Here is a 54,209-nt window from a genome sequence, read left to right as displayed (position 1 = left end):
ACCGCCCCCGAACCGTAGGGAATCGGGGGCGGAGCAGGCGCCCGCGCGGCGGGCGCGAGTACCGTTCCAAATGACGAGTTCGGAACTGGAGCCATTATGCCGAGACTGGACGACGACCACACCGGCGCCCGCATCAAAGAGCAGCGGAAACTGGCCCGCCTCACCCAGAGGCAGCTGGCCGACAGGATCCCCTACTCATACAGCCTCCTCAACCAGGTCGAATGCGGGGCCAAACCGGCCACCGTCGACCTGATGGCGGCTGTCGCGCACGCCCTACGGATCGACGTCACCGTGCTGACAGGACAGCCTTACGTGACCGAACTCCAGCAAGACCGCCTAGCCGCGCTGGTCCGGCCCATCCGTGAAGCCCTCGACCTGTACGACCTTGGCGCCGACGACGCTCTCGATACGGGCCCTCCGGCCAGACTGCTGGCCGCAGCCGACCAGTTGTGCGCTGACGTCCGTGCCACACACCTGCGAAAGGCTGCGACCCAGCTTCCCGGCCTGATCGCCGAGTTGACGACCGCGGCCTGGCGGACCCCGTCGACCGAACTGTGGCAGGCACTGGCTTCGACATACCGCACTGCCCACGACGTCACCGTCAAGCTCGGATACTACGACCTAAGCTCCGTAGCCCTGGATCGGCTCGGATGGGCCGCGCAGCGCGCCTCTGACCCCTGCTTGGACAGCCTGCGCCAATACATGCGGGCCCTGGTCTACTTCCGAGAGGGCGACTACGGCATCGGGCTGCGCCTGATCAGCTCCGGCCACAGCATCCTAGGCGCCGTCGACGTCACCCGCGAAAGCATCGCTGTCAGCGGGCAACTGCACCTAGGGGCTTCGGTTATCGCCGCCCGTGCGGACGACAGTCACGCCGTCGAGACCCATCTCGCCGAAGCAGCCGGCCACGCACGCCGTATCGGGGATGCCTCCGACGTGCACTGGCTTAGCTTCGGCCCGACCAATGTCGCCTTGCACCGCATGTCTGCCGCCGTCGAAATGCGGCAGTACGACGACGCTCTCGCACAAGCCAAGAAGATCAAGCCGAAGCTGCCGCCCACGCTGGCGACCTCCCGCCGCTCACACTTCCTCATCGACCAGGCCCGCTCGGAAATGGAGACCGGACGAACCGAGGCTGCGCTCGCCTCCATCGTCGAAGCTCGGCATGCAGCCCCGGAGCAGACCCGCTACCACCCCGGCGCCCGCGAGACGATCAAGGGACTGGTGCACCTGTCCCGCCGAACTCCCGACAGCCTCGGCCACATGGCCGCCTGGATCGGGCTCTGACGCTCACGCCGCGACCTGGCAACGCTCACGAAACTGTGAGCGTTGGAGCTTTGTCGGCCCGTCACCCTGGATCTCGTACCTGATCAACAGCGACCCCAGGGACGGGACATGAGCGACACAACCCCGAATACGCGCGCGTGCTATTACTGCCCGAAGGCAGGGGCGGACGTCTGCATCCGGATGTCCGCGCTCACCCCGGGACGGCCGGCTGTCCCGGTCTTCGCGCACGAGGATTGCGCCGCGGACCATGGTGTCGCGCCGCTCTACCGGGTGACCGACGACTCTAACCGGGTGGTGGCGTTCCCGTGGGCGTGAGCTATGCGGACCCCATGCCCGGCCACTGCTGGGCCCCGCACCCGCAGCGCGGTGTGCGCTGCCTGGAGAAGCCCCGCCACAAGGGTCAGCACTTCAACTGGTTCACCCAGGACAGGTGGACGGGAGCGGACCACGACGACAAGGCCCCAGCTCAGGCCAGGGATTGACGACCAGTCACTAGATCACACCCCGCGCGCGCCGAGTGCACACATCGGTTGTGTAGATATATGCGTGCACCCTTCCGCTACTGGCATATGCGAGGCAGGGTAGGTGTCCGATGTAAGGGCGCTCAGGGCCGTGGCTCCTGAACGTCCGGCGGGTCGCCGTCCCCCAGCGATGACCGGAAGCTTGGCGCAACGAGGGATCTCGTGCGTCAACCAAGGATCCCGCCCGCCGCTCTGCGGTGGAGCGTTGGCGGCGGGCGGGAAGTCTTGGGTCAGTCCCTGAAGAAGCGGTCTACCGGGATGTCGAGCGTCTTGGCAATGCGGAGCAGCCAACTAACTCGGGCGTCGGTGGCGCCGGATTCGATGCGCTGGACGGTGAGACGGGTCACCTCGGCCGATAGGCCGAGCTGTTCCTGAGACAGATTCGCATGTTCGCGGTGGAGCTGGACCAGCTTCCCGATGGCTCTGCGTCTCTCGATGATCCAGGCGGGTTGCGGGTCGAGGTGCACTCGACAAACGCTTGCCGGAGCAAGATCATATGTCAGCATGCGGGGGCATACTTTTTGTGATCTTGATATCCGCGCCCGGCTCTGCCGGCCCTCGAACGCGGGGGAGCGGGTGTAGTTGCATCCGCTCGCGCCCCCGTGAAGCGCCAGGCTTCGGTCAAGGCGCTCCGCCCTAGCCCTTGCGGGGGCTGGGGCGGTCTAACGTCATGAGGGCGCCCCCTGCCGATTTGAACGGCAGGGGGCGCCTCCAGTGGAGTCGGGCTCCACCGGCGGGACGAACGCCCCGCCACCTTTCCCCACCGGTCCAGGCGTGGGGTTGCATCGAGAGGGCACCACGTGTGGCGCTCCCTCCCCGGGTGTGGATGACCATAGGCCGGATTGGGTGCAGGGGGAATCTTTCCGTGGTGGCATCACTCGTTCGAGGGAGCCCACCGCGTGGCTTCGTCCCGGTGATCCAAATCGTGATGTGGATTAGATGTGGATTCTCGGCGATCCACATGTCCCAGATGGCCGATTGCTCCGCCCTGTTCGCAGCGCCGCTCAGCAGCTCGAATGCCTGCTTGGCGGGGAGGCTCCAGGGGGTGTCTGGCAACTACCTGAACAGGGAAAACACCGCCAAAGGCGAGTGAGCGACACGCTCCGTGCCCGATCCGGCACCCCTCCACGCAACGAACCGCCGTCCGGACACCGGGCGGCGGTTTTTGTCACCCCAAGTTTTCAACAAAGTGTTGACGGGATGTTTCTCAGGGCGTTAGCTATCCGCAGCCCGTTCAGCACCAAGGCCACGGAGGCCGCCGTGACTTCGACTTCGACGCCGGGCCTCGCCCGGTTCAACACCTCCCCGGACAGTGCGGCACTCGCCGCGCTCCACGAGGTGTGCGCCAGTTCGGCGTGGGGGAGCAAGCTGCTCGCCCAGCGCCCGTACGCCACCGCAGAGGACCTTTTCGCCGCCAGTGACGCCGCTCTGGCCGAGCTGGACGTGAAGGACCTTCAAGAGGCGATGGCCGGGCACCCGCCGATCGGCCGGCCGAAGCCCGGCGACCCCACCTCCGCACGTGAACAGCGCGGCATGGCCGGGGCCTCCGAGTCCCTCAAGGCCGAGCTGCTCGAACTGAACCTGGCCTACCAGGAGAAGTTCGGACATGTCTTCCTGATCTGCGCGACCGGTGCCACCGGTGAGCAGATGCGCGACGCGGTGAAGACCCGGATCGGCAACACCTCCGAGGAGGAGCGCGAGATCGTGCGCACCGAACTCGGGAAGATCAACCGAATCCGGCTGACCCGGCTCGTAGAAGAGGACAAGGACTGATGAGCACCGCCACCACCGCCTCGGTGTCCACGCACATCCTGGACACCAGCATCGGGCGCCCCGCCGAGGGCGTCGCCATCTCGCTCGCGGCCCGCTCGGGCTCCGGCGCCGAGTGGACCGCGCTCGGCGGTTCCGCGACCGACGCGGACGGGCGTTGCAAGGACCTGCCGGCCCTGCCGGAAGGCACCACCCACGTACGACTCGACTTCGAGGTCGAGACGTACTTCTCCAAGAAGCAAGCCGAGGCGCAGCAGGACGCCCCCCGCGTAAGGGACAGCGGTGCGTTCTTCCCGGAGGTGGCGATCACTTTCGCCGTCAACCCGGGCGAGCACTATCACGTACCGCTGCTGCTCAACCCGTTCGGCTACTCCGTTTACCGAGGGAGCTAGCAGACATGCCCACGATTCTCGGCCAGAACCAGTACGGCAAAGCAGAGAACCGCGTCGTCAAGATCACGCGGGACGGCGACACGCACCACATCAAGGACCTGAACGTCTCGGTCGCCCTCTCCGGCGACATGGAGGACGTGCACTACTCCGGCTCCAACGCCAACGTGCTCCCGACCGACACCACCAAGAACACGGTGTTCGCGTTCGCCAAGGAGTACGGCATCGAGTCCGCCGAGCAGTTCGGCATCCACCTCGCGCGCCACTTCGTGACCTCGCAGGAGCCGATCAAGATCGCGCGGATCCGGATCGAGGAGTACGCCTGGGAGCGCATCGAGACCTCCGAGGCCAACTCGAAGTTCATCGGCTCCGACGACGTCAAGCACTCCTTCGCCCGCAAGGGCCAGGAGACCCGGGTCACCCAGATCACCTACGACGGTGAGAAGTGGGAGGTCATCTCCGGCCTCAAGGACCTGACGGTGATGAACTCGACGAACTCCGAGTTCTGGGGCTACGTCAAGGACAAGTACACGACGCTCCAGGAGGCCTACGACCGCATCCTGGCGACGAGTGTCTCCGCCCGCTGGCGGTTCAACTGGACCGACGACGAGCAGAAGGCGCCGAACTGGGAGAAGTCCTACGAGCAGGTGCGCAAGCACATGCTCCAGGCCTTCGCCGAGACGTACTCCCTCTCGCTCCAGCAGACCCTGTACCAGATGGGTTCGCGCATCATCAACAGCCGGTCCGAGATCGACGAGGTTCGCTTCTCGCTGCCGAACAGCCACCACTTCCTGGTGGACCTCGAGCCGTTCGGGCTCAAGAACGACAACGAGGTCTACTTCGCGGCCGACCGTCCGTACGGTCTGATCGAAGGCACCGTCCTGCGTGACGGGGCCGAGCCGCAGATCCCGGTCGACATGACCAACCTCTGACGCGGCACTGAGCCCGCCCCCGCCCGCCCGCAGTCGGGCGGGGGCCGGGTCAGACCGGAGGCACTCCCATGGCACAGCCCGCATTGGGGCCGGCACCCACCGACGGCCCATGTCCCACCCCACCCGAAGGTGCCGTGCACCCGGTGGACGAAAAGCTTCCCGCCTCGCGGCTCGTCCCCGCCGCGCTCCAGCACATCGCCGCCATGTACGCGGGCGTCGTCACCCCTCCGCTCATCATCGGCCAGGCCGTCGGCCTGGACACCGCGGGACAGACCCGGCTGATCGCGGCCAGTCTGCTCATCGCCGGGCTCGCCACCGTCCTGCAGACCCTGGGCGTCGCGAACCTCGCCGGAAACCGGCTCCCGTTCGTCAACGCCGCCTCCTCGGCCGGCATCGCGCCCATGCTCGCGATCGCCGAGACCAGCGCCCCGGGCCACCAACTCCCCGCCATCTACGGCGCGGTGATGGTCGCCGGAGTCTTCTGCCTCCTGGTCGGCCCCTTCTTCGGACGGCTGCTGCGCTTCTTCCCGCCGCTGGTGACCGGTGTCGTGATCACGCTCATCGGCGTCACGCTGATGCCCGTACCCGTGTCCTGGGCCCAGGGCGGCGACAAGAGCGCCGCCGACTTCGGGGCCATGAAGAACCTCGCGCTCGCCGCCTTCACGCTCGTCGTGATCCTGCTCTTCCAGCGCTTCGGCCGCGGTTTCCTGCGTCAAGTCGCCCTGCTGCTGGGCCTGTTGACCGGCACGCTCGCGGCGATCCCGTTCGGCATGGCCGACTTCTCCGCGATGGAGTCCGCGCCCGTCGCCGCCCTGCCGACACCCTTCTCCTTCGGCGCGCCCGAGTTCCACCCGGCCGCCGTCCTGTCGCTGTGCATCGTGATGCTGGTCCTGATGACCGAGTCGAGCGCCGGCATGCTGGCCATCGGCGAGATCTGCGAGCGCCGCACCGACGGGCGCACCATCGCCCGGGGACTGCGCACCGACGGCATCGCCACCCTGCTCGGGCCCGTCTTCGGCGGTTTCCCCACCAGCGCCTTCGCGCAGAACGTGGGCGTCGTCTCCCTGACTCGCGTACGCAGCAGGTACGTTGTCGCCGTCGCGGGCGGCGCCCTGCTCGTCCTCGGCGCCTTCCCGGTGCTCGGCGCGGTCGTCTCGCTGGTCCCGATGCCCGTCCTCGGCGGCGCCGGAATCGTCCTGTTCGGCTCGATCGCGGTGAGCGGCATCCGCACGCTCTCCGAGGCCGGGCTCGACGACAGCTCCAACATCATCCTGGTGGCCGTGGCGCTCGGAGCGGGCATCATCCCGCTCGCCGCGCCCACCTTCTACGCCGGCTTCCCCGCCTGGGCACAGACCGTGCTCGGGTCCGGCATCAGCGCGGGAGCGCTCACCGCGGTTCTGCTCAACCTTTTCTTCCACCATCTCGGCACCCGGAGCAGCGTCACCGCCCCGGTACTCAAATCCTCGTAGGGTCCTGCCGTGCCCAAACAGCCGCCACTGATCGAAGAAGGAAGCACCATGGCACCTTCGGCAGCCCCCCAGCGCATCGTCATCGAGAACTGTGCGATCGCCACCGTGGACGCGAACGACACCGAGTACGCCTCCGGCTACCTGGTCGTCGCCGACAACAAGATCGAGTCGATCGGAGCCGGCCAGGCCCCGAAGGGTCTTACGAACGTGGTCCGCCGTATCGACGGCACCGGCCACCTGGTCACTCCCGGCCTGATCAACACGCACCACCACTTCTACCAGTGGATCACGCGTGGCCTGGCCACCGATCACAACCTCTTCAACTGGCTGGTCGCCCTGTACCCGACGTGGGCGCGCATCGACGAGCAGATGGGGCGCGTCGCCGCCCAGGGCTCGCTCGCGATGATGGCCCGCGGCGGCGTCACCACCGCGATGGACCACCACTACGTGTACCCGCGCAACTCCGGTGACCTGTCCGGCGCGATCATCGGCGCCGCCTCCGAGATGGGCGTGCGCTTCACGCTGGCCCGCGGCTCGATGGACCGCAGCGTCAAGGACGGCGGGCTGCCGCCGGACTTCGCCGTCGAGACCCTCGACGGCGCGCTCTCCTCGACCGCCGAGACCGTGGACCGCTTCCACGACGCCACCTTCGACTCGATGACCCAGGTCGCCGTCGCACCCTGCTCGCCGTTCTCGGTCTCCACCGAACTCATGAAGCAGGGCGCCGAGTTGGCCCGCGCCAAGGGCGTACGGCTGCACACCCACGGCTCGGAGACCGTCGAGGAGGAGCAGTTCTGCAAGGAGCTGTTCGGCATGGGCCCCACCGACTACTTCGAGTCGACCGGCTGGCTCGGCAACGACGTGTGGATGGCGCACTGCGTCCACATGAACGACTCCGACATCGCCGCCTTCGCCCGCACCGGCACCGGCGTCGCCCACTGCCCGTCCTCCAACGCGCGCCTCGCCGCGGGCATCGCCCGCGTCCCGGACATGCTGAAGGCGGGCGTCCCGGTCGGCCTCGGTGTCGACGGCACCGCCTCCAACGAGTCGGGCGAGTTGCACACCGAGCTGCGCAACGCCCTGCTCATCAACCGCCTCAACGCCCAGCACCGCGAGGCCGCCCTCAACGCCCGGCAGGCCCTGCGCCTGGGCACCTACGGCGGCGCCCAGGTGCTCGGCCGCGCCGACCAGATCGGTTCGCTGGAGGCCGGTAAGCTCGCCGACTTCGTGCTGTGGAAGCTGGACACCCTCGCCCACGCCTCCATCGCCGACCCGGTCACCGCGCTGGTCTTCGGCGCGGCGGCCCCGGTCACCGCCTCGTTCGTGAACGGCAAGCAGATCGTCGAGAACAACCGTCTCACCACGGTCGACGAGGACGCCATCGCGGTGGCGACCCGCGAAGAGGCCCAGCGCCTCGCCCGGATCGCCGCGCAGGCCTGACCCCAAGGAGTCCGGCCGAGGGGGACGGCCCTCGGCCGGTCGCCGTGGACCCGAGCGGGGTCCGCGGCAGCTGGGCCGGGGGGTGCGTACTACAAGGACGTACGCACCCCCCGGAACAGTGAACCGTCCCAACTGCCAACCGCACCAGGCGCGTTGACGCGAAACGCGCCGACCGCGTCACCGCCGTCGCGAAAGACCAGCCGCACCAAAAGCGCGCTTCCCGCACCCCCCCGCTGTCCGCAGCGCCCCCGCGACCGTTCGGCGCCACCCGCCTGCCGCACCGTCCCGCACCGCCCGCTGTCCGCACCACCCCGCGACCGTTCGGCGCCACCCCATGCCGCTCGGCACCGCAGCGCACCGCCCGCCCGTCGGGCTGCCGTTCGTCCTGCCCGCACCACCTGTTTCCGCTGCTCAACGCACCACACCGCACCACCTCCATGACACCCGCGTCCACCGCCGACGTGTAACCGACCGGAGGAACCGCCGTGGCCGCACAGCCCAGGTTTCGCAACTTCGCAGTCAACCCCGCCCAGACCGGCGAGAAGCACCCGGTCGACGAGACGCTCCCCCCGCTGAAAATGTTCACCAGTGGCCTTCAGCATGTGGCCGCGATGTACGCGGGTGTGGTGGCCCCGCCCATGATCGTCGGCCCCGCTGTGGGGCTCGGCACCAAGGAGACCGCCTTCCTGGTCGCCGCGAGCCTGTTCACCGCAGGTCTCGCCACTCTCCTTCAGACCCTCGGAATCTGGCGGATCGGCGCCAAGTTGCCCTTTGTGAACGGGGTTTCGTTCGCCGGGGTCACCCCGATGATCGCCATCGGCAAGGAGCACGGCACCGACGCCATCCCCGTCATCCTCGGCGGGATCATCGTCGCCGGACTGCTCGGCTTCCTGGCCGCCCCCTACTTCGGCAAGCTGGTCCGCTTCTTCCCGCCGGTCGTCACGGGCACCGTGATCACCCTGATAGGCGTCTCGCTGCTCCCCGTGGCCTTCAACTGGTCGTCGGGCGGCAACGAGAAGGCCGCGGACTACGGTTCGCTCTCCAATCTGGCGCTCGCCGGGATCACCCTGCTCATCGTGCTGGTGCTGCGCAAACTGCTGCGCGGCTTCATGCAGCAGATCGCGATCCTGCTCGGTCTGGTGGCCGGCTCGGTCATCGCGATCCCGATGGGCAAGACCAGTCTGGACGCCATCAAGGACGCGGACGTCATCGGTTTCCCGACGCCGTTCCACTTCGGCGCCCCGCAGTTCGACGTCGCCGCCATCGTCTCGATGTGCATCGTGATGCTGGTCTGCATGACGGAGTCCACCGCCGACATGCTGGCGCTCGGAAAGATCGTCGAGCGCCCGGCCGACCAGGAGACGATCGCGGCCGGACTGCGCGCCGACACCCTCGGATCCGTGCTCAGCACCCTCTTCAACGGGTTCATGGCCAGCGCCTTCGCCCAGAACATCGGGCTCGTCGCGATGACCAAGGTGCGCAGCCGGTTCGTCGTGGCGACCGGCGGACTCATCCTGATCGTGCTCGGACTCTGTCCGGTCGCGGCCTCGGTGATCTCCCTCGTACCGCTGCCGGTACTCGGCGGCGCGGGCATCGTGCTGTTCGGCTCGGTCGCCGCGAGCGGCATCCAGACCCTGTCGACCGCGGCCCTGGAGCGGGGCGAGAACGCGCTGATCGTGGCGGCCTCGGTGGGCATCGGCCTGATACCGATCGCCAAGCCGGACTTCTACCACGCCTTCCCCGACAAGATGCTGGTCGTCCTCGACTCCGGGATCTCCACCGGCTGTGTGGTGGCCATCGTCCTCAACCTGGCCTTCAACCACTTCGGCAAGCAGCGGGCCGAGACGGAGACCGAGGCCCTGGCCGCGGCCGAACCGGCGGTGGCCCTGCACTGACCAACGCGCCGTTCAGCGGCGCCGGTTGACGTACGAGGGCCGCGACTCCTCAGGGAGTCGCGGCCCTCGTACGTCCCGGCGGGCGCCCGGACCGGTCACTCGCAGGCGACGCCGTCGCCGTCCCGGTCGAGGTGGGAGTCGTAGCCCGGGTCGCCGCGGTGCAGCGGGGTGACTCCGGCGGCGCGGGCGGCGGTGCAGTTCTTGTAGTAGACGCTGCCGCCGCCGTTGTTCCCGCCGCCGTCCATCGGAGGCGGCACCACCGGAGCCGTCATCTTCGGCTTCGGCGGGGGCTTGGGCGCCGCGGGCTTCTTGGTGGCCGGGGGAGGCGTCGGCTTCGCGGCCTGTGTCGGGCTCTCGCTCGCGCCGGGCGTCGGCGACGCGGAGGGCGAGGCCGAGGCGGACGGCGTGGGGGAGGCGGACGGAGTGGGTGTGGCGGCCGGGCTGCTGACCGTGGACTTGGCCGGCTTGACCGTGTCGTCCTGGCAGCCGGCGGTGGTGAAGGCGAGCGCACCGAGCATGCCGGAAACGAGCAGAGTGCGGACGGCTGGGCTGGATATGCGCATGCGGCGGCTCTCTCGGACGATCGGGGTACTTGTGATGATCTGGTGAACGAGAGAATACGGGCCGCAAAGGTTCCGTAAAGCGAAATGAGACAACTCGTCCGCGTGGCCGGGTCGTCGGGACCGGAACGGCCGGGTACGGACCGGAACGGGCGGATACGGCAGCCCTCGCGCCGTACCCGCCCGTTTCTGTGGGGCTGTTAACCGATGTGGTACGGGTCGCCGTACACCTTCCAGTCGAGCGGGGTGTCGAGGTCGAGGTTGCCCTTCTTCAGGAAGACCCGCTGCTCGGTGTCGACACGGCTGGTGTCGCTGTGCGCCTCCTCCTGCTGCATCGCCCAGACCCGGGCATCGAGGAAGGCGTTGAGGTACGTCGTCTCGTTGCCGCCCTGCGACGGGGGCTTGGCCTTGGCGAGGGCGCGCTTGCGGATGGAGCTGAAGCTGGTCGGGTCGCTTCCGTCGCCGTGCATCACGATGGCGTCGTAGTACATGAACTGCCCGAGCGTGCCGATCCCGTCGGACTTGCCCTGCTTGACGGCGGGGTTGAAGTAGACGCGGTCCCGCTCGTCGTTCTGGGCCTGCTTGAAGGCGGAGTCGGAGGCCGCGGTCTTCCAGTCCTTGGTGAAGTTCGGGTCGAGCCCCTTGTGCGAGGCGCTGCCGTTGACCTTCTCCAGGGCCGGCAGGTACTTCGCGAGGACGTTGCCGGGCTTGCGGGAGGTGTAGAGCTTCACCAGGTCGAGCATGTCGCCGGTGCCCGAACAGAAGCCGATGATGCCGGCGGTGTATCCGCGGCCGTCCTTGATGTCCTCGATGTACTTGTACTGCGCCTTCCAGTCGAGCGAGGAGTTCTCCGCGCTGGAGACGAGCTGCATGGCTATGTCCTTCTTCGCCGGGTCGTCGAGCCCGGTCGCGGCGGCATTGATCACGGACGCATTGTCCTGTGCCGGGGCGGCCGGGTTCTCGGCGGCGTAGGCCGTGACCGGGACCGCGAGGAGAGCGGTGCCGAGCAGGGCGCGGACGGCGATCCTGGTACGACGTGCGGTGGACTTGTGGTGGGGGGTGTGCACCTGAACCTCCAGAAGGAGTTCGTCGCTCCGATGTTCTGTTAGGAAACTTTCCTACCATTGTCGGGAAGTGGCCGTACACCCCTGCGGCACAAGGAAGTTGAAGAGGCCCCGGGCTCGGGTCGACCCGCCGGGCCGATCGGGCGCGCCCTGTCGTCAGGGCGCCCGGTGCCGGAAGCGGCTGCTGCCGCCGCGCCCTAATTCCCGTTGCGCCAGGGGCAGTTGTGGGGTTCATTGCCGGGGTGACTGAATCCAGCCGTTCCGAGTCCAGCCGGGTGGAGGCGTTCAGCGATGGCGTCTTCGCCATCGCGATCACCCTTCTCATCCTGGAGATCAAGGTCCCGCCGCACGCGGGCGACCACCTGTGGCGGGAGCTCGGCCACCTGTGGCCCTCTTACGCGGCCTATGTGGTGAGCTTCCTGGTGATCGGGATCATGTGGGTCAACCACCACACCCTGTTCAGCTATGTGGCCCGCGTCGACCGCACCCTGATGTTCCTCAACCTGCTGCTCCTGATGACCGTGGTCGCGATCCCCTGGCCGGCCGCGCTGATGGCGGAATATCTGCGTGAACCCGGCGCCTCACACGTCGCGGCCGTCGTCTACAGCGGCCTCATGGTGGTGATGGCCCTCAACTACCAGGCGCTGTGGTGGCACTTGACCCGCACCGGGCACCTCTTCGACGGCCGCGTGGACAGTGCGGCCGCCCGCGCCACCCGCGCCCGGTTCGCGATCGGCTCCCTCGTCTACCCGGCGACGGTGGCCCTGGCCTTCGTCTCCGCCCCGCTGACCCTGGCCGTGCACGGTCTGCTCGCGGTGTACTACGGCTTCAATCAGCTCAAGGTGCCGGTAGCGAAGAGCGCGGAGGCGGGCGGCTAGACTGGTCGGCTGTCGTCGCCGCAGGTCACCCGTGTGAGAGAAGGAGCATTCCCGCCGTGCCCGAGAACCACGAGGCAGCCGCCCCGCCCCCGGGTGCCACCCGGCTCGCCCTCGCCTCCGACTGCGGCAACTGCTTCGGACTGTGCTGTGTCGCCCTCGCCTACGCGGCGTCCGCCGACTTCGCGATCGACAAGCCCGCCGGGAAGCCCTGCCCCAACCTCCAGCAGGACTTCCGCTGCGGAATCCACCGGGAGCTGCGGGGGCGCGGCTTCCAGGGCTGCACGGTGTACGACTGCTTCGGCGCCGGTCAGAAGGTCTCCCAGGAGACCTTCGAGGGCCGCGACTGGCGTACGGCGCCGGAGACGGCGGCCTCGATGTTCGAGGTGTTCCCGGTGATGCGCCAGCTCCACGAGCTGCTCTGGTACGTCACCGAAGCGCTCACGCTCGCGAAGGCGCGGCCCGTGCACAGGGAGCTGCGCGCGGCCCTGGCGGAGACCGAGGCCTTCACCGCGCTCGCCCCCGAGGCGCTGGTCGAGCTGGACGTGCCGAGCCACCGCGACAAGGTCAACAAGCTGCTGCTGCGGGCGAGCGAGCTGGTCAGGGCCGAGTTCAAGGGCAAGAAGAAGGACCGCAGGGGCGCCGACCTCATGGGCGCGCGGCTCAAGGGCGCCGACCTGCGGGGCGCGAACCTGCGGGGTGCCTTCCTGATCGCCGCCGACCTGAGCGGCGCCGACCTGCGCCTGGCGGATCTGATCGGCGCGGACTTCCGTGACGCACAGCTGTCCGGCGCCGATCTCACCGAGGCCTTCTTCCTCACCCAGGCCCAGCTCAACGCGGCCAAGGGCGACGCGACGACCAAACTCCCGCCGTCCCTGGTGCGCCCCGCGCACTGGTGAGTCAGGCCTTCCACCCCGGGTCCCGGCCGCTCATCCCGATGAGCCGGTCCAGCATCGGAGCCCCGTCCGGTACGTCGACGGGGGGCCCGAAGGCGTTGCCGCGGGCGGCCGGGTCGTCCTTCGAGGGAGCGAGGAAGGCGTAGGAGATCTCCAGGTCGGCCGGGGCCGGCCGGTAGTCCTGGCCGGTGGCCCGGGCCACGTCCCAGCCGTGGACCACCAGCTCGTCCAGGGCCACCTGGCCGGTGACCGCCGCGGGCAGCGTGAGCCCGCCCGCCTGCGTTTCGCCCTCCCAGGCGGCCGGATCACGCCAGGCGGCGGCCATCGCCGCGAGACTCTCCGGCATCAACTCCCGCCAGTCGGCGGGCAGTTCGGGCGGCGGCACGCTTCCCGGCGCGGTTGCGGTGGACGGGCCGGTCTCCTTGCGCGCGGCGTGCTGGAAGGCGACGCTGAGGCCGAGGACGTGGGCCAGGAGTTCCCGGAGCGCGTACGCGGGGCAGGGCGTCGAGGCGCCCAACTGGTCATCGCGCACCCCGCCGAGCAATCGGGTCAGTTCGGCCGCCGCGGGGCCGAGGTCGGGCAGGGCGTGGGCGTTCGGTTCGCTGCTCATGGAGGAGTGACCGGGCGCGTGACGAAAACTCATCGGGGCCCGGCTTCGGTCCGCACTCTTGCCGTGTCCGTGTCAGGCGTGGCATACAGGTCTGGACCTTTTCTGTCGGTGGCGGGCGGGCGCGTCCACGCTCCGCGCCCTGAAGACCGGGGGTGGACCGTCATGCGCCGCCGTCGCACCAGCCGTCCGGCCGGGGCCCTCGCCCCGCCCCGCGCCCCGCTCGCCGCCTCCCTCGTCGCCCTGCTGCTCACCGCCTGCGGCGGGGCCGACGACCGGGACCGGCACAGCCCGACGGTGCCCGCTGCCGTCACCGCCCAGGCGAGCAGCGCCACGTCCGTGCACGTCATGTGGCGGCCCGCCACCGACGACAGGGCCGTCACCGGCTATGAGGTCCTGCGTGACGGGACCACGGCCAAGACGGTCCCGGCCGACCTGAGCATGATCGACATCGGCGGGCTCACCGCCTCGACCTCCTACCGCTTCACCGTGCGGGCCCGCGACGCCGCCGGAAACCTCTCGGCCCCCAGCGCCCCCGCCGCCGTCACCACCCCGGCCGCGACCCCCGACGACAAGCGCCCGCCGACGGCCCCGCAGCACCTCACCGGCCACGCGGACGGCACCGGTGCCGCGAATCTGAGCTGGGGCCGCGCCGTCGACGACGTGGGTGTGACGGCGTACGACGTCTACCAGGAGGGGACCCGGATCCACAGCGTCGGCGGCGCCGGCACCTCGGCGCGGCTGACCGGGCTGCGGCCCGGCACCGTCTACACCTTCACCGTGCGGGCCAGGGACGCGGCCGACAACGCCTCACCCGACAGCGACGCCGTGGACGTCACCACGGCCGCCGCGCCCGGCGCTCCCCCCAGCACCGCCCCCACACGGCTGAGGGCCGGCGCCGCCCGGGCTTCGTCCGGGGGCGGCACGGACATCACCCTGCGCTGGGTGCCGCCGCGCACGGGCGGGGTGATCGGGGCCTACCAGCTCTTCCTCGACGGCGCCCCGACGACGACGATCGTGCCCGGTGTCCCGTCGCCCGAAGGCCTGACCTCGTACACCTTCACCGTCACCGATCCGCCCGGCACGCGCTACAGCGTGAAGCTCCGGGCGAGGCTGCCGGACGGCACCTGGGGCGACTTCTCGGCCCAGCCGACCGTGGTCGTCCCGTGAGGTCCCGACCACGCCACCGCCCCGGTACGGCGTGGCACTAGGAGATCCGGCGGCCGCCGAACGTGCCCGAGCCGTCCGCCTGTTGCCAGTGCGAGTCCAGCGCGTTCTGGTCCATCGCGCTCCAGTCGGGGGTCTGCTGGACGAGGCCGAGCCCCAGGGTGCGGCCGAGCTCGACCATGCCGCGTCCGACGGGTGAGCGCTCCGCGTCATAGGCGGCCAGCGCCTCGGGCCAGCTCGTGGCCGAGGCCAGCGCGGACTCCAGGGCGGTGGCGTCCTGGAGGGCCTTCACGGCCCCTCCGCCGGTGTGCGGGCGGGCCACCGTCGCGGCGTCCCCGGTCAGCACCAGGCGTCCGGACGCGTACCGGGGTGCGGTGAAGTCGTACATCGGCTGGACGAAGAGTTCACCCGGCTCGGTGAGATGCATCAACTGGCCCCAGAAAGGCGCCAGTTGGGTGTCCGCGATCTCCAGGGCGCGGTCGCGCAGCGCGTCGGTGAGGGTGCCGGGCGGCAGGGAGGTGGGGGAGTCGAGGGGGAGGCCGTGACCGGAGGGCGGGGCCGAGTAGAGCACCCAGTTGACGCGCCGGCCGCCCCGGCCGTCGGGGATGCGGTAGATGACCGCGTGCCCGCCCGGGAAGACGGCGTACACACAGTCCTCCACCGGCCAGCGACCGGCGTCGGGCAGCCGCTCGACGGGGAAGGAGCCGCGCCAGGCGAGGTAGCCCGCGTACTGGGGCCGCACCTCGGGGCAGGCGGCCGCGCGGACCGTCGAGCGGTAGCCGTCGGCGCCCACGACGATGTCGAATCGCTCCGCGCCTCCGTCGGCCGTCGTCAACTCCACACCGGGGCCGTCGAGTTCGAGGCGCTCGACGATCGCCCCGGCCCGGAAGTCCACCGACGCCGGTACGCGCTCGCGCAGTTCACGCCAGAGCGGGCCCCAGTTGTACGTGCGGAACGGGAACGGCAGCGTCCCGACGAGCCGGCCCATCGGCTCCGCGCCGTCGCGAACGTACCAGCAGCGCCGGTTCAGTTGGAGCCAGGGCATCGACGGGTCCAGGAACGCGCGCGCCTCCAGTTCGGCGTAGCGGGCGTTGTGCATCGCGAGCCCCACCCCGCGGTCGGCGAGCTGTTCCGACGCCCGCTCGAACACCGTGATCTCCTCCGCGCCCCCGCGGTACGCGGCCAGTGCCGAAGCACACCCCGCGATGCTGCCGCCCACAACGGCGACTCGTCCTCCACGCATCCCCCATGCCCCCACTTCGCCGGCCGTACGGAGTGCCGGGCCCGGCCCGGCGAACGCCCCCCGCGGGATTCTCGCAGAGGGTGGCCCGGCGGGGTACGACATGCGAGGGGGTGCGGGGCATGATCCATTGGGTCCCATGGACGCGGACCAGGACCTGCCCTCGACAGTCGACGCGCCGCCGGACGGGGTGCCGGCGGCCCCGCAGCGGTGGGCCGCCACCTCCTCGGCGGTGCGCCCGACGCGCCGGTTCGAGGGGGAGGCCGGGGCAGGGCTCGCCCATCCGGAGGCATCGTGTCCGCCGGAGATGCCGCTCACCCGCACGGCGGGCGGCTCCGGACCCGGGTCCGGGGGCCGCGCGGCCCCGGCCGGGAGCGGCACATGACGACGCCCTCCCCGCCGGAGCCGGGCGGGCGCGCGCCCGAGGGTGCGGGAGGGGGACCGCCCTCTCAGGGCCCGCCGTCGCAAGCCCCGCCCTCTCAAGCCCCCCCGCCTCAACTCCCCCCGCCCGAGCCGCCGTTCGAGGAACCGGCAGCGGGCAAGGGAGCGGGTCTGCGCTTCCCGAGCGCGCTGACGATCCTCGCGATCGTCACGCTGGCCGTGTGGGTCCTGGCGTTCGTCATCCCCTCCGGCGCCTACGACCGCACCGCCGACGGGGCGCCCCTCCAGGGCACCTACCACCGCGTCGACAGCGGCCAGAGCTTCGTGGACCGCCTCAACGACCTCTTCCTCTCCCCGGTGAACGGCCTGTACGGCATCCAGGACGCGAAGTCGGGCCGGGTCGGGCCCGCGCTGGCCGGCGAACTGTACGGCAGCGCCGGGGTGTTCCTCTTCGTGCTCGCCATCGGCGCGTTCATCACCGTGGTGTTCGCGACCGGGGCGCTCGACCGGGGAATCGGCCTCCTGGCCCACCGCCTCCGCGAGCGCGGCGCGCTGCTGATCGCGGGCGTGATGACGGTCTTCTCCGTACTCGGCACGGTGGAGGGCTTCGCCGAGGAGACCCTGGGCTTCTACGGTCTGATCGTTCCGCTGATGCTGGCACTCGGCTACGACCGCCTCGTCGCGACCGGCACGATCATCGTGGGCGCGGGCATCGGCGTGCTGTGCTCGACGGTCAACCCCTTCGCCACGGGCGTGGCCTCGTCGGCCGCCGACATCTCCCTGGGTGACGGCATCGTGCTGCGCTTCGTGATGTGGCTGGTCCTGACGGCGGTGTCGATCCTGTACGTGGTCCGCTACGGGCGGCGTGTCCAGCGGGACCCGTCGAAATCCCTGACCGGCTTCCTGCCGGGGGACCGGGAGCCGGCGGCCGGCGCGGAGTACGGGGAGGCGGCCGGCGCGGAGTACGGGGAGGCGGCGGCGGCCGGCGCGGGCGGCGGGCCGCCGGAGCTGACCCGCACCCACAAGCTGGTCCTGACCCTGCTCACCCTCGTCTTCGCCTTCATGATCTTCTCCGTGGTGCCCTGGTCCAGCGCCCTGACGGGCCGGGCCGACGCCACCCCGTACGGCTGGGAACTGGGCTGGTCCTTCCCGCAGTTGGCGGCCCTGTTCCTGGTGGCGGCGGTGCTCGTGGGCGTCGCGGCCCGGCTCGGCGAGGCCGCCCTGAGCGCCACGGTCATCCAGGGCGCGGGGGACTTCATCTCCCCGGCCCTGGTCATCGTGCTCGCCCGGGGTGTCACGGTGATCATGAACAACTCGGGGATCACGGACACCGTGCTGCACTCGATCGAGGGCGTCGTGAAGGGTGCCCCGTCCGCCCTGTTCGCCGTGATCGTCTTCGTGGTGAACCTGCCGCTTGCCTTCCTGATCCCCTCGACCTCGGGTCATGCGACGCTCGCGATGCCGATCCTGGCCCCGCTCGCCGATTTCGCGGGCGTCCCGCGCGCGGTGGTGGTGACCGCGTGGCAGGCCGCCAGCGGCTGGATGAACCTGTGGGTGCCGACCACCGCCGTCACCATCGGCGGCGTGGCCCTGGCGAAGGTCGGATACAACAAGTACCTCCGCTTCGTGGCCCCGCTGCTCGCCATCCTCGCCGTACTGATCTGCGCGTTCGTGGCGGTGGGTGCGGCCTTGACGTGACAACGGCTCCGCCCCCGGTGCTGTGCGGTACCGGGGGCGGAGCCAGGGGTCAACTGCCGTGCTCAGCCGACCAGTTGCTCATATGCGGGCAGTGTCAGGAAGTCGGCGTAGTCGGCGTCGAGGGAGACCTTCAGCAGAAGGTCGTGGGCCTGCTGCCACTTCCCGGCCGCGAAGGCCTCCTCGCCGATCTCCGCGCGGATCGCGGCGAGTTCCTCTTCCGCGACCTTGCGGGCGAGGTCGGCCGTGGCCCGCAGGGGCGTCCCGTCGTGCTCGAAGACGACACCCGCGTTGATCCACTGCCAGATCTGCGAGCGCGAGATCTCGGCGGTGGCCGCGTCCTCCATGAGGTTGAAGATGGCGACCGCGCCGAGGCCGCGCAGCCACGCCTCGATGTAGCGGATGCCGACCTGCACGGCGGAGACCAGGCCCTCGTAGGTGGGCTTGGCGTCGAGCGAGTCGATGGCGATCAGGTCGCCGGGCGCCACCGAGACGTCCTCGCGCAGCCGGTCCTTCTGGTTCGGCTTGTCGCCGAGCACCGCGTCGAAGGAGGCCATCGCGATCGGGACCAGGTCGGGGTGGGCCACCCACGAGCCGTCGAAGCCGTCGCCCGCCTCGCGGTCCTTGTCGGCCTTGACCTTCTCGAAGGCGACCTTGTTCACCTCGGCGTCACGGCGCGAGGGGATGAACGCGGCCATGCCGCCGATCGCGTGCGCGCCGCGCTTGTGGCAGGTGCGGACGAGCAGTTCGGTGTAGGCGCGCATGAACGGGGCCGTCATCGTGACCGCGTTGCGGTCCGGCAGGACGAACTTCTCCCCGCCGTCGCGGAAGTTCTTCACGATGGAGAAGAGGTAGTCCCAGCGACCCGCGTTGAGCCCGGCCGCGTGGTCCTTCAGCTCGAAGAGGATCTCCTCCATCTCGTACGCCGCCGTGATCGTCTCGATCAGGACGGTGGCGCGGACGGTGCCCTGGGGGATGCCCACATAGTCCTGGGCGAAGACGAAGATGTCGTTCCAGAGGCGGGCCTCCAGGTACGACTCCGTCTTGGGGAGATAGAAGTACGGGCCCTTGCCGAGGTCGATCAGGCGCTGGGCGTTGTGGAAGAAGTAGAGGCCGAAGTCGACGAGCGCGCCCGGCACCGGGCGGCCGTCGAACTGGAGGTGGCGCTCCTCCAGGTGCCAGCCGCGCGGCCGCATGACGACGGTCGCGAGCTGGTCGGCGTCCTTCAGGGCGTAGGACTTGCCCGACTTCGCGTCGGTGAAGTCGATGCGACGCTCATAGGCGTCGATGAGGTTGAGCTGGCCGAGGACGACGTTCTCCCAGGTGGGAGCCGAGGCGTCCTCGAAGTCGGCGAGCCAGACCCTGGCGCCCGAGTTCAGGGCGTTGATGGTCATCTTGCGGTCGGTCGGCCCGGTGATCTCCACGCGGCGGTCGTTCAGCGCGGCCGGGGCCGGGGCGACCTTCCAGTCGCCCGCGCGGATCTCGGCCGTCTCGGGGCGGAAGTCCAGCGTGGAGGTGCGGGCGATTTCGGCGCGGCGGTCCCGGCGGCGGGTGAGGAGCTCGTCACGGCGGGCCGTGAAGTTCCGGTGCAGCTCGGCCACGAAGGCGAGGGCCGCGTCGGTGAGTACCTCCTCCTGCCGCGGCAGGGGCTCGGCATCGACGATGGCCAGCGGGGACGGCGCTGGTGCGGACATGAGCTGTCACTCCTTCGCGGGGGTGCCCTGACGGCCGCCGGGTCGCCATGCATGGCACTCAGTGCCAGGGCTCCGAGGTACGACTGTGGGCGCCGGTTGATCTGACGGGCGCTTCTGAACAGTGGATACTAGTTTCCTCATGGTGGAAGTTCAATGGTTTGTTGATGTCGAGATTCTCCGGGTCGAGGGACCATGGCGCTGAGTGCCACCACGTTCACTCCGTGTTTTCCGCGGCCCTGGCCCGGCTTCCTGTCTACTCCAGATCTACTGGAGGCGGACCAGATCCGCCTCCGTGTCGATGTCATAGGGCTCGGCCACGTCGCCGCACTCGATGAGTTCGATCTCCCCCTCGTGGGCCTTGAGGTACGTACGGGCGCCCCGGTCGCCCGTCGCGCCCGCCGCGATGTCCGCCCAGCGCCGGGCCCCGAACAGCACCGGATGGCCGCGCTCGCCGTCGTAGGAGGCCGCCGCAAGGGAATCGTCCGAACGGTGGGCGGCCAGCACCCGGGCCACCGCCTCGGCGCCGATGCCGGGCTGGTCGACGAGCGAGACCAGCGCCGCCCGGTCCCCGCCGCCAACTCCCCGCTCCGACGCGACCAGCGCCTCCAGGCCGGCCCGCAGCGAGGAGCCCATGCCCTGCTCCCAGTCCGGATTGTCGACCAGCACGCAGCCCGCCAGGTCCGCGCGGGCCCGTACCTCGTCGGCTGCCGCGCCGAGCACCACGTACACCGTGGCGCAGCCGCCCTCGCGCAGGACCCGGACCGCGTTCTCGACGAGCGGGCGGCCCCGGTGCGAAAGGAGGGCCTTGGGGCGGCCGCCCAGCCGGCGGCCGCCGCCCGCCGCGAGCAGCACCCCCGTGACCTGCGCCGCGTGTGTCGTTCGTTGCGTCATGGCCCCAGATATACCCAACGCTCGGTTCGAATTCCGTCCACGCAGTGGCGCACGACACACTGCATGGCGTTAACTGACCCGCGCATCCCGGCAGTTGACCTTTGCTGCGGGGCTGAGAACACCTGCACAAGGACGTGCGTTGGGGGAGGACTTTTGTTGCGAGGCGTGGAGCAGAGGGCCGTGACCAGCAGTGGCGAGGACCCCAGAGTGAGCGAACTGCGGACGGCAGTCTCCCGGCTGCGCCGTGAGCTGGCCGGTCATCCGGCGGAGTTTCCCGACCGGGCCGTCGCCGAGGACGAGCTGGCGGCGCTGGACGCGATGGCCCTCAGTGGCATCCCCGAGGTGCCGCGGCTGCGCCGCTCGCTGCTGCTGATCGCGGGCTCGATCGGCTCCGTCAGCGCGCTGGCGGCCGCGGTGACGGACGTGCGCAAGGCGGTCGAGTTATTCGGCGGTCCGCCGGCTCGGTACTGATCGACGGGCCGGAGCCCGCGCGGGTGAACTCCCCTGATGCGCAAGGGAGTTCACGCCACCCAGTGCGGGCGGTTCTGTCCGGCCGTGCCCGTGACGGCGGGCAGGCCCGCGTCCAGGGTCGCGGCCAGCCGCCGCACCGCCTCGTCCGCCACCTCCGGCTCGTGGACGTAGGGGAGGCGCAGCCGGTGCTCATGGGTGCCGGGGTCGGCGGCGAAGCGGGAGCCCGGTTGGAGGTTCACCCCGTGGGCCAGCGCCGCCTGGGCGAGCGCGCCCGCGATCGGGCGGCCGAGGTCGACCCAGAGGCTGAGCCCGCCGGCCGGGGACTGCCAGTGCCACTCCGGCAGATGGCGGCTCAGCGAGTCGGCCAGCGCGTCGCGCCGCTCGCGCAGCAGCGGCAGCCGCCTGCTCAGTACGTCGTCCATGCCCGGCAGCAGCGTCTTGGCCAGTACCTGGTCGACGAGCGAGGGCGCCAGATCCACGTGGATGCGCAGCGCGGCCAGCTCATGGACGAGCCGGGAGCCCGCCCGCACCCAGCCGATGCGCAGGCCGCCCCAGTGGGTCTTGCTGAGCGAGCCGACCGTCACGATCTGCTCCGACTCGCCCTGGTGGGCGAGGGACACGAACGGCGCCGGGGCCGGGCCCTGAAGTGACATCTCGGCCATGGTCTCGTCGATGAGCAGCCAGGTGCCGGTGGCCCGGACCGCCCGCAGCAGCCGGGACCGCTGCTCGGTGCTCATCAGCGCGCCGGTCGGATTCTGGAAGTCGGGGATGAGATAGGCCAGGCGCGGCGCGGTCTGGCGCAGGGTGCATTCCAGGAGCTCGATGTCCCAGCCGTCCTCGGTCACCGGTACGGGCGTAATCCGCAGGCCGGCGTGGCGCACCGCGTCCAGGGCGTTGGGGTACGAGGGGCTCTCGACGAGCGCCCGGTCGCCGGGGCGGCCAAGGAGGTTCACCACCAGGGAGACGGCGGACTGGGCGCCCGTGGTGATCAGGATCTGCTCCGGCAGCGTGGGGAGACCGCGCCGGGTGTAGCGCTCGGCGACGGCGGCACGCAGCTCCGGCAGGCCGAGCGGGTGGTAGCCGTTGGTGGCGGCGTGGCAGGCCAGTTCCGGGCCGGCCAGCTCGAACGCGGCCGCCAGCTCCGCGGCCGGGGCGCTCGGCGCGGCCATCGCGAGGTCGATGACGCCGTCGGGCGCCTGGTAGCGGGCCACACTCGCCGGCGCCGTGCCCTCGGGGAGCGTGGTCCAGGTGCCCGAGCCGCGCCGGCTCAGCGCGTGCCCGCCGTCGCGCAGGAGGTCGTAGGCGGCCGTGATGGTGGCCCGGCTGACCTCCAGGGCGGTGGCCAGCTCCCGCTCGGCTGGCAGTCGGGTGTGCAGCGGGATGCGGCCGTCGAGCAGCAGGGTGCGCACCCCCTGGGCGAGGGCGCGATAGCCGGGGTGGGGGCCCGTCAGAGCGGTGACCTGCCCCGCGAGCTGGCGGCTGCCGAGCGTCCGCGCGGTGGCGCTCACGGTGTCCACGGACCGGACCACTCGCATACCTGCCATACCAACCTCCGGGAATTGGCCATGCCGTCCAGGCCAATCAGCGTACAGACTTCCGTCCTGTCAGCACATTGGCCCGGAAGAAGTGGCCAAGTGGCAGTCGAGATGGGGGAGTTGTCATGGAACGCGATGTGATGGTCACGGACCGGTTCGAGCGGGAGATGCAGCGCCGGCGCGAGCAGTCCCCGCGCGGACTCACGCTCTTCTGGCTCCGCGCCCGGCGGCAGCGCAAGGAGCGCACACGCTGAACGAAGGGTCCGCCCCGCGGCACGCCGGGGCGGCCGGGGGCCGGCCGGGCGGGCGTGACGTCCTCTCGGGCGGGCTCAGCCGGGGTGGCGGATCAGACGGCGCGCGCTCGCGGCGGCGACCGCCGCCGTGCGCGAGTCGACCCCCAACTTGGCGTAGATGTGCACCAGGTGGGACTTGACGGTGGCCTGGCTCAGGAACAACTCCTTGCTGATCCGCTGGTTGGAGAGCCCGTCACCGACGAGCTGGAGCACCTCCAGCTCGCGCCGCGTCAACGCCTCGGCCGGGGTGCGCATCCGGTCCATCAGCCGGTGCGCGACGGCCGGGGCGAGCGCCGACTGGCCCGAGGCCGCGGTGCGTACCGCCGCCGCCAGCTCCTCGGGCGGGGCGTCCTTGAGCAGATAGCCGGCCGCGCCGGCCTCCACCGCCGCGAGGATGTCCGCGTCCGTGTCGTACGTCGTCAGGACCAGGACCCGGGGCGCTCCCGGCCGCGCCGTGATCGCCGCGGTCGCCTCAGCGCCGTGCATCCCGGACCCGAACTGGAGGTCCATCAGGACCACGTCGTACGCGCCCGGGGCGGCCAGCTCCACCGCGCGCTCGGCGGTCGCGGCCTCCCCGGTCACCGCGAAGTCGGGCTCGGTGTCGAGGACCGCGCGCAGTCCGGCCCGCACGATCGGGTGGTCGTCGGCGAGCAGCAGCCGGATCGGCGCCGCGTTCACCGGGCACCCGCCACGGGCAGCGGCAGCGTGATGGCGACGGCCGTGCCCTGGCCGGGCGCCGACTCCACGCTCAGCGTGCCGCCGAGCGAGGTGGCCCGCGAACGCATCGCGCGAAGGCCGAAGCCGCTGGTCTCCTTCGGCCGTTGCCCGGCCGGGTCGAAGCCGCGTCCGTCGTCGACGACGTCCAGGGCGACCGAGGTGTCCATGAAGCTGAGGGTGATCTCGGCCCGGCCGGCCGCCGCGTGCTGCACCGTATTGGCGAGCGCCGACTGCGCGATGCGCAGCAGCGCCACCTCGTAGGGCGTGGGCAGCTCGACCGGGGTGCCGCTCACGCCGAACTGCACGACGGGGCCCGGTGCCGCCGCGCACAGACGCTCCAGGGTGCCCGACAGCGAGCCGTGTTCCAGGTCGGGCGGGGTGAGGGCCTTCACGAAGCGGCGGGCCTCGGCGAGGTTGTCCTGGGCGGCGCGCCTCGCCTGCTCCACGTGGACGCGGGCCGGATCGCCGGCGGGCAGCGCGCGCTCGGCGGCGCGCAGCAGCAACTGGATCGAGGAGAGGCCCTGGGCGAGGGTGTCGTGGATCTCGCGGGCGAGCCGCTCGCGCTCGGCGAGCGTCCCGGCCGTCCGCTCGGCCTCGGCGAGCTCGGCCCGCGTCGTCACCAGCTCGTCGATGAGCTCACGGCGCCGCTCGCTCTCCCGGTACAGCGCGTCGTAGCCGAGCACGGTCGCCACCGCGACCGCCGCGCCGAGCAGCGGCCCTATGAACGCGCCCGGCGTGACCCGCTGCCCGTGCAGCACGAAACTCGCGATGGCCGCGCCGGCCGTACCCGCGACGGCGGGCAGCGCCCAGCGCAGCGTGAGCAGGTGGAGCAGCAGGAAGTAGAGGGGGAAGGCGGCCCACAGCGCGTCGGAGGAGACCACGAGCAGCGCCAGCCAGATGGCGCCGAGCGCCCCCAGCCAGAGGGCGGCCGCCGGGGTGCGCGGCCGCACCGCGCTCAGCGCCACGCCCCCCGCGTACACCGCGGCCATGAGGACGGCCAGCGCCACGACCGCCCCGGCGCGCGCCGCGCCGTCGCCGGCGGCCCGCACCGCGGCCAGCGCGAGCAGCCCGCCGAGCAGCGCGTGCAGACACAGGCGCAGCAGGGCGGTGACGGGGGTGGGGGGCCGGGCGGAATCCATGGGCTTCCAGCGTACGGGCCGGGTGGGCGACCCCGGTCAACCGAAAGTTTGATGTGCGGCTGCACCCTTCGATGCGGCGGCGCATGCCCGCGCGCGATGCGCGGGCGGCCCCCGCCTCGCCAGGCTTGCACCCATGTTCGTCGCATGGAGAGACCTCCGGTTCGCCAAGGGCCGGTTCGCGCTGATGGGTACGGTCGTGGTGCTCATCACCCTGCTGGTGGGGCTGCTTTCCGGGCTCACCGCCGGGCTGGCCAGGGACAACACCTCGGCCGTGAGCGCGCTGCCCGCCGACCGGCTGGCCTTCGCCGCACCGCCCTCGGGACAGTCGGTGTCGTTCACCAACTCCGTTGTCCCGAGCGCCACTTGGCGCCAGTGGCAGCGGGCGCCCGGGGTGCGCGAGGCCCAGCCGCTCGGGGTGTCCACGCTCAACGCCAAGGCGGGCGGGCGCACGGCCGCGGTGTCCGCGTTCGCGGTCCCGGCCGGCTCGGACCTCGCCCCCTCGACGATCCGTGCCGGATCCGTCGTCCTGTCCCGGGGCGCGGCCGAGGACCTGGACGCCAGGGCGGGCGACACCCTGACGCTGGGCGGTCACCCGCTGCGTGTGACGGCGGTGGCGGGCGCGGACTCCTACAGCCACACCCCCGTGGTGTGGACGGCGCTCGCCGACGACGCGCCCGCCACCGTGGTCGCGCTCACCCTCGACGCCGGCGCGGACCTCGCCGCCACCGACCGACGGCTCGCCACGCGGAGCCTGACGCTCTCGGACGCCCTGTCGGCGCTGCCCTCCTACCAGGCCGAGAACGGTTCGCTCCAGCTGATGCGCGGCTTCCTCTTCGCCATCTCGGCGCTGGTGGTCGGCGCGTTCTTCACGGTGTGGACGATCCAGCGCAGCGGCGACATCGCCGTACTGAAGGCGCTCGGCGCCTCGACGCCCTACCTCCTGAAGGACGCGCTCGGGCAGGCGGTCGTGATGCTCACGCTGGGCACCCTGCTCGGCACCGGGCTCGCCTCGCTGGCCGGGGCCCTCATCGGCGGCGCGGTGCCCTTCGTGCTCGATCCCTCCACGACGCTCGGGCCGGCCGCGGTCCTCGTCGTGCTCGGCGTGATCGGCGCCGCCCTGTCCATCCGGCGCATCACCGCCGTCGACCCGCTGACCGCGCTCGGGAGTGCCCGATGACCGCCTCCACCCTCCTCCTCGACGACATCACCCTGACCTACCCCGACGGCGAGGGCCGCCTCACCGCCCTCGACGGGGTCTGCCTCGCGGTCGACGCCGGTACGGTGACGGCCTGCGTCGGCCCCTCGGGCTCCGGCAAGTCCAGCCTGCTCGCGGTCGCCGCGACCCTGGTGACCCCGGACAGCGGCCGCGTGGTGGTGGCCGGGACCGACACGGCGGACCTCGGACCCGCCGAGAAGGCGGCGCTGCGCCGCACCCGGCTCGGCATCGTCTTCCAGCAGCCCAACCTGCTGCCCTCGCTCACCGCCGCCGAGCAGCTCCAGGTGATGGCCCACCTCGCGGGCCGCCGGCCCCGCGCGGCCCAGGCGCACGCCCTGGAACTCCTGGCCGCCGTAGGCCTCGCGGACCAGGCCCACCGCCGCCCCCACCAGCTCTCCGGGGGTCAGCGCCAGCGGGTCAACATCGCCCGCGCCCTGATGAACGAGCCCGCCGTGCTCCTGGTCGACGAGCCCACCAGCGCCCTCGACCACGAGCGGGGCGCCGCCATACTCGACCTGCTGCTCACCCTCACCCGCGACCGCGGCACGGCCACCGTCCTGGTCACCCACGACCGCGCCCATCTGGAGCGGATGGACGCCGTGGTGACCATGACCGACGGACGTCTGAGCACGGCACGCGCGGCGACGGGCTGAGTCACCGGGCCGCCGGGCCCCGACACACGGGCCCGGGGCCGCCAAGCGTCCGACACACGAAACCCCGGCGGTGGCGTACACCTCCGGGGTTTTCGGGTGCCGGGACGGCGGGCGGCGCGGCCCGCCCCCGGATCAGGTCTGGGCGCCCGTGTTGGCGAGCGCCGTCGAGAGCTCCTGGGCGATGCCCTGGAGGATCGGGACGATCCGGTCGGTGGCCGCCTCGGTGACCCGGCCGGCCGGTCCCGAGATCGAAATGGCCGCCGCGGTGGGGGAGTTGGGCACCGACACCGCGAGGCAGCGGACCCCTATCTCCTGCTCGTTGTCGTCGACCGCGTACCCGGCGCGCCGCACCTGCTCCAGCGCGTCGAGGAAACCGTCCGCCGTGGTGATCGTCTTCTCCGTCGCGGCCGGCATGCCGGTGCGGGCCAGCAGCGCGCGGACCTCCTCCGGCGGGGTGTGCGCGAGCAGCGCCTTGCCCACGCCCGTGGAGTGCGGCAGCACCCGGCGGCCGACCTCGGTGAACATCCGCATGGAGTGCTTGGACGGCACCTGCGCCACGTACACGATCTCGTCGCCGTCGAGGAGCGCCATGTTCGCGGTCTCGCCGGTCTCCTCGACCAGGCGGGTCAGATACGGCCGCGCCCAGGTGCCAAGGAGCCGGGCCGCCGACTCGCCGAGCCGGATCAGACGGGGGCCGAGCGCATAGCGCCGGTTGGCCTGCTGGCGGACGTAGCCACAGGCCACGAGCGTCCGCATCAGGCGGTGGATGGTCGGAAGGGGGAGGCCGCTGCTCGCGGAGAGCTCGCTGAGGCCGACCTCGCCTCCCGCGTCGGCCATCCGCTCCAGGAGATCGAAGGCGCGCTCAAGTGACTGGACGCCTCCGCCGGCGGAGGAGGACTTGGAGGCGTCGGTGGTGCTGGCGCTTGACGTCGGCACGGCGCGTTCCTTTCGATGCTGGCAGGCGAAGCAGCAGACTATCGGGCGGTTGTCCGTCCTACCCTGGACAGGTGCGGTGTCCTTGCCGGTCAGAGCGGGTTTGTCCGTTCGCCGGGGGCGCCCCGTGGCGATAACTACATTCTGCTTGGCGAAATCCTAATTCCATTCTGTGGAAACCTCCAAGACTCGCGTCCGTGTCGGCCCTCACTCCACGGGGACCCTTGACGGTTTCGCCGGCCGACGCGCAAACTCCTTCAACAGATCGTTGAATTTCGGTGTACGGAAAAGATTTCGCTGGGAAGTGAGGGCTCGGGTGTCCGAGGTCAACCTGGTACTGCGCTCGACGCGCGTCATCACCCCCGAGGGGACGCGCCCGGCGACGGTCGCCGTCGCCGACGGGAAGATCGCGGCCGTACTGCCGTACGAGGCCGAGGTCCCGGCCGGTGCCCGCCTGGAGGACCTCGGCGACGACGTGCTGCTGCCCGGCATCGTCGACACCCATGTGCATGTGAACGACCCCGGCCGCACCGAGTGGGAGGGCTTTTGGACCGCCACCCGCGCGGCCGCCGCCGGAGGCATCACCACCCTCGTCGACATGCCGCTCAACTCGCTGCCGCCGACCACCACGGTCGAGAACCTGCGGATCAAGCGGGAGGTCGCGGCGAGCAAGGCGCACATCGACACCGGCTTCTGGGGCGGCGCGCTGCCCGACAACGTCAAGGACCTGGCGCCGCTGCACGAGGCCGGGGTCTTCGGCTTCAAGGCGTTCCTCTCGCCGTCGGGCGTCGAGGAGTTCCCCGAGCTGGACTCCCAGCAACTGGAGCGCTCACTGGCCGAGATCGCCGGGTTCGACGGGCTGATGATCATCCACGCCGAGGACCCGCACGAGCTGGACGCGGCCCCGCACCTGACCGGCCCCAAGTACGCCGACTACCTGGCGACCCGGCCGCGCGTCTCGGAGAACACCGCGATCGAGGGCCTCATCGCCGCCGCCAAGCGCATCGGCGCCCGGGTGCACATCCTGCACCTGTCCTCCTCGGACGCGCTGCCCGTGATCGCCGCCGCCAAGCGCGAGGGCGTACGCCTGACCGTCGAGACCTGCCCGCACTACCTCACCCTGACCGCCGAGGAAGTCCCGGACGGGGCAAGCGAGTTCAAGTGCTGCCCGCCCATCCGTGAGGCCGCCAACCAGGACCTGCTGTGGGCGGCGCTCGCCGACGGCACCATCGACTGCGTCGTCACCGACCACTCGCCGTCCACCATCGACCTCAAGACCGACGACTTCGCGACCGCCTGGGGCGGCATCTCCGGTCTCCAGCTCAGCCTGCCCGCCGTCTGGACCGAGGCCCGCAAGCGCGGCCACTGTCTCGAGGACGTGGTCCGCTGGATGTCGACCGCGACCGCGAACCTCGTCGGGCTCACCCAGAAGGGCGCCATCGAGGCCGGCCGCGACGCCGACTTCGCGGTCCTCGCCCCCGACGAGACCTTCACCGTGGACCCGGCCGAACTCCAGCACCGCAACCGCGTCACCGCCTACGCGGGCAAGACGCTGCACGGTGTCGTCAAGTCGACGTGGCTGCGCGGCGAGCGCATCCAGCACGACGGCGTCATCGCCGAGCCCACCGGCCGCCTGCTCGAAAGGAACAACTGACACCGTGAGCACCCTGCCCTCCTTCACCGGTGACGCCAGCCCGTTCGGCGGCGGCGACCCGTACGCGGACTACCGCAGCGCGGACTTCTCCTTCACCCAGTACGTCGACCTCGCCGACCGGCGCCTGGGTGCGGGGGTGATCGCCGCGAACGACGAGTTCTTCGCCGAGCGCGAGAACCTGCTCAAGCCCGAGCCCGCCGAGTTCGACCCCGAGCACTTCGGGCACAAGGGCAAGATCATGGACGGCTGGGAGACCCGGCGGCGCCGCGGCGTCTCGGCCGCCCAGCCGCACCCCACCGACGAGGACCACGACTGGGCGCTCATCCGCCTGGGCGCGCCCGGCGTGGTGCGCGGCATCGTCGTCGACACCGCCCACTTCCGCGGCAACTACCCGCAGGCCGTCTCGGTCGAGGCCACCTCGGTGCCCGGCTCCCCCTCCCCGCAGGAGCTGCTCGCCCCGGACGTGAAGTGGACAACTCTCGTACCCCGTACGGCGGTTGGCGGCCACGCGGCCAACGGCTTCACGGTGGACGTGGAGCAGCGCTTCACGCATCTGCGGCTCAACCAGCACCCGGACGGCGGCGTGGCCCGCCTTCGCGTGTACGGCGAGGTCGCCCCCGACCCGCGCTGGCTGACCGCGCTCGGCACCTTCGACCTCGCGGCCCTGGAGAACGGCGGCCAGGTCGAGGACGCCTCCGACCGCTTCTACTCCCCCGCCACCAACACCATCCAGCCGGGCCGCTCCCGCAAGATGGACGACGGCTGGGAGACCCGGCGCCGCCGCGACAAGGGCAACGACTGGATCCGCTACCAGCTGGCCGGGCAGTCCGAGATACGCGCGGTCGAGATCGACACGGCGTACCTCAAGGGCAACTCGGCGGGCTGGGCGGCGCTTTCGGTCCGCGACGGCGAGTCGGGCCAGTGGAGCGAGGTGCTGCCGCGCACGCGACTGCAACCCGACACCAACCACCGCTTCGTCCTGGACGCCCCCGCCGTGGGCACCCACGTACGGATCGACATCTTCCCCGACGGCGGCATCTCGCGGCTGCGCCTGTTCGGCTCCCTGACGGCCGAGGGCGCGGCACGCCTGACCGCCCGCCACCAGGAACTGGGCGGCTGACCGCCAGGCACCGGGAACCGGGCGGCTCCGGCCGCTCCACCGCGGGAACCGGGCGCCCGAGCGCTCCGTTCCCCCCACAGCAGGGCGGCACGACACCCGCCCGCCGCGCGAGGCACCCCGACCCGACAGCACCGGGGTGCCTCGCGCTCCCACGCGTCGCGCTAGGCCGCGAAACCGCCGTCCACGGCGAACTCCGCGCCGGTCACATACGCGGCGTCCTCACTCGCCAGATACGCCACCATCGACGCGACCTCGCCGGCCGACCCGTACCGCCCGAGCGCGGTCATCGCGCTCTGGCCCGCCGCGGTGGGGCCGTCCCCCGGGTTCATGTCGGTGTCGATGGGCCCGGGGTGGATGAGCGTGGCGTTGATGCCCCGCTCCCCGAGCTCGCGCGCCAGCGCCTTCGTCAGCCCGATGAGGGCCGACTTGCTCAGCGCGTACAGCGTGCCGCCGGGGCCGGGCACCCGCTGCGCGATGCAGGAGCCGATCGTGATGATCCGGCCGCCCCGCTCCATGCGGGCCGCCGCTGCCTGGGCGGTGAGGAAGGCGCCGCGCACGTTCACCGAGAGCACCCGGTCCACATCGTCCGCGGTGAGCTCGTCGAGCGGGGCGAGCACCCCCACGCCCGCGTTGTTGACCAGGATGTCCAGGCCTCCGAGGGCCTCGGCCGCCCCCGCGACCGAGGCGCCCGCGGCGGCCGGGTCCGCCAGGTCCGCGCGCAGCGCCAGCCCGCGGCGTCCCATCGCCTCGATCTTCGCGACGACCTCGCGGGCCGCGTCCTCCCCCCGCGTGTAGGTGACGGCGACATCGGCGCCCTCCTGGGCGAGCCGCAGCGCGGTGGCCGCGCCTATGCCGCGGCTGCCCCCTGTGACCAGGGCCTTCCTGCCGTTGAGCGAGTCCATGGCGATGCTCCTCTTTCCGAGTCGTGCCCCTCTGGGGCGCTGTGGTTGCGAGTTCAAGCAAAGCCGTCCCGAGGGCGTATCACCGGCGGACATCGGACACCGAGCCCCGAGGGGGCGAGTACCGGAATATGGCACTCCGTGTCGTACCTTGACCCCGGCAAGCACCCCCACGCGTCAGGAGACCGGCCGTGACCCTTCGGCAAGAGATCGTCGGCAACGCCATGCAGATGGCCGTCGTGAACCTCACCCCCGGCCAGACCGTCTACTGCGAGGCCGGCAAGTTCCTCTTCAAGACCGCCAACGTGTCCATGGAGACGCGGCTCTCGGGCCCGGGCCGGGGCGCGAGCGACCAGCAGGGCCAGGGCGGCGGGGGCATGGGCGGCATGCTGCGCCAGGCCATGGGCACCGCGATGCAGGTCGGCCAGCGCGCGCTGGCCGGCGAATCGCTCGCCTTCCAGTACTTCACCTCCACCGGCGGCGAGGGCACGGTCGGTTTCGCGGGGGTGCTGCCCGGCGAGATGCGCGCCCTCGAACTCACCGGAAACCGGGCCTGGTTCGCGGAGAAGGACGCCTTCGTCGCCGCCGAGTCCACCGTCGACTTCGGCATCGCCTTCCAGGGCGGCCGCAGCGGCATGAGCGGCGGCGAGGGCTTCATCCTGGAGAAGTTCACCGGCACCGGCACCGTGATCATCTGCGGTGCGGGCAACTTCATCGACCTCAACCCGGCCGACTTCGGCGGCCGCATCGAGGTCGACACCGGCTGCATCGTCGCCTTCGAGGAGGGCATCCAGTACGGGGTGCAGCGCATCGGCGGCCTCAACCGCCAGGGCCTGATGAACGCGGTCTTCGGCGGCGAGGGCCTCTCGCTCGCCACCCTGGAGGGCAACGGACGCGTCATCCTTCAGTCCCTCACCATCGAAGGCCTGGCCAACGCCCTGAAGAAGGCGCAGGGCGGCGACAAGCAGGGGCCCACGGGCGGGCTCTTCTCGACCCACGCGGGGTGACACCGCCGGCCGGTCCCGGCCCGCCCGCGCACGGAACAACCCGCGCCGGCCGGCCCGCGCCGCCCACGGATCGGGACGGTTCTTCCCGGGCCGACAACGCATCGGTACGGTGATCGTTCCCGTGCGAGCCGCCGACGTCTCCACACCCCCCGTCGTCTGGAGACCGGGCCCGTGTCGTCGCTCGCCGTACCCTCCGCCGGTCTCGCCCCGCGCCGCGCCTGGCTCACCGACCTGCCGGTCCTGCTGGTGGCCGTGGTCTGGGGCGCCTCCTACCTCGCCGCGAAGGACATCACCACCGCGGACACCGTGATCGCCGTCCTGGTGCTGCGCTTCGGGCTCGTCGTGCCGGTCCTGGCCGCCGTCCGATGGCGCGGGCTGCGCGCCCTGACCGCCGCCCAGTGGCGCGGCGGGGGACTGCTCGGCCTCGTCCTCGGGACGATCTTCCTCCTGGAGACCTACGGGGTGGTGCACACCTCGGCCACCAACGCCGGGCTCATCATCAGCCTCACCATGGTCTTCACCCCGCTCGCCGAGACCGCCCTCGCCCGGCCCCGCACCCTCGGCCCCACCGGATCACGGGCGGCCCCCGTCAGGCCGCCGCGCGTCGTGCTCGGTGCGGCCGTCCTCTCCGTGACGGGCGTCGTCCTGCTGACCCAGGGCGGCGGCTTCACCACTCCCTCGGCGGGCGACCTCCTGATGCTGCTCGCCGCCGTCGCCCGTACCGTGCACGTCCTGGTCATGGCCCGCGTCAAGGCCGTCGAAGGCGCCGACCCGCTGTCCCTGACCACCGTCCAACTCGGCGGCGCCGTCGCCGTGTTCGCGCTGCTGACCGCGGTGCCCGGCACGGGCGGGGCGCCCTGGACGGCGGCCGCGGGCTTCGGCGTCCGCGCCTGGGCCGGACTGCTGTTCCTGTCCGTCCTGTGCACCCTGTTCGCGTTCTTCGTGCAGCTGTGGGCGGTCCGCCGCACCTCTGCCTCGCGGGTCAGCCTGCTGCTCGGCACCGAACCCCTGTGGGCCGCGGCCGTCGGTATCGCGCTCGGCGGTGAACGCCTGGGCGCGCTCGGCCTATTGGGCGCCGTCCTGGTCCTCGCGGGCACCGCCTGGGGGCGTCGGGCCGCGGCCTGACGAGGTGCCCCCGCCCCGCTCCGGTGCGCCGAGCACCGACGCGACCCGATCCGAGGCGATGAGCACCGCCGCGCCCGCCACCGCGAGCACGATGCTCGCGAAGATCTCATGGCCCTCCAGTAGGCCGACGCGGTACACCAACGCCCACCGTTCGAACCACCCGGTCCATGTGTGCAGCAGCCCGCCGACGCCTTGAAGCAGCAGCAGCCACCCGGTGACCTCCAGGAATTTCTTCATGTCCCCACCCTGGGCCGACCGGGCCCGGCGCCGCGTCGGCCGTCGGAACACCCTCACCGCGTCCAAAGTCTTCGCCGCCGCGACTTTGGTAGCGAGCCGTGTCCGGCGCGTGCCGCGGAGCCCGCGGGCTGCGTAACTTTGCCGACATGACACGTGCCGGACCCGAGTTCCGCTGGCTGCTGCCCTCGGCGGTGGCCGACCCCGAGCTGCCCGGCGACCGGGCGAGGCCCCGGCGCACCGTACGCGACTGGGTCGTCGACATCTGCGCCTTCCTCGCCGCCGCTCTGATCGGCATGCTCACCGCCGACGCCCTCGACAAGACGCCGGGCTACTCCGACACCCTGCTGCTCGTCGACCAGATGGTGGGCGCCGCCGCCTGTTGCGCGGTGTGGCTGCGGCGCCGGCACCCGGCCGCGCTCGCGGCGGCGCTCGCCGCGGTGTCACTGGTCGCGCCGGTCGCCTCGGGGGCGTTCCTGGTCGCCCTGTTCAGCCTCGCCGTGCACCGGCCCTTCAAGCCCGTCGTGCTCGCGGTCGGCGTCGGCGCCGTGGTCAGCTCGGTCTTCCAGCCCCTTCTGCGCCCCGACCCGACCACGAGCTGGCTCACCAACGCCGTCGCGGGCACCGTGCTGATCCTGCTGGCCATCGGCTGGGGCATGCTCGTACGCTCCCGGCGCCAGCTCGTCGTAGCGCTGCGCGAGCGGGCCGCCCGTGCCGAGGCCGAGGCGGCGCTGCGGGCCGACAACGCACAGCGGCTCGCCCGCGAGGCCATCGCCCGCGAGATGCACGACGTGCTCGCCCACCGGCTCACCCTGCTCTCGGTGCACGCGGGCGCCCTCGAATTCCGCCCCGACGCGCCACCGGCCCAGGTCGCCCGCGCCGCCGGGGTCATCCGGGACAGCGCGCACGAGGCGCTCCAGGACCTGCGGCAGATCATCGGCGTGCTGCGCAGCCCCGGCGAGGGCGCCGACGACCGGCCCCAGCCCACTCTCGCCACCCTCGAGGCGCTCGTCGCCGAATCCCGCGAGGCCGGCATGAAGGTGGCCCTCGACCACCGCGTCCCGGACGCGACCGGCGTCCCCTCCGCCACCGGACGCAACGCCTACCGCATCGCCCAGGAAGCCCTCACCAACGCCCGTAAGCACGCGCCCGGCGCCGAGGTCACCGTCACCGTGACCGGCCGCCCCGGCGAGGGGCTCACCCTGGAGGTCCGCAACGCCCCGCCCCCGGGCCCGGTGCCCGAGGTGCCCGGATCCGGGCAGGGCCTCATCGGCCTCACCGAACGCGCCACCCTGGCCGGCGGGCGGCTCAGCCACGGGCCCGGTCCCGACGGCTCCTTCACGGTGCTGGCCTGGCTACCGTGGCCCGCATGACCATCCGCCTGCTCATCGTCGACGACGACCCCCTGGTCCGCGCCGGACTCACCTTCATGCTCGGCGGCGCCGACGACATCGAGATCGTCGGTGAGGCGGCCGACGGCTCGGGCGTCGCACAACTGGCCCTGGAGCTCCGCCCGGACGTCGTCCTCATGGACATCCGGATGCCGCACGTCGACGGCCTCACCGCCACCGAGACGCTGCGCGCCCGCCCCGACGCGCCCGAGGTGATCGTCCTGACCACCTTCCACGCCGACGAGCAGGTGCTGCGGGCGCTGCGGGCCGGAGCCGCCGGCTTCGTCCTCAAGGACACCCCGCCCGCCGAGATCGTCGCCTCCGTACGCCGGGTGGCCCAGGGCGATCCGGTCCTCTCCCCGGCCGTCATGCGGCAGTTGATGACCCAGGTGTCCGGTGGCGCGGCCGCACCCCGCGATCGTGCGGCCCGCGCCCGCGAGCGTGTCGCGCTGCTCGCCGAGCGCGAACGCGAGGTCGCCGTCGCCGTGGGGCGCGGCCACTCCAACGCCGAGATCTCCGCCCGGCTGTATCTGAGCGTGCCCACCGTGAAGACCCACGTGTCCCGCGTCCTCGCCAAGCTGGGCCTCAACAACCGTGTGCAGATCGCCCTGTTGGTGCACGATGCCGGACTGCTCGACGGGCCGGACGGCGACGTAGGCTGACGGAAGCCGAACGGAGGGCGGGGCCATGCCGGTTGTCGATCTGAGTGAGCACGCCGAGGAGTTCAACGCCGACCCCTACCCGACGTACGCCGCGTTGCGTGCCGCGGGACCGGTCCATCTGGTGCGCACGCCGACGACCGGTGGGGACGTCTGGCTGATCGTCGGCCACGAGGAGGCCAGGTCCGCGCTGGCCGACCCGCGTCTGGTCAAGGACTGGCGGCCGCTGGCCGAGGTGGACTACGTCGAACTGCCCGTCAGCTCCAACATGCTGGAGACCGACCCGCCGCAGCACACCCGGCTGCGGGGTCTCGTGGCCCGGGAGTTCACCCCGCGCCGCGTCGAGGCGCTGCGGCCCCGTGTCCAGGAGGTCACCGACGCGCTCCTGGACACCATGCTGGCCGCCCCCGGCCGCACCGCCGACCTGGTCGACTCGCTGGCCTTTCCGCTGCCGATGACGGTCATCTCCGAGCTGGTCGGCGTGCCCGACCTCGACCGCGAGGCCTTCCGGGTGCTGTCCAACCAGGCCGTCGCGCCGCTCACGGACGACGGGGGAGAGGCCGTCCGCGAGATCGGCGGATATCTGGCCGCCCTGATCGACGCCAAGCGCTCGGCCGGCCCCGCCGACGACCTCCTCAGCGCCCTGATCCGGGCCCGCGACGAGGGCGGCGACCGGCTCTCCGACGACGAACTCATCGGCATGGCCTTCCTGCTGCTCGTCGCGGGCCACGAGACCACCGTCAACCTGATCTCCAACGGCGTACGCGCCCTGCTTACCCACCCCGAGCAACTGGCCGCGCTGCGCGCCGACTTCGACGGCCTCATCGATGGCGCCGTCGAGGAGATGCTGCGCGGGCCCGTGGAGACCGCCACCTACCGTTTCACCCGCGAGCCCGTCCGCATCGGCGAGGTCCTCGTCCCGGCGGGCGCCCCCGTCCTGATCGCCCTCGCCTCCGCGGGACGCGACCCGGGGCGCCACCGCGACCCGGACCGGTTCGACATCCGCCGCACCCCGCAGAGCCATCTCGCCTTCGGCCACGGCATCCACTTCTGCCTCGGCGCCCCGCTCGCCCGCATGGAGGGCCGGATCGCGATCCGCACCCTCCTCGAACGCGCCCCCGATCTCCAACTGGCCGATGGGAAAGCCGAGTTGGACTGGCTGCCCGGGATGCTCATCCGGGGCGTACGCCACCTGCCGGTGCGCTGGTGACTCACGCCCTGCGCGCGGCCGCCGCCCGCTTGCGGTGCTCGCCGCGCAGCACGAGCGAGGGCCACTCGTCCCCGTACGCCCCACAGGCACAGACCGACCACAGCGACCACTGCTGCGGCACGGTGTAGTACGGCACCAGGACCCGGGCCGTGCGCAGCCGGGACAGCTTCACCGGGATGAGCGCCGGAAGGACGTCCGGCGTCTGACCGGCCAGGATCGCCCGGCGGCAGGACGGGCAGGCGGGGCGCCGGTCGGCCGCCGCCTCGCGCGGTCCGGTACGGCGTCTGGCGCGTTGGCGGTGTTGTTTGCGGGCGGGGGAGTGGGGGTCCTCGGCGGCCGTGTGCAGCGGGTTGTAGAAGCAGCGCCGGGCGGCCTTGGGCACGGCTTGCCCGGCCGCCCGCGCGTGCACCGCCGCGAACCGTTCCAGGGCGCGGTCGGCGAGGACCGCCGCGGCCGCCAGGTCGGGCAGGTCGGCCGCCTCGTCGAGCAGCTTGCCGGCCGCCTGGAACGCGTCGAAGGCCCAGGCGCAGTCGCCGCGGGCGCGGGGATCGGAGTCGGGCGGCGCGAACAGACCCGCGTCCGGCGGGAGTTCGGCCACACGCAGCACCTCGCCGACGGCCGTCACCCGCGCCGACACCAACCGGTCGAGCCGCTCCCGGGCCGCCGCCCACTCCTCCAGGACCAGCTGCTGTCGCTCCTTGGACACCTCGGGCGTCCGCCGCTCCGGCACGGCCGGGCGCAGCCGCTCCATGAACCACCAACGCCGCAGCACCTTGCCTCCCTCGCTCCGCCCAGGGTAAAGCCCCCTGAGCGGGCGGTGAGTTGGCAGGCGGCCGAACCATCCCGCCGCAGTGGTGCGGGGGGCGCCGGGGGCGAGGCGGTTTCCCGAATCCGCTCCTCGAAAGGTCCTGCGCTTTCGCCCCGGGCGCCGTACTGTCCGCTCATATCCACCGGATCGTCCTGGAGGGACACCCGTTGACCAGCGAAGTAGTCGATCTGGCCGCACTGGGCGAGGACTTCACCCGCGACCCCTACCCGGTCTACGCCGAGTTGCGCGGCCGGGGCCCCGTGCACCGCATCCGGATGCCCGAGGGGGCCGAGGCCTGGCTCGTCGTGGGGTACGAGGCGGGGCGGGCCGCCCTCGCCGACGACCGCCTCTCCAAGGAGTGGCGCAACGCGGCACCCGGCCTCGGGGTCCAGCAGGTCTCCTCCGGCATCACCATGCTCAGCTCCGACCCGCCCAACCACACCCGGCTGCGCAGACTGGTCACGCGCGAGTTCACCGCCCGCCGTATCGAGGCGCTCGCCCCGCGCGTCCAGGAGATGACGGACACCTTCGTCGACGCGATGCTGGCCGCCCCGGACCGCCGGGCCGACCTCGTCGAGGCGCTGTCCTTCCCGCTGCCGATCACCGTGATCGGCGAACTCATCGGCGTGCCCGCCCTCGACCAGGAGAAGTTCCGGGAGTGGTCCAACATCTCCGTCTCGGCGCCCGCCCTCGCCGACCGGCTCGCCGCCGCCGCGGAGGTCAAGGAGTATCTGACCCGGCTGCTCACGGACAAGCGCGCCCACCCCGGTGACGACCTGGTCAGCGCGTTGATCCGGGCCGCCGACGAGGAGGGCGGCGACCACCTCTCCCACGACGAACTCCTCGGCATGGTGTGGCTGCTCCTGATCGCGGGCCATGAGACCACCGTCAACCTCATCTCCAACGGCATGCTCGCGCTGCTCGGCCACCCCGGGCAACTGGCCGCGCTGCGGGCCGACTTCGACGGGCTCATCGACAACGCGGTGGAGGAGATGCTGCGCTACGACGGCCCGGTCGAGACGCCGACGGCCCGCTTCACGCGGGAACCCGTCGAGATCGCCGGGACCCTGGTGCCCGGCGGTGGCCAGTTGGTGCTCGTCGCGCTGGCCGACGCCGACCGCGACCCGGCGCGGTACGCGGAGCCGGACCGCTTCGACATCCATCGCGACGCCCGGGGCCATGTCGCCTTCGGGCACGGCATCCACCACTGCCTGGGCGCCCCGCTGGCCCGGCTCGAAGCCCGGATCGCGGTACGCACCCTGCTCGAGCGCTGTCCTGACCTGGCCCTCGACATCCATCCGGCGGCCCTCCATTGGCGCACCGGCATGATGATGCGCGGCCCCCTGCGCCTCCCGGTGCGCTGGTAGGTGTGGCTCAGACGGCCGAGATCTCGTCCATCCGCACCATCCGCCGCTCCCTGCGCGACAGTTCGCACGCCTCCGCGACGCGCAGGGCGGCCAGGGCGTCCCGGCCGTCGCAGGGGTTGGCCGCCTCGCCGCGCACCAGCCGGACGAAGGCGTCCAGCTCCGCTTCGTAGGCGGGGGCGAAGCGTTCGAGGAAGCCGGTCCACGGCTTGTCGGGGCGGCCGGAGCCCTGCGGTTCGGCCGAGGTCAGCGGGGTGCGGTCGTCCAGACCCACCGCGAACTGGTCCTGATCCCCGGCCAGTTCGAGCCGGACGTCATAGCCGGCGCCGTTGCAGCGGGTGGCCGTCGCCGTCACCAGGGTGTGGTCGTCCAGGGTCAGGACGGCGGCGGCCGTGTCGATGTCGCCGGCCGCGCGGAACATCGCGGGCCCCGCGTCCGAGCCCGTCGCGTACACCTCCGTGATCTCACGGCCGGTCACCCAGCGCACGATGTCGAAGTCGTGGACCAGGCAGTCGCGGTAGAGCCCGCCCGACAGCGGCAGATAGGCGGCGGGTGGCGGCGCCGGGTCGGAGGTCACGGCCCGTACGGTGTGCAGCCGGCCGAGCCGTCCCGAACGCAGCAGCTCCCGGGCGTGCCGGTAGCCCGCGTCGAAGCGGCGCATGAAGCCGAGCTGGAGTTCGGTGCCCGCCGCCTCGACCGCGCGGAGCGCCTCCAACGTCTTCGGCACGTCCAGGGCCACCGGTTTCTCGCAGAACACGGGCAGCCCGGCCCGGGCGGCCGCCGCGATGAGCGTGGCGTGGGCGGAGGTGGCCGAGGCGATCACCACCGCGTCCGCCCCGGTGAACGCCTCGGTCACGGTGGCCTTCGCCGTCGCGCCGGTCAGTGCCGCGACCTCGGCGGCGCGGGCCGCGTCGGCGTCCGCGACCACCAGGTGGTGGACCTCCGGGTGGCGGGCCAGGACCCCCGCGTGGAAGGCGCCGATCCGTCCCGTCCCGATCACTGCGATACGCATGGGCACACCGTGACCGGGGTGATCGATCCTGTCAAGACTTTGTCCTGACAATCGAACTTCACGACTTCCCGTCAACATCCCCGGCGCACTACGCTCGCCCCGTGCCCAAGCAGCCCAGATCCGTGCCGGACTTCCCCAAGCCGCTCCAGCTCAGCGTGGACCGCACCAGCCCGGTCCCGCTCTACTTCCAGCTCTCGCAGCAGCTGGAGGCGGCCATCGAGAAGGGCACCCTCACGCCCGGCAGCCTCCTCGGCAACGAGATCGACCTGGCAGGACGGCTCGGCCTGTCCCGCCCCACCGTCCGCCAGGCCATCCAGGCCCTGGTCGACAAGGGGCTCCTGGTGCGCCGCCGCGGGGTGGGCACCCAGGTCGTGCACAGCCAGGTCAAGCGCCCGCTCGAACTGAGCAGCCTCTACGACGACCTGGAGGCGGCCGGCCAGAAGCCCGCCACCACCGTGCTGCGCAACGCCCTGGAGCCGGCCTCCGCCGAGGTCGCGGCCGCGCTCGGGGTGCCCGAGGGCAGCGACGTACACCGGGTGGAGCGGCTGCGGTACGCGCACGGCGAGCCCATGGCCCGGCTGCGCAACCACCTGCCGGCCGGACTGCTTCCGCTGGACACCGAGTACCTGGAGGGGACCGGGCTCTACCGGCTGATGCGGGGCGCGGGCATCACCCTGCACAGCGCCCGCCAGACGGTGGGCGCCCGGGCCGCCACCGCCCGGGAGGCCGACCTGCTGACCGAGACCGAGGGCGCACCGCTGCTCACCATGGAGCGCACCACCTTCGACGACACCGGCCGGGCCGTCGAGTTCGGCTCACACATCTACCGCGCTTCGCGCTACTCCTTCGAGTTCCAGCTCCTCGTACGCCCGTGAAGCCGGTGGCGGCACCGGCACGCCGGTCACCCTCGACGTCACCGCGTCAGAATGTTCGGACAAAGTATTGACGGGGTCGTGGCGGCGCCGCTAGAACTCACGTGCCGCAACCGGGCGGCCGGGACAGAAGGCGGAACCCATGCGCACACCCCGCACGGCGACCACGGCGGCCGTGGCCGCCGCCGCACTGGTGCTCACGGCCGGCGGTTGCAGCAGCTCGGGCGGCAAGTCCTCCGAGGACAAGGCCTCCGCGCCGGCGAGCGGCGGCAGAGCGGTGGACACCCCCCGCCTCAAGATCGCGATGGTGACCCACTCCGGTGAGGGCGACACGTTCTGGGACATCGTCCAGAGCGGCGCGAAACAGGCCGCGGCCAAGGACAACGTCGACTTCCTGTACTCGGCGAACAAGGAGGGTCAGCAGCAGGCCCAGTTGGTGCAGGCGGCCATCGACCAGAAGGTCGACGGGCTCGTCGTCACGCTCGCCAAACCCGAGGCCCTCAAGGACGTCGTCAAGAAGGCCGTCGCCGCCGGGATACCCGTCGTCACCATCAACTCCGGCGCCGACTCCTCGAAGGCACTCGGCGCGCTCGGCCACATCGGCCAGGACGAGGGCGTGGCCGGCGAGGCGGTCGGGGACGAACTCACGAAGCGGGGCCGCAAGAAGGTCCTCTGCGTCATCCACGAGCAGGGCAACGTCTCGCTCGAACAGCGCTGCGCGGGAGTGCGAAAGACGTTCGGGGGCAGCGTCGAGAACCTGAACGTGGACGGCACCAACACGCCCGCCTCGACCTCCTCCATCGAGGCCAAGCTCCAGTCGGTCAAGGACATCGACGCGGTGGTCACGCTCGGCGCGCCGATGGCGGCCGCCGCGGTCAAGGCGAAGGCGGACGCGGGCAGCTCCGCCGAGATCGACACCTTCGACCTGAACGCGGCCGTCATCAAGCAGTTCAAGGCGGAGCAGATCGGCTTCGCCGTCGACCAGCAGCCCTATCTCCAGGGCTATCTCGCGGTGGACGAGCTGTGGCTGAACAAGACCAACGGCGATGTCATCGGCGGCGGCAGGCCGGTCCTGACCGGCCCCGCGATCGTCACCGCGAAGGACGTGCCCACGCTGGAGAAGTACACCGCCCGCGGTACCCGATGATCCCCCGCGGGCTCCGCGTGACCCATACTTGGGCGGCCGGGGCAGGCCTGAACCAGCCCCGGCGGCACCCGGTGGTACAGCAAGAAGGGCACGGCGTCGTGGCAAGGGTTGGGACAGGGGTACGCGTCATGGGCGCGGTGCTGGCAGCGGTGCTCGGGGCCTCCTTGGCGGGGTGCAGCAGCACCGGCGGCAAGCGCGCCGAGGACGCGCGCAAGTCCGCGCAGGCCCAGGGCAGGGCCGCGGTGAACACGCCCCGCTGGAAGTTCGCGATGGTCACCCACTCGGGCGACGGCGACACGTTCTGGGACATCGTCCAGAGCGGCGCCAAGCAGGCCGCGACCAAGGACAACATCGACTTCCTCTACTCGCACAGCGACCAGGGCCAGCAGCAGGCCCAGTTCGTGCAGGCCGCCATCGACCAGAAGGTCGACGGGCTGATCGTCACGCTCGCCAAGCCGGACGCCCTCAAGGACGTCGTCGCCAAGGCGGAGAAGGCCGGCATCCCGGTGATCACGGTGAACTCGGGCTCGGAGAAGTCCAAGGAGTTCGGGGCGCTCACCCACATCGGCCAGGACGAGACCATCGCGGGCGAGGCCGTCGGCGAGGAGCTCACCAAGCGGGGCCGGAAGAAGGCGCTCTGCGTCCTGCACGAGCAGGGCAACGTGGGCCACGAACAGCGCTGCGCGGGCACCAAGAAGTCCTTCAAGGGCGAGGTGCAGAACCTCTACGTCACCGGCACCAGCATGCCCGACGTGCAGTCCTCCATCGAGGCCAAGCTCCAGGCGGACCCCTCCATCGACGCCGTCGTCACCCTCGGCGCGCCGTTCGCCGACACGGCCGTCAAGGCCAAGCAGTCGGCCGGCAGCTCCGCCGAGATCGACACCTTCGACCTCAACGCCAAGGTGGCCGTGGCCCTGAAGTCCGGCACCCTCGGCTTCGCCGTCGACCAGCAGCCCTACCTCCAGGGGTACGAGGCCGTCGATCTGCTCTGGCTCTACAAGTACAACGCCGACGTGCTCGGCGGCGGGCTTCCGGTGCTGACCGGACCCCAGATCATCACCAAGGACCAGGCCGCCGAGCTGAAGGCGTACACGGACCGGGGGACGCGATGACCACCGCGACCGACACCGCCGCGGACGAGCGGCTCCTGCGCCGCTCGGTCTGGCGCAAGATCCTGGGCCGACCCGAGCTCGGCTCCGTCGTCGGCGCCGGCGCCGTCTTCCTTTTTTTCTCCATCGTCGCCGACAGCTTCCTCCAGCCCTCCAGCCTCTCGACCGTCCTGTACGCGGCCTCGACGATCGGCATCATGGCGGTGCCGGTCGCGCTGCTGATGATCGGCGGCGAGTTCGACCTGTCGGCCGGTGTGCTGGTGACGACCTCGGCGCTGGTGTCGTCGATGTTCAGCTACCAGATGACGGCGAACGTCTGGGTGGGGGTGGCGGTCTCCCTGCTGGTCACCGTCGCCATCGGCGCGTTCAACGGCTTCATGCTGACCCGTACCAGACTCCCGAGCTTCATCATCACGCTCGGCACCTTCCTGATGCTGACCGGCCTCAACCTCGGCTTCACCAAGCTGATCAGCGGCACGGTCTCCACGAAGTCCATCGCCGACATGGAGGGCTTCGAGTCCGCGAAGAAGCTCTTCGCCTCCCAGCTCACCCTCGGCTCCGTCGACCTGAAGGTCACCATCCTGTGGTGGTTCGCGCTGGTCGCGGTCGCCACCTGGATCCTGCTGCGGACCCGCTTCGGCAACTGGATCTTCGCGGTGGGCGGCCAGGCGGACGCGGCCCGCGCGGTCGGCGTCCCGGTCTTCAAGACGAAGATCGGCCTGTACATGGGCGTCGCCTTCGCGGCCTGGGTCTCCGGACAGCATCTGCTGTTCTCGTTCGACGTGGTGCAGTCCGGCGAGGGCGTCGGCAACGAACTGATCTACATCATCGCGGCCGTCATCGGCGGCTGCCTCATCACCGGCGGCTACGGCTCGGCGATCGGCTCCGCGGTCGGCGCGTTCATCTTCGGCATGACCAGCAAGGGCATCGTCTACGCGGAGTGGAACCCGGACTGGTTCAAGTTCTTCCTCGGAGCGATGCTCCTGCTCGCCACCCTGCTCAACGCGTGGGTGCGCAAGCGGGCGGAGGCGACAGCATGACGACGACCCCTGAGCGGCCGGACGTGACGGCGGACGGCACCGCCCTCGTCGAACTCGACGACGTCAGCAAGTACTACGGCAACATCCGCGCCCTGGAAGGCGTCTCCCTGGAGGTGCACGCCGGGGAGATCACCTGTGTCCTGGGCGACAACGGGGCCGGCAAGTCCACCCTCATCAAGATCATCGCGGGGCTTCACCGGCACGACGCGGGGGCCTTCCGCATCGAGGGCGAGGACGTCTCGCTGAGCAACCCCCGCGAGGCCCTGGACCGGGGCATCGCCACCGTCTACCAGGACCTGGCCGTGGTCCCCCTGATGCCGGTGTGGCGCAACTTCTTCCTCGGCTCCGAGCCCACCAAGGGCAAGGGCCCCTTCAAGCGCCTCGACGTGGACACGATGCGTGCCACCACCCGCGCCGAACTGCTGCGCATGGGCATCGACCTGCGCGACGTCGACCAGCCGATCGGCACCCTGTCCGGCGGTGAGCGCCAGTGCGTCGCCATCGCGCGCGCGGTGTACTTCGGCGCGAAGGTCCTCGTCCTCGACGAGCCGACCGCCGCGCTCGGCGTGAAGCAGTCCGGTGTCGTCCTGAAGTACGTCGCCGCCGCCCGGGACGCCGGACTCGGCGTGGTTCTCATCACGCACAACCCCCATCACGCCTATCTCGTCGGGGACCGTTTCGTGCTCCTCAAGCGCGGCGCGATGACGGGCAGCCATCTGCGCTCCGACATCACCCTGGACGAGCTGACCCGCCAGATGGCGGGCGGCAGCGAGCTGGAGGAACTCAGCCACGAACTCCAGCGGGCCCCCGCGCCCGGCCGCCCCGGCGGCCCGTCCGACCCGGAGTGAACCGGCCGCCCCGGGCCACCGGGGCGGCCCCTCGCGCACGGTGAGCGCACGCCGGGGGTGGCAGAATCGGGCCCGATGACCACGTACCGCGACTTCGCCCTAGCCCACCGGGGTTCCGCCCGGGCCACCGTGCTGCGCACCGTAGGCACCCGGGAACGCCGCTCGCACCTGACGGCCCCCCGGGTCCCCACCGTCGGCATCGACATCGGCGGTACGAAGGTGATGGCCGGCGTCGTCGACGCGGACGGCAACATCCTGGAGAAGCTCCGCACGGAGACCCCGGACAAGTCCAAGAGCCCCAAGGTCGTCGAGGACACCATCACCGAGCTCGTGCTCGACCTCTCCGACCGGCACGACGTGCACGCGGTGGGCATCGGCGCGGCCGGCTGGGTCGACGCGGACCGCTCGACCATCCTGTTCGCCCCGCACCTCGCCTGGCGCAACGAGCCGCTGCGCGACGCACTCCAGGCCCGGCTCGCGGTCCCCGTGATGGTCGACAACGACGCCAACACGGCCGCCTGGGCGGAGTGGCGCTTCGGCGCCGGACGCGGCGAGGACCACCTCGTCATGATCACGCTCGGCACCGGCATCGGCGGCGCGATCCTGGAGGACGGCCAGGTCAAACGCGGTAAGTACGGGGTCGCCGGCGAGTTCGGCCATATGCAGGTCGTTCCCGGCGGACACCGCTGCGCCTGCGGCAACCGGGGCTGCTGGGAGCAGTACAGCTCCGGGAACGCGCTGGTGCGCGAGGCCCGCGAACTGGCCGCGGCCGAGTCCCCGGTGGCATACAACATCATCGAGCGCGTCGGCGGGAACATCCCCGAGATCACCGGGCCGCTCATCACCGAGCTGGCCCGCGAGGGCGACGCCATGTGTGTCGAGCTGCTCCAGGACATCGGGCAGTGGCTCGGTGTCGGCATCGCCAATCTGGCGGCCGCCCTCGACCCCTCCTGCTTCGTCATCGGCGGGGGCGTCAGCGCCGCCGACGACCTCCTGATCGGCCCCGCCAGGGACGCCTTCAAACGCCACCTCACCGGCCGGGGCTACCGCCCGGAGGCCAGGATCGCCAAGGCCCAGCTGGGCCCCGAGGCGGGCATGGTCGGCGCCGCCGACCTCGCCCGCCTGGTGGCCCGCCGCTTCCGCCGCGCCAACCGCCGCCGCGTGGAGCGCTACGAGCGGTACGCCAAGGCAGCCGAAGCCGTCCTCAGGACGGGCACCACCCGCACCACCCAGGAATCCGACTCATGACACCGTCCGACCGCCCCGCGGTGCCCCGCCAGTCCCCGCCGCCGGACGAGAAACCCCCCGAGACCCGGCAGCACATGATCCGGCGGCGCTGGATCACCGCCGTCATCATCGTGCTGCTCATCGGCGTGCCGGCCGGCTATCTGGCGATCTCCGCCGAGCAGAGCCGCACCAGCGGCCGCGACAAGGAGTCCGAGGCCTCGGCGCGCGGCCTCCAGAAGGACTGGCCGTCCAAGACCCAGCGCCGCATCTACGAGGTGCCGGTGCCCACGGACGCGACGGACGTCGCCTACTACGAGACGAACAGCTGGAAGGTCAGCAAGCTGTACGTCCAGTTCATGACGAACGCGGCGGGGCTCGCGGAGTTCATGAAGGAGAGCGGCACCAGCACGGCCGCCCTCAAGCCGGGCGACGTGACGATCGGCCCCGAGGACGCGCGCCGGGTCGGCTGGACCTTCCCGGCGGGCCACGACTGGGCGGCCACCACCCACACCCAGAAGGACCCGCTGCCGACCCAGAACATCACCGTCGACGAGACGGACCCCGACAAGCCGGTGGTCTTCGTGGTGTCCACGGCCACCCCCTGACCGCGGGGGCGGCCGCGCCCCCGCGGTCAGTCGAGCGGCCAGGGGCGAGCGGTGGCGCCGAGTCTGTTCCAGGCGTTGATCACGGCGATGGCCCAGATCAGCTCGGCGAGTTCGACCTCACCGAACGCGGCGGACGCCCGGTCGAACACCTCGTCGGTGACGGGGCCCTCGGTGAGGCGGGTCGCCGCCTCGGTCAGTTCCAGGGCGGCCCGCTCGCGGTCGGTGAAGAACGGTGTCTCACGCCAGACGGGCAGCGCGTACAGCCGCTGTTCGGTCTCCCCGGCCGTGCGTGCGTCCCGCGTGTGCAGATCGACGCAGTAGGCACAGCCGTTGAGCTGGGAGGCGCGTGCCCGTACCAGCTCCAGCAGCGCGGGCTCCAGGCCGACCTTCCGGGAGGCCGCGTCGAGCGAGTTGAGGGCGCGGTTGATGTGCGGGGCCAGCTTGTCGACGGGGAGTCGTACGGACGTCATGAGGTGCTCCTTCGGGGTTCGGGAGTGATCAGCGGCGTGCGGCGGTCGACGGCTGACCGATGACGGTGACCTCGCCGTCGCGAAGGGCGCGGTAGGGCACCTTCTCGTGCTCGTAGCGCTCCACGACGCGCTCGATGGGCTCGCTCTCGGGGATGGGCGAGCGATAGTGGGGGACGAACGCGTAGTCCAGGAGACCGAGTCCGTCCCAGAGCGCCGGGCGGCCGTAGGCGGTGACGGTGTCGGCGGGGTCGTCGACGAGTTCGAGCCCGCGCAGCGTGGGCGACAGGACGCAGGCGCCCGCGCTCCAGCCGGCGTAGGCCACGGCGTCGCGCCGCAGCAGCGCGGTCAGGATCTCGTCGGCGCCGCTGAGGGCCAGGGCCAGCCGCAGGACGAACGGGTTGCCGCCGTGGACCCAGATGACGTCGAAGCCGGCCAGGTGCTCCGCGAGGCCGCCCGCATCGGTGAAGTGGTCCCGCAGGTCCACCTCGGTCACCCGGTAGCCGCGCTCGCGCAGCATCGCGATCTCCCGCCCGGTGGCCTGCCTGCGGTGCGCGTCGGGGAGGGCGTCCAGCGCGTTGCCGACGACGGCCGCCCTGCGGCCCTGACCGACGAGGTCGTCCAACAGCTCGGGCGCGTCGCCGAGTTTCCAGGAAGAAAGGAACAAACGCATGGTTCTGCTCTCGTGAGAAGGGGCGGGGCCGGGCGGAGACGGTGAGGACTTTCCGGCGGTGTGTCCGGCCTCGCCGATCTCGTGCGCCTTGGCGATCTGGACGACAGGACGTCTTTTCGCCGGCCCGTTCAGACTCCAGGGGGCCGGATCCGCCGACAAGGTGCCATAGTGCAACGGTCATTAAGGTGTGTTTAACGTCCGGAGGTTCACGTGCTGGAGCGGCTCGAACTCGAGGCGTTTCTCACGCTGGCCGAGGAGTTGCACTTCGGCCGCACGGCCGAGCGCCTGCACGTGAGCACCGCCCGGATAAGCCAGACCATCAAGAAGCTGGAACGCCGCATCGGGACGCCGCTGTTCGACCGCAGCAGCCGCCACGTCGGGCTCACCGAGGCCGGCCGACTGCTGCACGACGACCTGCGGCCGGCCTACGACCAGATCGAGAGCGGACTCCAGAAGGCGACCAACGCCGCACATGGCGTCCGCAGCCAGCTCCAGGTCGGCTTCCTCGGCGCCGCGGCGGGCCAACTCATGGTCCAGGCCGCCCAGTTGTTCACCCGGCGCAACCCCGGCTGGCGGGCTCGGCCCAGGGAGCTGCAGATCGTCGACAGTCTCCGGCGGCTGCGCGCGGGAGACGTCGACCTCCTGGTCGTGAGCCTGCCGCACAACGAGCCCGACATGGTCACCGGGCCGGTCCTGTTCTCCGAGAGTCGGGTGCTGGGAGTGTCGTCCCGGCACCCGTTCGCCCGCCGGGACAGCGTTTCACTGGAGGATCTCGCCGCGGTCAAGATGTTGCAGGTGGCCGAGGGTTTCCCGGGCTACTGGCGCGCGGACCGCACCCCCGAACTCACCCCCGACGGCTGCCCCGTCGAACCGGGCCCGCAGTTCGAAACGCTCCAGGAGGCACTGGCCCTGATCGACGCCGGCGAAGGCGTCTTCGTGATGGGCGCGCAGGTGGCCCGCTTCTACGCGCGCCCCGGCGTCGTCTACGTTCCGTTCAGCGACGCGCCCCCCTTGGACTGGGCCCCCACCTGGCTCGTCACCAACACCGCGCCCCAGATCCAGGCGTTCAACCAGGCTGCCCAGGACGTCGCCTCCCGGCTCTCGCCACGATGAGGCCCGGCCTTCGCGTCACCCCCGGGGCCCGGCGCTCCACGGCTGCTCGGGCGAGGGCCGATGGTACGAGTTCGCGAGGGCGGGACCATGCGTCCCGTAGCCGGCCGGGCCCGCCGTGTCGCTCTCATGGAGCCGGTGGGCGCCGTACACCACCAGGGCCCAGACCAGGCAGCCGAACGCCGCGGCGTGCAGGAGGGCACGGACGGCGTTCCAGGTGACCCACGCGCTCTCGAACTCCTGCCGGACGGCGCCGAGATCCTTCATGTGCCGCGGGTCTCCGGCCTTGGCGAGCTTGTCGTTGAGGGGGACGTTGACCCCGCTGGTCACGACGAACGCGATCAGGTACAGCACGAGCGCCGCGACGAGCCAGGGCAGCGCGGGTCTGCCGTGGCCCTTCCAGGCCAGGAACACGGCCAGTCCCAGGAGCGGGAGCGACCCCATGAACAGGAGCATGAAGAAGGGGTTGACGATGGCCTTGTTGATGTTCTGCATCGCCTCGACCATCGCCTGGTCGGACGACCGCCCCAGGCCGGGCATGACCGCATAGGCGAAGGCGGTGAACAACCCGGCCATCAGCCCGGTGGTGAGGGTCGCTGTCAGCAGCGTCGCGGTCTGAAGTGTCTTCATCGTGTGCTCGTCTCCGATTCGGTGCGGGGGAGTGAGGCTTCTCCGGCGGGTTTCGCCGTGATGTGGGGCGCCGTGGCCGACGCGATCCGTCACGCGGGCGACTTGGTGAGGTCCTTGACACGTCTGCCGAGGAGGACGAACAGCAGGACGAGCCCGAGCGTGAGGAGGATGTGGCCGAGCCCGGCGGTCAACGAGACCCCCACGGGCACGGACCGGCCGAGCACCGTCAGATTGCCGTGGACGAGCATCATGGCGACGGAGACGACGATGCCCGCGTTGTAGATCCAGAAGAAGAGGGTGAACATCCGGGTCCCCGAGAGCTGGAACAGCTTGTCCAGGACGAGGACGACGAGGAAGACCAGCATGCCCAGCGCGAGCAGGTGCGTGTGCATGAGGCCGAGCTGGGTCTGCCCGTCGAAGTCGTTGAGCTTGGTGAACTCGCGGTAGTACAGCCCGGATACGACCCCCAGGATCATGTAGATGTGTGCCGCGTGGTACGACCGTCGCATAGGTGTCTCGTTTCAGCGGATACCGGTGGAGAGCCCGGCCCGGTGAGGGGCAGCCGGGCGGTCGCCGGCGCGCGGCCGATCCCCCCGGCCCACCACCCACCCGGCCCACCGCTGAACCTAGAGCGCCTCGGCCGAGGCGGATAAGGGCGCCCGGACGTCATGAAGGGGACCTTTCACGCCACCGCGGAACCCTTCGCGTCACAGGCGGACCGATCACGTCACAAGAGGACCGTTCACGACAGGGAGGGGTCAACTCACGCCAGTTTTCCGCCACATGCTGGTAATGTCACTCGCCTTATGCAGTCCCATGTGAACGAAGGCACGGTCTCCGTCCACCTGGCACGGTTCATCCTCGAATCGGTACGCCGCTCGGGAACGGACATGGGCCGGTTCGCTCGGCTGCCCGACCTCGACCCCGAGGTGCTGCGCGACGACCTGTCGCGCGTATCGACCCCCACCGCCCTCGTCCTGTGGGAGCAACTCACGCTGACGGAGCCGGGATCGGCCATCGGCGCGCTGATAGCCGGCCACGCCCCGATCGGCACCTTCGGTCTGTGGGACTACCTGGTCACCACCGGCGAGAACCTCAGGGAGACCCTCAAGCGGGCCATCGCCTATCTGGAGTGCGTCGGCGACCCGGCCGGGGAGAAACTCCACACGCTCGAAGACGGAAAGTACTTCACCATCCGCCATGGCACCGGCAGTTGGGTCCCCGAGGTGGTCGAGGCCATCGACGTCTTCGCCCTGGCCATGTTCCTCACCCGGGCCCGGGCGGCCACCCGGCGTCCGATCGTCCCGCTCCGCGTCACCTTCTCCCACCGGCCGCCGCCCGAGCACCGTCGGCTGGTCGAGTTCTTCGGCACCCGGAACATCGTTTTCGACGCCCCGTTCAACTCCCTCACCTTCCTCGACGACGACGTGCGCGCTCCTCTGCCCACGGCGCAGCCGGGCCTGGAGAAGATCCTCGTCCGCCATGCCGACCTGACCCTGGCCGCGTCCAGACCCGTCCCGCGATGGCTCGACAGATTCCGCGCGACCCTGATCGTCGCCCTGCACGAGGACAGCGCGTCTCTGGAGGGCGTGGCCCAACGCCTGGCCATGAGCCCGCGTACCCTCCAGCGCCGCCTGGGCGAGCTGGGCACCAACTGGCGCGAGGAGATCGAGGCGGTGCGCCAACAGCACACGATGGACCTCCTGCGCACCACCGACCTGCCCCTCCAGTCGATCGCCGCCCGCGTCGGCTACAGCGACGTCCGCGCTCTGCGCCGCGCCGTCCACCGCTGGGAGGGCCAACCACCCCACGCCCTGCGCCGGGCCGCGAGCCGTCTCCCTGAGGGGTCCGCCCTCGCGTAGGCCCCACCCTGTCGATGTGGCGTCACGTCCCCAACCGCCCAGCGCAGGCACACCGGTACCCGTGCATCAGCGAACTCCTTCGTCGACCGGGCCCTCTTCTGCCCCCGGCGAACCACCCGGGGTGCCGGCGCTGCGCATTCCGCTCATCGTCTGTCCCGCCGCGCAGGTCGACGGTCTTCCGCCCGCCCAGACCACCAGCTGATGGGGCGGCTTTACGAGTGGCGGCAGCCTGCCCATGCGACACCACCGGGCGGTGCGAGGCGTCCGCCGTTCACGGCAGCAGCGCCGCGGCGAGTTCATGGGGCCTGGCGGCGAACGGGCTGTGGCTGCCCGGGAGGGTGCGTACGGTGAACGGGTCGCCGGGCATGGCCCGGTCGGCTTCCGCGATCATCAGGTCCTGCACGGCCGGCGGCAGTGCCCGGTCGTCCGCGCAGCGCAGGAAGGTCCGCGGGATACGCCCCCACCGGCCCGGCGTCACGATGACGGGGGTGGTGGGGATCGCCAGAGGCAGATCGGGGCTCAGGGCCGAGCGCCAGCGGTCGAAGCGGTCCCGGGGGGTGTCGTGGTAGTGGGTTTGCCGCAGTTCCTCGATGTAGGCGGGGTCCTGCGAGAGCGGGTTGATCCGCACGGCGCCCAGCTCCCCCGGGTCGCCGAGGTTCAGACTCCGGCCACCTGCCGTGGCGTTCTCGGGCGAGCCGAGGTAGTCGAAGAACCGGGGCCGACCGGCGGGCACGAACGCCGATAGGTAGACGATCTCGTCGACGAGTTCGGGTGCTCGCTCGGCGGCGAGTGACGCCGGGCCGCCGCCCGCGCTGTGCGCGACGAGCACGACACGACGGTAGTGGCGGGTGTGCCGCAGGGTGTCCAGCACGGCCTCGGCGCTGTCGTCCATCGTCACGGTGGCGAGCGCGGACTTCTCGGTCAACAGGCCCGGCTGGCCCGGCTGGAGGTATCCGCTGGGCAGCGGGGCATCGAAGCCGTGCCCCGGCAGGTCGACGGCCGTGCTCGCGGCACCGAGCGCTGCGAGGGCGCGCTGCGTCGCCGCCCACTGCGCGGAACCGTGCCAGGCCCCGTGCACAAAGACGAAGAGAGTGTCGGTGTCGGTGCCGGTGTCGGTGTCGGTGGAGGGAGTAGCAGTCATGCCCGCATTCCACGTGACCCGACTCCGGTCATCCATTGAAAGATCTGACAAGCTGGCCCGCGATACCCGGGAGATATGAAGGAGGGGAGGCTGACGTGGAGGCGCGGCACCTGCGGTACGCACTGGCCCTCGCCGAGCACGCGCACTTCGGCCGGGCGGCCGGTGCGCTGGGCATCGCGCAGCCTCCCCTGTCCAAGCAGATCGCCGACCTCGAACGAGAAGTGGGTGCCCGTCTGTTCGACCGCACCCGCCAGGGGGTGTTCCCGACAGCCGCGGGTGCGGCCTTCCTGCTCCGGGCCCGCAGAGCGCTCGACGAGATCACGGCGGCCTCGGTCGATGCGGCCAGGGCGGCACGCGGCGAGACGGGACGGCTGCGCCTGGGGTTCATCGCCTCGGCGCTGCTCGAACCCCTGCCGGACGTCCTCGGCCGGTTCGGCCGCGAACGCCCCGACGTACGACTCGAGTTGCAGGAGATGGCGACCAGCCGCAGCACGGCCGCCCTCGTCGCCGGCGAGCTCGACGTGGCGATCGGCCTCGGCCGGCCACGAGGCGTCGGGGCCGAGCAGTTGGTATCGGTCCCGATCGGACACGACCACTTGGTCGCGGTCGTGAGCAGCACGCATCCGTACGCGGGGCAGTCGGCAGTGGACGTGGACCAACTGCGGCGCCAGCCACTGATCGTGGCGTCGGGCGAGGACGAGCCCGCCGTCGTCACCGGCCTGCGAACCCTGCTGGGCAAGGATTCCCCCGCGCTGTCCGGCGCGACCGTCGCGAGGGACGTCCACACCATCATCGGCCTCGCCGCCTGCGGGGTGGGCGTCGGCCTGGGGCCCTCCCGCATGCTCGCGGCTCCACGGCGGGGCACGTGGTTCTGCGAGGTGACCCCGCACACGCCTCTGCCCGACCTGGTCCTGTCCTTCCAGGCCCGGGACCGCTCCCCGGCACTGAAGGCCTTCCTCGACGTCATCCGGCAGAACTGCCCCGAGGTGGGTGCCGCGCTCGACCACCGGCTCGGCCCACGCGGACCACGATGAAGAAGGCGCCGGCGCCTCGACAACTCAGGAGTCCCGAGGGACGAGAACTCAGGAGTTCGGGGGCGAGCGCATGCCGACCGGGGCCGCCCGCGTCGTCGGCGGCTCATTCAGCGGGGTGGGCCGTGGCGCGGTGTCCTGGAGGCGCGGTTCCCGTGCGCGGACTCCGCGCCACGGCCACGTGAAGCCCGTACCCGCGATCCGGAGCGTGATGAGCTGGACTCGCCACGTGAG

57 protein-coding genes are annotated in these 54,209 nt (G+C 71.4%); 36 read left to right on the top strand and 21 right to left on the bottom strand.

The window, feature by feature from the left end:
* Positions 1-96 precede the first annotated feature (96 nt).
* From N4G70_RS28620 to N4G70_RS28610, 3 genes are all read left to right on the top strand, one after another.
* A complete protein-coding gene (locus tag N4G70_RS28620) occupies positions 97-1,287 on the top strand; it encodes a helix-turn-helix domain-containing protein (protein WP_261715638.1) in 1,191 nt (396 codons plus the stop codon).
* 108 nt (positions 1,288-1,395) lie between these two features.
* Positions 1,396-1,602, top strand: a complete 207-nt coding sequence (locus N4G70_RS28615; RefSeq protein ID WP_261715637.1) for a hypothetical protein — start codon at positions 1,396-1,398, stop codon at positions 1,600-1,602.
* Complete coding sequence (locus tag N4G70_RS28610; protein ID WP_261715636.1) at positions 1,593-1,769, top strand: hypothetical protein; 177 nt, start codon at positions 1,593-1,595, stop codon at positions 1,767-1,769. Before N4G70_RS28615 ends, N4G70_RS28610 begins: the two co-directional genes overlap by 10 nt.
* A gap of 269 nt (positions 1,770-2,038) precedes the next feature.
* On the opposite strand, the gene N4G70_RS28605 is transcribed toward N4G70_RS28610, so the two are convergent.
* Positions 2,039-2,314, bottom strand: a complete 276-nt coding sequence (locus N4G70_RS28605; RefSeq protein WP_261715635.1) for a helix-turn-helix transcriptional regulator — start codon at positions 2,312-2,314, stop codon at positions 2,039-2,041.
* Positions 2,315-3,068: 754 nt separating this feature from the next.
* On the opposite strand from N4G70_RS28605, the gene uraD reads away from it, so the two are divergent.
* The 6 genes from uraD (at position 3,069) to N4G70_RS28575 (ending at position 9,703) form a co-directional block, all read left to right on the top strand.
* A complete protein-coding gene (gene uraD, locus N4G70_RS28600) occupies positions 3,069-3,581 on the top strand; it encodes a 2-oxo-4-hydroxy-4-carboxy-5-ureidoimidazoline decarboxylase (RefSeq protein WP_261715634.1) in 513 nt (170 codons plus the stop codon).
* Positions 3,581-3,970: a hydroxyisourate hydrolase gene (gene uraH / locus N4G70_RS28595; RefSeq protein ID WP_261715633.1), complete on the top strand. Its 390-nt coding sequence runs from the start codon at positions 3,581-3,583 to the stop codon at positions 3,968-3,970. The genes uraD and uraH overlap by 1 nt, the downstream gene beginning before the upstream one ends.
* Before the next feature lie 5 nt (positions 3,971-3,975).
* Positions 3,976-4,899, top strand: a complete 924-nt coding sequence (pucL, locus tag N4G70_RS28590) for a factor-independent urate hydroxylase (protein WP_261715632.1) — start codon at positions 3,976-3,978, stop codon at positions 4,897-4,899.
* 68 nt (positions 4,900-4,967) lie between these two features.
* A complete protein-coding gene (locus N4G70_RS28585) occupies positions 4,968-6,368 on the top strand; it encodes a nucleobase:cation symporter-2 family protein (RefSeq protein WP_261715631.1) in 1,401 nt (466 codons plus the stop codon).
* A gap of 48 nt (positions 6,369-6,416) precedes the next feature.
* Positions 6,417-7,808, top strand: a complete 1,392-nt coding sequence (locus N4G70_RS28580; RefSeq protein WP_261715630.1) for an 8-oxoguanine deaminase — start codon at positions 6,417-6,419, stop codon at positions 7,806-7,808.
* A gap of 485 nt (positions 7,809-8,293) precedes the next feature.
* Positions 8,294-9,703, top strand: coding sequence for a nucleobase:cation symporter-2 family protein (locus tag N4G70_RS28575; protein WP_261715629.1), 1,410 nt, complete (start codon positions 8,294-8,296; stop codon positions 9,701-9,703).
* Positions 9,704-9,798: 95 nt separating this feature from the next.
* On the opposite strand, the gene N4G70_RS28570 is transcribed toward N4G70_RS28575, so the two are convergent.
* Positions 9,799-10,266: an excalibur calcium-binding domain-containing protein gene (locus N4G70_RS28570; protein WP_261715628.1), complete on the bottom strand. Its 468-nt coding sequence runs from the start codon at positions 10,264-10,266 to the stop codon at positions 9,799-9,801.
* Between the two features lie 197 nt (positions 10,267-10,463).
* The gene (locus N4G70_RS28565; protein ID WP_261715627.1) at positions 10,464-11,330 is read right to left on the bottom strand and encodes a chitosanase; all 867 of its coding nucleotides are present in this window, start codon (positions 11,328-11,330) and stop codon (positions 10,464-10,466) included.
* Between the two features lie 239 nt (positions 11,331-11,569).
* Between N4G70_RS28565 and N4G70_RS28560 the strand changes: the two genes are divergently transcribed.
* Together N4G70_RS28560 and N4G70_RS28555 are read left to right on the top strand one after the other, a co-directional pair.
* Complete coding sequence (locus N4G70_RS28560) at positions 11,570-12,205, top strand: TMEM175 family protein (RefSeq protein WP_261715626.1); 636 nt, start codon at positions 11,570-11,572, stop codon at positions 12,203-12,205.
* A 56-nt stretch (positions 12,206-12,261) separates the two neighbouring features.
* Positions 12,262-13,101, top strand: coding sequence for a pentapeptide repeat-containing protein (locus N4G70_RS28555; protein WP_261715625.1), 840 nt, complete (start codon positions 12,262-12,264; stop codon positions 13,099-13,101).
* Between the two features lies 1 nt (position 13,102).
* Here N4G70_RS28555 and N4G70_RS28550 read toward each other — a convergent pair whose 3' ends face one another.
* A complete protein-coding gene (locus N4G70_RS28550) occupies positions 13,103-13,708 on the bottom strand; it encodes a TIGR03086 family metal-binding protein (protein ID WP_261715624.1) in 606 nt (201 codons plus the stop codon).
* A 162-nt stretch (positions 13,709-13,870) separates the two neighbouring features.
* Between N4G70_RS28550 and N4G70_RS28545 the strand changes: the two genes are divergently transcribed.
* Complete coding sequence (locus N4G70_RS28545) at positions 13,871-14,875, top strand: fibronectin type III domain-containing protein (RefSeq protein ID WP_261715623.1); 1,005 nt, start codon at positions 13,871-13,873, stop codon at positions 14,873-14,875.
* A 37-nt stretch (positions 14,876-14,912) separates the two neighbouring features.
* Here the strand turns inward: N4G70_RS28545 and N4G70_RS28540 are convergent, their stop codons facing one another.
* Complete coding sequence (locus tag N4G70_RS28540; protein WP_261715622.1) at positions 14,913-16,115, bottom strand: FAD-dependent monooxygenase; 1,203 nt, start codon at positions 16,113-16,115, stop codon at positions 14,913-14,915.
* 136 nt (positions 16,116-16,251) lie between these two features.
* Between N4G70_RS28540 and N4G70_RS28535 the strand changes: the two genes are divergently transcribed.
* Together N4G70_RS28535 and N4G70_RS28530 are read left to right on the top strand one after the other, a co-directional pair.
* Positions 16,252-16,497 (top strand): hypothetical protein, encoded by a 246-nt coding sequence (locus N4G70_RS28535; protein ID WP_261715621.1) that lies wholly within the window; start codon positions 16,252-16,254, stop codon positions 16,495-16,497.
* A complete protein-coding gene (locus N4G70_RS28530) occupies positions 16,494-18,191 on the top strand; it encodes a YfcC family protein (protein WP_261715620.1) in 1,698 nt (565 codons plus the stop codon). Before N4G70_RS28535 ends, N4G70_RS28530 begins: the two co-directional genes overlap by 4 nt.
* Positions 18,192-18,253: 62 nt before the next feature.
* Here the strand turns inward: N4G70_RS28530 and aceB are convergent, their stop codons facing one another.
* Positions 18,254-19,882, bottom strand: coding sequence for a malate synthase A (gene aceB / locus N4G70_RS28525; protein ID WP_261715619.1), 1,629 nt, complete (start codon positions 19,880-19,882; stop codon positions 18,254-18,256).
* A 264-nt stretch (positions 19,883-20,146) separates the two neighbouring features.
* Positions 20,147-20,773, bottom strand: coding sequence for an NTP transferase domain-containing protein (locus tag N4G70_RS28520; RefSeq protein WP_261715618.1), 627 nt, complete (start codon positions 20,771-20,773; stop codon positions 20,147-20,149).
* A 153-nt stretch (positions 20,774-20,926) separates the two neighbouring features.
* Here N4G70_RS28520 and N4G70_RS28515 point away from each other — a divergent pair, with 153 nt between their 5' ends.
* Positions 20,927-21,244 carry a DUF5955 family protein gene (locus N4G70_RS28515; RefSeq protein WP_261715617.1) on the top strand — a complete coding sequence of 106 codons (318 nt, stop codon included), beginning with the start codon at positions 20,927-20,929 and terminating at the stop codon, positions 21,242-21,244.
* A gap of 50 nt (positions 21,245-21,294) precedes the next feature.
* Here the strand turns inward: N4G70_RS28515 and N4G70_RS28510 are convergent, their stop codons facing one another.
* Complete coding sequence (locus N4G70_RS28510) at positions 21,295-22,788, bottom strand: PLP-dependent aminotransferase family protein (protein ID WP_261715616.1); 1,494 nt, start codon at positions 22,786-22,788, stop codon at positions 21,295-21,297.
* A gap of 116 nt (positions 22,789-22,904) precedes the next feature.
* Between N4G70_RS28510 and N4G70_RS28505 the strand changes: the two genes are divergently transcribed.
* Positions 22,905-23,033: a hypothetical protein gene (locus N4G70_RS28505; RefSeq protein ID WP_261715615.1), complete on the top strand. Its 129-nt coding sequence runs from the start codon at positions 22,905-22,907 to the stop codon at positions 23,031-23,033.
* A 75-nt stretch (positions 23,034-23,108) separates the two neighbouring features.
* Here the strand turns inward: N4G70_RS28505 and N4G70_RS28500 are convergent, their stop codons facing one another.
* Together N4G70_RS28500 and N4G70_RS28495 are read right to left on the bottom strand one after the other, a co-directional pair.
* Positions 23,109-23,750 (bottom strand): response regulator transcription factor, encoded by a 642-nt coding sequence (locus N4G70_RS28500; RefSeq protein ID WP_261715614.1) that lies wholly within the window; start codon positions 23,748-23,750, stop codon positions 23,109-23,111.
* The gene (locus tag N4G70_RS28495) at positions 23,747-24,928 is read right to left on the bottom strand and encodes a sensor histidine kinase (RefSeq protein WP_261715613.1); all 1,182 of its coding nucleotides are present in this window, start codon (positions 24,926-24,928) and stop codon (positions 23,747-23,749) included. Before N4G70_RS28495 ends, N4G70_RS28500 begins: the two co-directional genes overlap by 4 nt.
* Positions 24,929-25,061: 133 nt before the next feature.
* Between N4G70_RS28495 and N4G70_RS28490 the strand changes: the two genes are divergently transcribed.
* Positions 25,062-26,105 (top strand): ABC transporter permease, encoded by a 1,044-nt coding sequence (locus tag N4G70_RS28490; RefSeq protein ID WP_261715612.1) that lies wholly within the window; start codon positions 25,062-25,064, stop codon positions 26,103-26,105.
* On the top strand, positions 26,102-26,797 hold the full coding sequence (locus tag N4G70_RS28485; RefSeq protein WP_261715611.1) for an ABC transporter ATP-binding protein: 696 nt from the start codon (positions 26,102-26,104) through the stop codon (positions 26,795-26,797). Before N4G70_RS28490 ends, N4G70_RS28485 begins: the two co-directional genes overlap by 4 nt.
* A gap of 132 nt (positions 26,798-26,929) precedes the next feature.
* Here N4G70_RS28485 and N4G70_RS28480 read toward each other — a convergent pair whose 3' ends face one another.
* On the bottom strand, positions 26,930-27,733 hold the full coding sequence (locus N4G70_RS28480) for an IclR family transcriptional regulator (RefSeq protein WP_261715610.1): 804 nt from the start codon (positions 27,731-27,733) through the stop codon (positions 26,930-26,932).
* A 313-nt stretch (positions 27,734-28,046) separates the two neighbouring features.
* On the opposite strand from N4G70_RS28480, the gene allB reads away from it, so the two are divergent.
* Positions 28,047-29,384: an allantoinase AllB gene (gene allB, locus N4G70_RS28475; RefSeq protein WP_261715609.1), complete on the top strand. Its 1,338-nt coding sequence runs from the start codon at positions 28,047-28,049 to the stop codon at positions 29,382-29,384.
* A 4-nt stretch (positions 29,385-29,388) separates the two neighbouring features.
* Entirely contained in the window at positions 29,389-30,504 is a 1,116-nt protein-coding gene (gene alc / locus N4G70_RS28470; RefSeq protein ID WP_261715608.1) for an allantoicase, read from the top strand.
* Positions 30,505-30,665: 161 nt separating this feature from the next.
* Here alc and N4G70_RS28465 read toward each other — a convergent pair whose 3' ends face one another.
* Complete coding sequence (locus N4G70_RS28465; protein WP_261715607.1) at positions 30,666-31,406, bottom strand: SDR family NAD(P)-dependent oxidoreductase; 741 nt, start codon at positions 31,404-31,406, stop codon at positions 30,666-30,668.
* A gap of 188 nt (positions 31,407-31,594) precedes the next feature.
* On the opposite strand from N4G70_RS28465, the gene N4G70_RS28460 reads away from it, so the two are divergent.
* Both N4G70_RS28460 and N4G70_RS28455 read left to right on the top strand, forming a co-directional pair.
* Positions 31,595-32,410: an AIM24 family protein gene (locus tag N4G70_RS28460; RefSeq protein WP_261715606.1), complete on the top strand. Its 816-nt coding sequence runs from the start codon at positions 31,595-31,597 to the stop codon at positions 32,408-32,410.
* 171 nt (positions 32,411-32,581) lie between these two features.
* Positions 32,582-33,535 carry a DMT family transporter gene (locus N4G70_RS28455; protein WP_261715605.1) on the top strand — a complete coding sequence of 318 codons (954 nt, stop codon included), beginning with the start codon at positions 32,582-32,584 and terminating at the stop codon, positions 33,533-33,535.
* Here the strand turns inward: N4G70_RS28455 and N4G70_RS28450 are convergent.
* Complete coding sequence (locus N4G70_RS28450) at positions 33,476-33,772, bottom strand: hypothetical protein (protein WP_315904299.1); 297 nt, start codon at positions 33,770-33,772, stop codon at positions 33,476-33,478. The two genes, N4G70_RS28455 and N4G70_RS28450, sit on opposite strands and share 60 nt — an antisense overlap.
* Before the next feature lie 146 nt (positions 33,773-33,918).
* On the opposite strand from N4G70_RS28450, the gene N4G70_RS28445 reads away from it, so the two are divergent.
* The 3 genes from N4G70_RS28445 to N4G70_RS28435 are packed head-to-tail and all read left to right on the top strand — an operon-like array spanning position 33,919 to position 37,029.
* Entirely contained in the window at positions 33,919-35,142 is a 1,224-nt protein-coding gene (locus N4G70_RS28445; protein WP_261715604.1) for a sensor histidine kinase, read from the top strand.
* Positions 35,139-35,822, top strand: coding sequence for a response regulator transcription factor (locus tag N4G70_RS28440; RefSeq protein ID WP_261715603.1), 684 nt, complete (start codon positions 35,139-35,141; stop codon positions 35,820-35,822). The genes N4G70_RS28445 and N4G70_RS28440 overlap by 4 nt, the downstream gene beginning before the upstream one ends.
* Positions 35,823-35,847: 25 nt before the next feature.
* Positions 35,848-37,029 carry a cytochrome P450 gene (locus N4G70_RS28435; protein WP_261715602.1) on the top strand — a complete coding sequence of 394 codons (1,182 nt, stop codon included), beginning with the start codon at positions 35,848-35,850 and terminating at the stop codon, positions 37,027-37,029.
* A 1-nt stretch (position 37,030) separates the two neighbouring features.
* On the opposite strand, the gene N4G70_RS28430 is transcribed toward N4G70_RS28435, so the two are convergent.
* On the bottom strand, positions 37,031-37,801 hold the full coding sequence (locus tag N4G70_RS28430; RefSeq protein ID WP_261715601.1) for a hypothetical protein: 771 nt from the start codon (positions 37,799-37,801) through the stop codon (positions 37,031-37,033).
* A gap of 203 nt (positions 37,802-38,004) precedes the next feature.
* Here N4G70_RS28430 and N4G70_RS28425 point away from each other — a divergent pair, with 203 nt between their 5' ends.
* Entirely contained in the window at positions 38,005-39,204 is a 1,200-nt protein-coding gene (locus N4G70_RS28425; protein ID WP_261715600.1) for a cytochrome P450, read from the top strand.
* Positions 39,205-39,211: 7 nt separating this feature from the next.
* On the opposite strand, the gene N4G70_RS28420 is transcribed toward N4G70_RS28425, so the two are convergent.
* Positions 39,212-40,213: a Gfo/Idh/MocA family oxidoreductase gene (locus N4G70_RS28420; RefSeq protein ID WP_261715599.1), complete on the bottom strand. Its 1,002-nt coding sequence runs from the start codon at positions 40,211-40,213 to the stop codon at positions 39,212-39,214.
* A gap of 155 nt (positions 40,214-40,368) precedes the next feature.
* Between N4G70_RS28420 and N4G70_RS28415 the strand changes: the two genes are divergently transcribed.
* The 7 genes from N4G70_RS28415 (at position 40,369) to N4G70_RS28385 (ending at position 47,061) form a co-directional block, all read left to right on the top strand.
* A complete protein-coding gene (locus N4G70_RS28415) occupies positions 40,369-41,088 on the top strand; it encodes a GntR family transcriptional regulator (RefSeq protein ID WP_315904303.1) in 720 nt (239 codons plus the stop codon).
* Positions 41,089-41,227: 139 nt separating this feature from the next.
* Positions 41,228-42,232, top strand: coding sequence for a substrate-binding domain-containing protein (locus tag N4G70_RS28410; protein ID WP_261715598.1), 1,005 nt, complete (start codon positions 41,228-41,230; stop codon positions 42,230-42,232).
* Between the two features lie 128 nt (positions 42,233-42,360).
* A complete protein-coding gene (locus N4G70_RS28405; RefSeq protein ID WP_261715787.1) occupies positions 42,361-43,344 on the top strand; it encodes a sugar ABC transporter substrate-binding protein in 984 nt (327 codons plus the stop codon).
* Positions 43,341-44,381: an ABC transporter permease gene (locus tag N4G70_RS28400; protein ID WP_261715597.1), complete on the top strand. Its 1,041-nt coding sequence runs from the start codon at positions 43,341-43,343 to the stop codon at positions 44,379-44,381. Before N4G70_RS28405 ends, N4G70_RS28400 begins: the two co-directional genes overlap by 4 nt.
* Entirely contained in the window at positions 44,378-45,229 is an 852-nt protein-coding gene (locus N4G70_RS28395) for an ATP-binding cassette domain-containing protein (protein ID WP_261715596.1), read from the top strand. Before N4G70_RS28400 ends, N4G70_RS28395 begins: the two co-directional genes overlap by 4 nt.
* A 75-nt stretch (positions 45,230-45,304) precedes the next feature.
* Entirely contained in the window at positions 45,305-46,477 is a 1,173-nt protein-coding gene (locus N4G70_RS28390) for an ROK family glucokinase (RefSeq protein WP_261715595.1), read from the top strand.
* The gene (locus N4G70_RS28385) at positions 46,474-47,061 is read left to right on the top strand and encodes a hypothetical protein (RefSeq protein WP_261715594.1); all 588 of its coding nucleotides are present in this window, start codon (positions 46,474-46,476) and stop codon (positions 47,059-47,061) included. Before N4G70_RS28390 ends, N4G70_RS28385 begins: the two co-directional genes overlap by 4 nt.
* A gap of 26 nt (positions 47,062-47,087) precedes the next feature.
* Here N4G70_RS28385 and N4G70_RS28380 read toward each other — a convergent pair whose 3' ends face one another.
* The gene (locus N4G70_RS28380; protein ID WP_261715593.1) at positions 47,088-47,531 is read right to left on the bottom strand and encodes a carboxymuconolactone decarboxylase family protein; all 444 of its coding nucleotides are present in this window, start codon (positions 47,529-47,531) and stop codon (positions 47,088-47,090) included.
* A gap of 28 nt (positions 47,532-47,559) precedes the next feature.
* A complete protein-coding gene (locus tag N4G70_RS28375; RefSeq protein ID WP_261715592.1) occupies positions 47,560-48,201 on the bottom strand; it encodes a Type 1 glutamine amidotransferase-like domain-containing protein in 642 nt (213 codons plus the stop codon).
* A gap of 210 nt (positions 48,202-48,411) precedes the next feature.
* On the opposite strand from N4G70_RS28375, the gene N4G70_RS28370 reads away from it, so the two are divergent.
* Positions 48,412-49,314, top strand: a complete 903-nt coding sequence (locus N4G70_RS28370) for a LysR family transcriptional regulator (protein ID WP_261715591.1) — start codon at positions 48,412-48,414, stop codon at positions 49,312-49,314.
* Positions 49,315-49,329: 15 nt separating this feature from the next.
* On the opposite strand, the gene N4G70_RS28365 is transcribed toward N4G70_RS28370, so the two are convergent.
* Both N4G70_RS28365 and N4G70_RS28360 read right to left on the bottom strand, forming a co-directional pair.
* Positions 49,330-49,941, bottom strand: coding sequence for a DUF1772 domain-containing protein (locus N4G70_RS28365; RefSeq protein ID WP_261715590.1), 612 nt, complete (start codon positions 49,939-49,941; stop codon positions 49,330-49,332).
* A gap of 89 nt (positions 49,942-50,030) precedes the next feature.
* The gene (locus N4G70_RS28360) at positions 50,031-50,450 is read right to left on the bottom strand and encodes a DUF2871 domain-containing protein (protein ID WP_261715589.1); all 420 of its coding nucleotides are present in this window, start codon (positions 50,448-50,450) and stop codon (positions 50,031-50,033) included.
* 309 nt (positions 50,451-50,759) lie between these two features.
* On the opposite strand from N4G70_RS28360, the gene N4G70_RS28355 reads away from it, so the two are divergent.
* On the top strand, positions 50,760-51,803 hold the full coding sequence (locus N4G70_RS28355; protein WP_261715588.1) for an AraC family transcriptional regulator: 1,044 nt from the start codon (positions 50,760-50,762) through the stop codon (positions 51,801-51,803).
* A 271-nt stretch (positions 51,804-52,074) separates the two neighbouring features.
* On the opposite strand, the gene N4G70_RS28350 is transcribed toward N4G70_RS28355, so the two are convergent.
* Complete coding sequence (locus N4G70_RS28350; RefSeq protein ID WP_261715587.1) at positions 52,075-52,944, bottom strand: alpha/beta fold hydrolase; 870 nt, start codon at positions 52,942-52,944, stop codon at positions 52,075-52,077.
* 95 nt (positions 52,945-53,039) lie between these two features.
* On the opposite strand from N4G70_RS28350, the gene N4G70_RS28345 reads away from it, so the two are divergent.
* On the top strand, positions 53,040-53,978 hold the full coding sequence (locus tag N4G70_RS28345) for a LysR family transcriptional regulator (RefSeq protein WP_261715586.1): 939 nt from the start codon (positions 53,040-53,042) through the stop codon (positions 53,976-53,978).
* A gap of 48 nt (positions 53,979-54,026) precedes the next feature.
* Here N4G70_RS28345 and N4G70_RS28340 read toward each other — a convergent pair.
* A partial coding sequence (locus tag N4G70_RS28340) for a hypothetical protein (RefSeq protein WP_261715585.1) occupies positions 54,027-54,209 on the bottom strand: 183 nt, incomplete at its 5' end.

The organism is Streptomyces sp. ASQP_92, assembly GCF_025399895.1.
In the GTDB taxonomy this organism is placed as follows: domain Bacteria; phylum Actinomycetota; class Actinomycetes; order Streptomycetales; family Streptomycetaceae; genus Streptomyces.
This window is presented reverse-complemented; position numbering and strand designations above follow the sequence as displayed.

Coding starts and splice junctions, on each gene's coding strand:
- pucL (WP_261715632.1), top strand. CDS start 3,976: ATGCCCACGATTCTCGGCCAGAACCAGTACGGCAAAGCAGAGAACCGC.
- N4G70_RS28405 (WP_261715787.1), top strand. CDS start 42,361: ATGGGCGCGGTGCTGGCAGCGGTGCTCGGGGCCTCCTTGGCGGGGTGC.
- aceB (WP_261715619.1), bottom strand. CDS start 19,882: ATGTCCGCACCAGCGCCGTCCCCGCTGGCCATCGTCGATGCCGAGCCC.
- uraH (WP_261715633.1), top strand. CDS start 3,581: ATGAGCACCGCCACCACCGCCTCGGTGTCCACGCACATCCTGGACACC.
- N4G70_RS28585 (WP_261715631.1), top strand. CDS start 4,968: ATGGCACAGCCCGCATTGGGGCCGGCACCCACCGACGGCCCATGTCCC.
- N4G70_RS28385 (WP_261715594.1), top strand. CDS start 46,474: ATGACACCGTCCGACCGCCCCGCGGTGCCCCGCCAGTCCCCGCCGCCG.
- N4G70_RS28420 (WP_261715599.1), bottom strand. CDS start 40,213: ATGCGTATCGCAGTGATCGGGACGGGACGGATCGGCGCCTTCCACGCG.
- N4G70_RS28510 (WP_261715616.1), bottom strand. CDS start 22,788: ATGGCAGGTATGCGAGTGGTCCGGTCCGTGGACACCGTGAGCGCCACC.
- N4G70_RS28365 (WP_261715590.1), bottom strand. CDS start 49,941: ATGAAGACACTTCAGACCGCGACGCTGCTGACAGCGACCCTCACCACC.
- N4G70_RS28465 (WP_261715607.1), bottom strand. CDS start 31,406: ATGGACTCGCTCAACGGCAGGAAGGCCCTGGTCACAGGGGGCAGCCGC.
- N4G70_RS28350 (WP_261715587.1), bottom strand. CDS start 52,944: ATGACTGCTACTCCCTCCACCGACACCGACACCGGCACCGACACCGAC.
- N4G70_RS28400 (WP_261715597.1), top strand. CDS start 43,341: ATGACCACCGCGACCGACACCGCCGCGGACGAGCGGCTCCTGCGCCGC.
- N4G70_RS28410 (WP_261715598.1), top strand. CDS start 41,228: ATGCGCACACCCCGCACGGCGACCACGGCGGCCGTGGCCGCCGCCGCA.
- N4G70_RS28440 (WP_261715603.1), top strand. CDS start 35,139: ATGACCATCCGCCTGCTCATCGTCGACGACGACCCCCTGGTCCGCGCC.
- N4G70_RS28530 (WP_261715620.1), top strand. CDS start 16,494: ATGACGACGCCCTCCCCGCCGGAGCCGGGCGGGCGCGCGCCCGAGGGT.
- N4G70_RS28535 (WP_261715621.1), top strand. CDS start 16,252: ATGGACGCGGACCAGGACCTGCCCTCGACAGTCGACGCGCCGCCGGAC.
- N4G70_RS28605 (WP_261715635.1), bottom strand. CDS start 2,314: ATGCTGACATATGATCTTGCTCCGGCAAGCGTTTGTCGAGTGCACCTC.
- N4G70_RS28390 (WP_261715595.1), top strand. CDS start 45,305: ATGACCACGTACCGCGACTTCGCCCTAGCCCACCGGGGTTCCGCCCGG.
- N4G70_RS28570 (WP_261715628.1), bottom strand. CDS start 10,266: ATGCGCATATCCAGCCCAGCCGTCCGCACTCTGCTCGTTTCCGGCATG.
- N4G70_RS28435 (WP_261715602.1), top strand. CDS start 35,848: ATGCCGGTTGTCGATCTGAGTGAGCACGCCGAGGAGTTCAACGCCGAC.
- N4G70_RS28495 (WP_261715613.1), bottom strand. CDS start 24,928: ATGGATTCCGCCCGGCCCCCCACCCCCGTCACCGCCCTGCTGCGCCTG.
- N4G70_RS28520 (WP_261715618.1), bottom strand. CDS start 20,773: ATGACGCAACGAACGACACACGCGGCGCAGGTCACGGGGGTGCTGCTC.
- N4G70_RS28445 (WP_261715604.1), top strand. CDS start 33,919: ATGACACGTGCCGGACCCGAGTTCCGCTGGCTGCTGCCCTCGGCGGTG.
- N4G70_RS28490 (WP_261715612.1), top strand. CDS start 25,062: ATGTTCGTCGCATGGAGAGACCTCCGGTTCGCCAAGGGCCGGTTCGCG.
- N4G70_RS28545 (WP_261715623.1), top strand. CDS start 13,871: ATGCGCCGCCGTCGCACCAGCCGTCCGGCCGGGGCCCTCGCCCCGCCC.
- N4G70_RS28395 (WP_261715596.1), top strand. CDS start 44,378: ATGACGACGACCCCTGAGCGGCCGGACGTGACGGCGGACGGCACCGCC.
- N4G70_RS28485 (WP_261715611.1), top strand. CDS start 26,102: ATGACCGCCTCCACCCTCCTCCTCGACGACATCACCCTGACCTACCCC.
- N4G70_RS28380 (WP_261715593.1), bottom strand. CDS start 47,531: ATGACGTCCGTACGACTCCCCGTCGACAAGCTGGCCCCGCACATCAAC.
- N4G70_RS28550 (WP_261715624.1), bottom strand. CDS start 13,708: ATGAGCAGCGAACCGAACGCCCACGCCCTGCCCGACCTCGGCCCCGCG.
- N4G70_RS28615 (WP_261715637.1), top strand. CDS start 1,396: ATGAGCGACACAACCCCGAATACGCGCGCGTGCTATTACTGCCCGAAG.
- N4G70_RS28375 (WP_261715592.1), bottom strand. CDS start 48,201: ATGCGTTTGTTCCTTTCTTCCTGGAAACTCGGCGACGCGCCCGAGCTG.
- N4G70_RS28505 (WP_261715615.1), top strand. CDS start 22,905: ATGGAACGCGATGTGATGGTCACGGACCGGTTCGAGCGGGAGATGCAG.
- N4G70_RS28620 (WP_261715638.1), top strand. CDS start 97: ATGCCGAGACTGGACGACGACCACACCGGCGCCCGCATCAAAGAGCAG.
- N4G70_RS28540 (WP_261715622.1), bottom strand. CDS start 16,115: ATGCGTGGAGGACGAGTCGCCGTTGTGGGCGGCAGCATCGCGGGGTGT.
- N4G70_RS28580 (WP_261715630.1), top strand. CDS start 6,417: ATGGCACCTTCGGCAGCCCCCCAGCGCATCGTCATCGAGAACTGTGCG.
- N4G70_RS28360 (WP_261715589.1), bottom strand. CDS start 50,450: ATGCGACGGTCGTACCACGCGGCACACATCTACATGATCCTGGGGGTC.
- N4G70_RS28450 (WP_315904299.1), bottom strand. CDS start 33,772: ATGAAGAAATTCCTGGAGGTCACCGGGTGGCTGCTGCTGCTTCAAGGC.